The sequence below is a fragment of the Chryseobacterium sp. Leaf405 genome (genome assembly GCF_001425355.1).
Taxonomy (GTDB): Bacteria; Bacteroidota; Bacteroidia; order Flavobacteriales; family Weeksellaceae; genus Chryseobacterium.
Map to the genome: position 1 here is coordinate 1 of NZ_LMQN01000002.1, position 57,671 is coordinate 57,671.

Genomic DNA, 57,671 nt, shown 5'->3' on the forward strand with positions numbered 1-57,671 from the left:
CCATCTCCTCTATACATCCCAACAATAAAGCAAAAAAATAATACTAGTAAGAGAAGCACGGATCGTGGATACATCAGCACTGATCTGTAAGGAAATACTAAATTTATTAATCCCGACAAATACCCTAACCCCGATAGAAATGGTTACCCAGCAGTAAGGATGGGCTCTTGAAAGACAGCGAAAGGCATGAGGAGTAAGATTGGAGAGGTTAAGCTCCTGNACCCTAACCCCGATAGAAATGGTTACCCAGCAGTAAGGATGGGCTCTTGAAAGACAGCGAAAGGCATGAGGAGTAAGATTGGAGAGGTTAAGCTCCTGGAAAAATGAATACTTTTATATTTCGTGCTTTATTAATTTTTCATTAGATACTCTTATTAAATTCTTTAAAATACAAAAAACGGTTAAATATAATTCACTTAAATCAATCCCATAAAGAATTTTTATCTCTCGCCTAAAAACCGTATTTTTGCATATCTAAAAAGTAAAAGAAGAATGAATTCCTACAAAAATCCATTGGAAGAGCGCTATTCTAGCGAAGAAATGTTATTTAACTTTTCACATAATAACAAATTCCAATATTGGAGAAAACTTTGGATTGCCCTTGCTGAAATTGAAAAAGATTTAGGTCTTGATATTACAGATGAGCAAATTGCTGAATTGAAAGCCAATGCAGAGAACATCGATTATGATAAAGCTGCAGAATACGAGAAAAAATTTCGTCATGATGTAATGGCTCATGTTCACGCTTATGGTGATGTGGCGCCTTCTGCAAAAGGAATTATTCACTTGGGAGCAACTTCAGCGTTTGTAGGAGATAATACAGATTTAATTCAAATACGTGACGGACTTTTAATTTTAAAGAAAAAGTTGGTGAACGTGATGAAAAATCTTTCTGATTTTGCTATTCAGTATAAAGATTTACCAACGTTAGGATTCACTCACTTCCAGCCGGCTCAGTTAACGACTGTAGGGAAAAGAGCTACCCTTTGGTTACAAAGTTTGGTTTTAGATATCGAAGAACTTGATTTCTTCTTAGAAACATTAAGATTCAGAGGAGTAAAAGGAACTACCGGAACTGCGGCAAGTTTCCTCGAGCTTTTCAACGGAGATTATTCTAAAGTTAAACATTTAGATAAAGAATTGTCAAAAAGATTCGGTTTCGAAAAAGTTTTTGGCGTTTCTGGACAGACTTACGATAGAAAAATTGATGCGAAAGTGGTTGCGTTATTAGGAAATATCGCTCAATCTGCACATAAATTTACCAACGATTTACGTTTACTTCAAAATCTTAAAGAAATTGAAGAACCATTCGAGAAAAACCAAATTGGTTCGTCTGCAATGGCTTATAAACGTAACCCAATGAGAAGCGAAAGAATCGGAGCATTGGCAAAATACGTAATGTCTTTGACGACAAGTTCTGCAATGGTGGCTTCTACACAATGGTTCGAAAGAACGTTGGATGATTCTGCAAACAAGAGATTAACAATTCCTCAGGCGTTTTTAGCAGTTGATGCAATTCTATTGATTTGGAACAACATCATGAACGGAATTGTGGTTTATCCTAACAGAATCAACAAACATATTATGGAAGAACTTCCTTTCATGGCGACGGAATATATTATTATGGAAGAAGTGAAAGCTGGTGGCGACCGTCAGGAAATCCACGAAGTAATCAGAGTTCATTCGATGGAAGCTTCTAAAAAAGTGAAAGAAGAAGGTAAAGAAAACGACCTGATCGATAGAATTTTAAATGATGATTCTTTAAAATTGGATAAATCAAAATTAAAAGAAGTTCTTGATCCTAAAAACTTCATCGGTTTTGCGCCTATTCAAACGGAGGAATTCATTGCTAATGAAGTTCAGCCGATTATAGACGCAAACAGAGATTTGATAGGACTGGAAGCTGATCTTAAAGTATAATTTAATATGCAGTCTTTTCGGCTGCATATTTTATTTTAATCAAACCAAAACGATCTATGAAAAAAATACTTTTAGCTATTTTATTAATGCCAATACTTTCTTTTTCTCAGGGAAAAGAAGTTTTAAAGTATTTTAAATCAAAAGATTCGTTGGTTGGAGTTAAAAATCAGGACGAAAAAATTATTATTCCTGCCCAGTTCAAAGTTTTTTCTTATTTAGAGGATGGAGAATTGGTAAAAGGTGAGACAATCTATTTTGATGGCTTTAAAAAAGATGAAAAACCGGGAAAAAATGAATGGGGATATGTCTATGACAAAAAAGGAAATTTTCTTTACAAACCATTCTTTTATGACAACGGGGCAGATTATTTTTCTGAAGGCGTAAGAAGATTTGTCAAAGACGGAAAGGTTGGTTTTGTAGACAGAAACGGAACTGTTGTTATCAAACCTGAACATGATTTTATATCACCTTTCAATTATGGTTTTGCTGCTTTCTGTGACGGTTGCGACTGGGAAAAAACAGAATCGGAACACAAATCAATTGTTGGTGGAACTTGGGGCGTGATGAATTTCAAAGGAGAAATTGTAAAACCCATTTCCAAAGCGGTAAATGCTATTGAAGTTCAAGGAGAATATTTTCCAAACCCATTCAATTACAATGAAAAAGAGAAGAATATTCTTCAGTTTTTTCAAAAACAAAATAAAAAACTTTCAGAATTATATTATGTAAATCATTACACAAAATTATCTGAAAATGAAAAGAAGCTATTCTTTGAAATTGTAGAAAAACCGAAAGAGAATTTCCATTTCTATCAGGTCAATACCTATGATTACAGAAGAATGGAAGCAGGATCATCTTATGATTTCAAATTCTTAGTCTCAGAAAATGGCAAAACTATTTTTGCACTGGATTATGATGAGAAAATTCCTTTTGAAAACTGGCTGAAGAAAGAAATAACAGAAGCCGAAGATTTTCAGAAAGAACATCAGGATAATCCGAACAAATTAAGTAAATAAGTCTAATAATATTTAATATCTGACATCTAATGTCTCAAAACAAAAGAATTTTCGTAGAAAAAAGAGGAATTTTCGATGTTGAAAGTCCAAAAATTTTTGATGAAGTAAAAGCTGTGGTTCCGTCAATCCAAAGTGTAAAAGTGTATAACATTTACGATATTTTTGGGTTAAATGATGGAGAATTCGAAAAGGTGGTTAACAGCACTTTCGTAGATCCGGTTACTGACATTTTAATCGAAGAAAATCCTGCACAGGGAGTTTATTTCGCATTAGAATTTTTACCCGGTCAATACGATCAGCGTGCAGATTCTGCTCAACAATGTATCGCTTTATTGACTGGAAATGAGAAATCTAAAGTAAGAAGTGGTAAGTTAATCGAGTTTGAAGGAGCTTCTGAATCTGATTTAGCAAAAATCAAAGATCTTCTTATCAATAAAGTAGAATCTCAGGAGAAGGATTTATCAACTTTGAATATTCCTGCGGAAGAAACATCGTCAAAAGTAATTGTTCACGAAAATTTCATCAACTTTGATGATGTTCAGCTTGAAGAATTCTTCAACAATCACGGTTTTGCATTAGGTTTGGATGATTTGAAATTCATTCAGGAATATTTTAAATCTGAAGAAAGAAATCCTACGGAAACTGAACTTAAAGTTTTAGATACGTATTGGAGTGACCACTGTCGTCACACAACGTTTGAAACAGAATTGTCAAATATTGAATTTGAAGGACAGTTTAAACATACATTGGAAACTATTTTCAATGATTATATCGAAAAAAGAAAATTCTTAGGACGTGAATTGAAACCAATTTCTTTAATGGATTTGGCGACAGTTTGCGGAAGATATTTCCATAAAACAGGTCAATTGGAGAACTTGGTGGTTTCTGATGAAATCAACGCCTGTACAATTCAAATCGAAGCTGAATACGATGGTAAAAAAGAACCATGGTATTTATTATTCAAAAATGAAACGCATAATCACCCGACAGAAATTGAGCCTTTTGGTGGTGCTTCAACGTGTTTAGGTGGTGCCATCAGAGATCCTTTGTCCGGACGTTCTTTCGTTTTCCAGGCGATGAGATTAACGGGTGCTGCAGATGTTTTGGAGTCTGTTGATCAGACTTTACCAGGTAAATTACCTCAGGAAAAAATCACAAAACAGGCTGCTAACGGATATTCTTCTTACGGTAACCAAATCGGTTTGGCGACTACAATGGTTTCTGAAATCTATGATGAAGGATACAAAGCCAAAAGAATGGAAGTTGGTTTCGTTACCGGAGCCGTCCCTGTTGATTGGGTAAGACGTGAAAAGCCTGAATCTGGTGATTCTATCATCATTTTAGGTGGTGCAACGGGTCGTGATGGTGTTGGTGGAGCAAGTGGTAGTTCAAAAGAACAAGACGAAACTTCAATTCACACGATGAGTTCTGAAGTTCAGAAAGGAAATGCCGTTGAAGAACGTAAAATCCAAAGGTTATTTAGAAATCCTGAAGTAACGAGATTGATCAAAAAATCAAATGACTTCGGAGCAGGAGGTGTTTCTGTAGCCATCGGTGAAATCGCTGATTCTTTGGAAGTTAATTTGGATGTTTTACCTTTAAAATATGAAGGTCTGAACGGAACTGAATTGGCTATTTCTGAATCTCAGGAAAGAATGGCGGTTGTTGTTGAGCCAAAAGATAAAGAACAGTTCATCAAATTCTGTGAAGCTGAAAATATTGTGGCTGTTGAAGTTGCAAAAGTGACGGATTCCGGAAGAATGCAGATGTTCTGGAAAGGTGATAAAATTGTTGATCTTTCAAGAGAATTTTTGGATACTAACGGCTGTTCTAAAAGTCAGGAAGTTAAAATTACTCATCTTGATGAAGTTAAAGAAGAAAATCCTGCATTCAATGAAGAGAACTTCTTAAAAATATTAAGCGATAAAAACGTTGCTTCTCAAAAAGGTTTGTTGGAGATGTTTGATTCTTCTATTGGCGCAACTACGGTGGCAATGCCTTTGGGTGGAAAATATCAGCAGACTTTGATGGAAGGAAGTGTGCAGACGTTACCAATTATCGGAGCAAAAAATATTGAAACTGTTTCTTTAGCAAGTTGGGGATTTGATGCAGAGATTTCTAAGCAGAATTCTTTGTTGGGAGCTTCTTATGCTGTCGTTGAAAGTGTTGCAAAGATCGTTGCAATGGGTGGCGATTATAAGAATATCAGATTCAGTTTTCAGGAATATTTTGAAAAATTAGGTCAGAATCCTGAAAAATGGGGGAAACCTTTGGCTTCTTTGTTGGGAGCTTATGATGCGCAAATCAATTTTGGTTTGGCTGCGATCGGAGGTAAAGACTCAATGAGTGGAACGTATCAGGATTTGAATGTTCCGCCAACGTTGATTTCTTTTGCTTGTGCGAACGGAGAAAAGTCAACTATTATTTCTCCTGAATTTAAAAATGAAGGAAATAAAGTATATTTCTTTAATCATGTCGCTCAGGAAAACGGACTGCCGAATTACAATGCTTTAAAAGAGATTTACGAATTAATTTTCGAAAATATTAAAGCCGGAAAAATTGTTTCTGTGAAAACAGTAAAAGAAGGTGGAATTGCTGTTGCTTTAGCAAAAATGAGCTTCGGAAACAGATTAGGTGCCGAAATTACGGTTGATTCAACTATATTATTAACTAAAAATATAGGCAGCTTAATTATTGAATCTAAAGAAGAATTAAGTTCTGTAAATCTTCAATTGATTGGAGAAGTTAAAGATTCAAATAGTATTAAGATTAATGATGCTGAATTTGCAATTGAGAAATTATTAGCGGCAAACACTAATACTTTTGAAAATCTTTTCCCGACAGTTGAAAAAGAGAAAATAACGGTTGAAATTGATGAAAAATTAAATTCAATCAACCCAAGAAATATCATCATCAAAAAACACGGAATCGCTCAGCCAAAAGTATTCGCACCGGTTTTCCCTGGAACAAATTGTGAGTATGATACATTGAATGCTTTCGCTAAAGAAGGAGCAATCGTAAGCAGCTTACCTTTAATCAATATCAATCACCAGTTGTTGGATGAAAGTATTGATGCTTGGGTAGAAGAAATCAAAACTTCTCAGATTTTAGCATTCTCAGGAGGTTTCTCTGCGGGTGACGAGCCGGACGGGTCTGCAAAATTCATTGTCAACGTTTTAAAGAACGAGAAGATGAGAAATGCAGTTCACGAATTATTGGACAGAGATGGTATGATCATCGGGATCTGTAACGGTTTCCAGGCTTTGGTAAAATCTGGATTGTTACCTTACGGAAGAATCAAAGATCTAGACGAAAACTCTCCGACGTTGGCTCATAATGCGATCAGAAGACATATTTCCCAAATGGTGAATGTAAGAGTTGTGAATGACGAATCACCTTGGTTGAAAGGAATGAGAGATCAGGTTTTCACGATTCCTATTTCTCACGGTGAAGGTCGTTTTATGGCTTCGGAAGCAGAAATTCAGAAGTTATATGAAAACGGACAGATTGCAACGCAATATTTAGATTTAGATGGAAATGTTGCTCACGGAATGCCTTTCAATCCAAATAATTCATTGTTTGGAATTGAAGGAGTTACCAGCCCGGACGGAAAAATATTTGGAAGAATGGGACACCCGGAACGTTTTGCAGAAGGGTTGTTTAAGAATATTCCAACTGCGAATTACCACAATATCTTTAAAAATGGAGTTGAATACTTCAAATAACAATACAAAGAAAATGACTGTCATTAATGGCAGTCATTTTTCAAATATGGAAGGTTTCTACGAAGAAGTTTCTCGGCTTTTTATGAAGGATGAAGATTGGAAAGTCGGAACATTGGATGGTTTTGATGATATTTTATATGGTGTGGAAACGGATATTACTTGGAAAGATTCTCTAAAATCAAAAGAAGATTTGGGAGTTGATTTAACTAAAGAGTTTTACGAAAATAAAATCAGACAAGGAAAACCTTTTAATGTAGAATTAATTCAACAAAAACTTGATGAATTAATCAATAAAAATGGACAAACATTATTTGAAATTTTAATTGAAATTATAGAATCCCATAAAAATATTACGCTAATTTTAGATTGATTTTATCTTAAGGATTCAAATCTAAAGTTTGTAAATAAAAAATAAATAAAAAAATGATGTACGGATTATTTTTCGGTGACAGCATTACTTACGGAGAATATGATGGTGTTTTCGGCGGCTGGGTCGATATTCTGAAAAGATATACTTTACAGAAATACAATGAAGGCAGTAAAGAATTAATTCTTTTCAATCTTGGAATTGGTGGCGAAACAACCGAAGGTCTGATAAAAAGAATTCCCAACGAGATGGCAGCCAGAAATTCTGCTGAAGAAAATATTGTTTTTATAGGTTATGGAGCGAATGATCTTGCTGTAAAAGATGGAAGCCATTTAGTAAATCCTGAACAGTTTAAAAATAATATTCTAAAAGCAATTCAAGAAGCTGAAAATTATTCGAAAGATATTTATTTGGTAAGCATTCTTCCGTTTTCTGAAAAAGTAGATGGAGTATTAGTCGCTTCAGGAAAGTTGAGAACTAATGAGGAAGTTTTAGTTTATAACCAAATTTTGAAAAATATTACAGCTGAACATTCCTTACATTATATTGATTTTCATTCTGCATTTTTAGAAGATAAAGAAATTTTATTGTCTACAGACGGCGTTCATCCTAACGAAAAAGGGTATGGAGTAATGGCGGAAATCGCAATCCCAATTATTGAAAAATATTTATAATGCCTAAATTATTCTCATACGGAACTTTGCAGATGGAGCAGGTTCAAATGGAAACTTTCGGTCGGATTTTAGAAGGAGAAAAAGAGTTCTTGACAGGTTTTAAACTTGAAATGCTGAAAATAACTGATGCCGAAGTTTTAACAAAAAGCAATCAAAAATATCATCCGATTCTAGTGTTTTCGGGAAATATAACAGATGAAGTAGAAGGTATTTTATTTGAAGTTACAGACGAAGAAATTCTTCAGGCTGACGAATATGAAGTGGATGATTATAAAAGAATTGAGACTGTTTTCAAATCCGGAAAATCAGGATTTATTTATGTTGGAAAATAGTTAAAAATAAACCCTGACAATAATATTTTGACAGGGTTTATTATATTATTTAAAAGATTTTACTGAACGTTAATCCATGAATCACCTCCAAATGAGTAAGCATCGGCATGAAAATTATAATTTACGCCATTAAGACTACCAGTACCTCCAATATTAGACGGAATTCCTGTACAGCTTGCATCTCCTACAGATCCCCCAAGTGTTGGAACTATTTGTCCTGGATTAAGCGGGTCACTAAGAGAGAATTTTATATAATCCCATCTCTGTGCATTTGTAATAAATGGAGGGGCTGAAAGAAGATCCGGAGACCAATGGTCGATAGGATACGGATGACCTGCTGCAGAAGTGGAAGTAGCAAAAGTTGAGTAATGCGCCCATTCATTAGGAGGGAGATATACTAAATCCATAGCCTGTGCACCTGCACTACAAGTAGAGGGGGCAATCGTAAACATTGTAAAATGTAAATCAAGTTTATGATTAACAATATCATTAAAAATATGGATTCTTGCGGTTTGAGCAAAAGCGGCTGAACTTAAACCTAAGCCAAGAATAAGAGTGAATATTTTTTTCATAATAATTACTTTTTAGAATTTTGATTGATTTTTTCAAGTTTTTCGTTATAGATTTTCACTGCCCAGGTTAAAATCTTATCCCGATCTCCTTGTGTGTTTTCAGTAATATCTTTGTCTTTTGCACCTGTAGATTTTATCAGTTCCAAAGCTGATGGAATTAGAATGTCTTTACGTCTGTCACTTAGCTCAATAGATTTTTTGTTTCTGATTTCTTCAGCAGTTTCACGGTTTTCAGGATTAGAAAGACTTTTGATCGATTTTTCAAAATTCAAAACTTCTTCACTTTTTCTTGTTTCACTCGGATTTACTACCGAAGTCTCAGTGTTGCACGAAATAATTCCTGCCAATAGAATGGCATAGAGTAATTTGATTTTCATATTATTAAAATTGTTGATTGTACAGCAAATATATATAAATTTATTATATCTTAATATAGTGATAAATAAAATTTATTTATAAATGTTGATTTTGTGGTATTATTTTATTTGAAATATTGTATTTAGTGTAATTTTTGAATGAAAATTCTAACAGAATAATATTTAGATGTATTTACAATAGACTAAGATTCCAATAATAACCGATGCAACAGCCATTAGAATAACTGCGCCTGCGGAAATGTCTTTAATAAAACCAATTCTTTTATCAAATTCGGGCTGAATAATGTCACAGATTTTTTCTATAGCAGTATTGAAAATTTCAGCTGCTAAAACACCAAATGAAACGATTAAGACTAAAGCTGCATCAATCGCTGAAAGTTTTAAATAAAAAATCAAAAAAAGATTAACAAAGAAAGCCAACACTTCAATCTGGAAATTTCTTTCATGGATAAGCATCAGAAAAACACCTCGGAAAGCATTTAGAAAACTTTTATGGATGGGTGGTTTTCGCATGACAAAATATTATTTACAAATATAATTAAATGATGAAAAATAATCATTAAATTTATCATTCCAAGAAAAATCATATTAATCACAAATAATAGGAGAGAAGATAGTTAGAGAATTCTTTTGATAAGTTGTTAATAACTCCCGGCATTATTCTTTTCCATCTATTTTCTATTTGTTATATTTGTAAAAATTTATTTTAAAATCTATGAAATTTATTATTTCAAGTGGTGAACTGCAGAAGGCTTTGCAAACTGTAAGTGGCGTAATATCAAGTTCTCAATCGAGACCGATTTTAGAAAACTATCTTTTTGAATTAGACGGAACCCAGGTTACCATTACCGCATCCGATGGCGAGACGACTCTTGTAACGACTCTTGATGTGAAGTCGGATGATACAGGGAAATTTGCTGTTCCTGCTAAGATTTTTCAGGATTTTATCAAGACTTATGGAGAACAGCCTCTAACGTTGGTGGTAAAAGATAATGCAGAAGGAACGGGAAGTCAGCTTGAAATTTTAGATGAAAAAGATAATTTCGCAGTGGCCTTAGACAATGCTGATGATTATCCGGAATTGCCGGAATTTGATGCCTCTCAAAGTGTTACAATGCCTGCCGGAGTTTTGTCTGAAGCACTTACCAATACACTTTTTGCAACAAGTAACGATTCTCTTCGTCCTGTAATGACGGGCGTTCTTTTCCAGTTTGGAGAGAACGAAACGAATTTCGTTTCTACCGATTCTCACAGATTGGTTGTTTATAAAAGAACGGATTTAATGAATGCCGAATCGATGGAATTTATTATGCCAAAAAAACCTTTGAATATTTTCAAAAATATTTTAGCAAGTTCAAACGAAGACGTTACTATCGACTTCAACGAGAATATGGCTAAATTTACTTTTGGGAAACATATTTGGATCTGTAGATTGATCGACGGAAAATATCCTAATTATACAGCGGTAATTCCAAAAGAAAACCCGAATGTATTGACAATCAATAGAAATTTATTATTAGGAGCCATTAAAAGAGCTTCAATTATGTCAAATAAATCTACAAATCAAGTTCGATTTAAATTGTCTGCAAACATCCTTCACCTTCATGCAGAAGATACGGAATACGCAAACAAAGCAGATATGCAGATTCCTTGTGATTATAATGGAGAAGATATAAATATTGGGTTTAGCTCTAAATTCTTGACAGAAATGTTGACAATTTTAGGATCAGATGATATTACAATGAAAATGTCTCAGCCAAACAGACCGGGTATTATCGAACCTTTGGATGGTCTTGAAGAAAATGAAAATATCTTAATGTTATCAATGCCTGTAATTGGTTTGTAATATTAATTTAGATATATAATAAAAGAGGTTTTGATTTTTCAAGGCCTCTTTTTTTATATGAAATTGAAGTTTAAAAGTAATTCGATACAACAGCCAGCTCTGCGGAAGTTTTAAAAGAAAATTAACATTTTAAAGTCACTTCTGGATTTCTGTATTTCTTAAAAAAACACGATATTTGTAGCTCGAAAAATTCAAGTAAAATTTTCAAAATAGATGAAATGAAACCGAAAGGTTCCATCTGTCCAAAAAAATAAATAGAAATTATCAGATGAAAATATCAAACAACTGGCTTAAAGATTATATCAAAACGGAATTAAAAACTGAAAGAATCGGTGAGTTTCTTACAGATATTGGTCTTGAGGTTGAAGGGATAGAAAAATTTGAAAGCATAAAAGGTAGCCTGGAAGGAATTGTTGTAGGTAAAGTTTTAACCTGTGAAAAACATCCGAATGCAGATAAATTAAAAAAGACAACGGTAGACGTAGGAAACGGAAAGATTTTAAATATCGTTTGTGGTGCTCCAAACGTTGAAGCAGGACAAACGGTTCCTGTCGCCGTGGTTGGAACTAAGATTTACGATAAGACAGGAAATTTCTTTGAAATAAAGGAAGCAAAAATCAGAAGTGAAGTTTCTCAGGGAATGATCTGTGCAGAAGATGAATTAGGTCTTAGCAATGATCATGGCGGAATCATGGTGTTGGATGAAGAAAAGTATGAAGTAGGAAAAAACTTTGCTGATTATTTTGAACTGACAAATGACGAAGTTTTCGAAATTGGACTAACGCCAAACAGAACTGATGCAATGTCTCATTATGGCGTTGCAAGAGATTTGTACGCATTTCTTTCAACAAATCAGCAAAAATCAACCTTTGAAAAAGTATCTTCTGTTGTTTTGAATAACGAAGGTTCTCACAGCTTCACATTAGAAGTTGAGGATGCAGAACTTTGTCCGAGATATATTGGTGCAGTGATTGAAGATGTTAAAGTCACAGATTCTCCGTCATGGTTGAAAGACAGATTAAAAGCTATAGGATTAAGCCCAATTAACAATGTTGTAGATATTACAAACTATATTCTTCACGGATACGGGCAGCCGCTTCACGCTTTTGATGCAGATAAAATTGCAGATAAAAAAGTGAAAGTGGGAACGGTAAAAGAAGGAACGAAATTCACGACTTTGGATGGTGTTGAAAGAACATTAAATGGTTCTGAAATCATCATTAAAGACGGAAAAGATAACCCGATGTGTATTGCCGGAGTTTTCGGTGGTGCAACTTCCGGAGTTTCTGCGGAAACAAAAACGATATTTTTAGAAAGTGCCTATTTCAATCCGGTTGCGATTAGAAAAGCTGCAAAATTCCATGGATTGAATACGGACGCTTCTTTCAGATTCGAGAGAGGTGTTGATCCAAATATTACGAGAACAGCAATTACTCACGCTATCAAATTAATTCAGGAATTGGCCGAAGGAAAGTTGGTAGGAGAACTGTTGGAAGAATATCCAAAGAAAATCGAGGACAATTATGTAATCATTAGATTCTCAAAAATTGAACAGATTCTAGGAACAAAAATCCACAGAGAGAAGGTAAAAGAAATTTTAAAAGCACTGGATATTCAGGTTTTAAATGAAATTCAGAACGGCTTGGAAATCTCTGTTCCGGCTTACAGAGCAGATGTAACAAGAGAGATTGATGTTATTGAAGAGATTTTAAGAATTTACGGATACAATAAAATTGACGCTCCACAGAAAATTTCATTTACGCCTGTAAGGTTAAATGCAAAAGATCAGGATGAATTAGAAAATAGCTGGGCAAAAACCATGCAGAGTCTTGGTTTCAATGAAGTGATGAACAATTCATTAACTTCTGTGAAAGACGAGGCAGATGCTGTGAAACTGTTAAATCCTTTAAGCAATGATTTGGCGTTTATGAGAAAGTCTTTATTAGAAGGGCTTCTTCAAAATGCAATTTACAATATCAACAGAAAAAATCAGGATATTAAGTTTTTTGAATTCGGAAAAATTTATCATAAAAAAGATAAATATGAAGAAAGAAAGCAACTTGCTATTTTGGTGACAGGAAGAGAAGTTGCCGAAAACTGGCTGCAGCCGAAATCTGCAACGAGTTTCTATAACTTAAAAGCGTATGTGAAAGTCTTACTTGAAAAATTAGCAATCGATTGCAGAGAAGTTGCTTTATCTGATGAAAGATTTTCTGATGCATTATCTTACGAAGCAAACGGAAAAGTTTTGGTAAGAATAGGGAAAGTTGCTCCACAACTGTTGAAAGATTTCGATATTGATCAGGAATGTTTTTATGCTGAAATTGAATTGGAATACGCTCAGGAATTACGTTCCAATAATGACTTGAAATTCAAAGATATTCCTAAATTTAATAAAATCAGAAGAGATTTAGCTTTGTTAATAGATAAAAATATTAATTATCAGGATCTGTATCAGACCGCTAAAAAGAATAAATCTCCTTTCATTAAAAATATTAACTTATTTGATGTGTATGAAGGGAAAAATCTTCCTGAAGGTAAAAAGTCTTATGCGATGAGTTTTGAGCTTCTGAATGAAGAAAAAACACTGGAAGAAAAAGAGATTACTGCGGTAATGGATTCTTTAATTAAATCTTTCCAGAAAGAATTCAATGCAGAATTGAGAGGTTAATTTTAAACAACATTAAAATTTATATAGAAACGGGCTTTTTAAAGTCCGTTTTTTTGGCTTAAAAACTTTTGTTAAATAATAATAAAATCCCCCTGAAAGCCGTTCAGATAATATAATTTACGTAAATTTGGTTTAAATCAATTAAGGGAAATGAAAAATATTTTTTTAAGTATATGTACGGCAGCGGTTTTAGCTTCTTGTGGTGCTATGGCGGGCTCTTCTTCTAAAGTTGGAAAGTCTCAGGCTCCATTAACAAATACAAGATGGGCGTTGGCAGATAATGTAAAAGGAAAAACACCGACGTTGAATATTGAGGGTGAAAAAATCAATGGTAATGCAGGTTGCAACAATTACTTCGGGACGGCTAAAGTAGATCCATCCACAGGTAATTTTTCTGCCGGGCAATTAGGTTCTACAAAAATGGCTTGCGACAATATGAGTGTAGAGAAAAACTTTATGGATATGGTCGGGAAAGCGAATAAATATGTCTTAACAGGAAACGTTTTAGAATTGTATCAGGACAATCTTTTATTATTAAAATTTAATAAAGCAGAATAAAAAAAAAGGAACTCATTTGAGTTCCTTTTGTATGTTTTAAAAGTGTTACTTATTCTTCTTCCTCTTCGTCGTACTTAGCCAACTCTTCATCACACCATTTAAATGCAGCTTCCACTACTTTTGTAGCTTCATCTGCCATTGTTTCCTCATCATCACCTTCCAAATCATCTAACCACTCAACTTCTTCTTCCTCAACGTTTAAGATAAATCTTGGATATTCTGTATGAACTACGAACAAATCTTCTGGAAATTCTGAATTATCTGCTAATAAAAACTTTGGTAATTTCATTTTTTCTAATGTTTTAACTTTAAATCAAAGATAATAAAATTATTGGTATTTGTTCTTGTCGATTTTAATTTTTTGCAAAACTTTATACCTTGTTAACGTTGTTTTTTGAAGCGTATCTTGTGGCTTGAAAGTCAATGTAATATCAGGATTTATGGTACTTATTAATTCTGCAACCTGTATTTTATCAAGATCTTCTGTTGCTTCAAGATAAAACTGTAAAGGTACTTTATTCAGATTTTCAGATTGTAAAAACTGTTTCATTTCTTTTCTGTTTTCCAGATAATTTCCTTTGGAAAGCCAGGTGAAAAATATACCGGAAATAATACTTAAAACGCCGATTGCATAGACTTTAACATCAAAAATAATGAATAGTTTCCTGAAATAAACCAACCATATTGGAAGACTAAAAGGTGCCATCAGTCGATAATCAATGGCATTCACAGGATAAAAATATTGAACGAAATAGGAACATATAATTCCTGAAACACTTATAAATACAAAGAAAAATTCTGTTTCCGAAAGTTTATACTTTACAAAAAGATAGATGATTAAAAGAATATTTAAAAGACCAATTCCATAAATTCCATAATTGATGATTCCACCGCCGGGATTTGCAATATGTATGAAAGGATTGAAAGTCGTACACAATCCCTGAAATAATTCGACCAATAATTTGGATGTTGGATGAATTCCTATAATTAATGCATCTTTCACATAATTTTCATTAAAATAATCGATAAATAAAAATTTATATAAAACCACGAAAATTCCGCCAATGATTCCTGAAATGACGAAAGTTGATGAATATTTTTTCTTCCAGAAAATCAATCCGAAAAGTCCGGTTCCGCCTATGATGAATAAAGAACTGTACCTGATATTATACAATGCAATTAAACTTAATGAAAGATAAAAAACAGCTTTGCCTTTTTCTAATTTCCCTGTAATAATCAACATTGAAGTGTAGAGAAATAAAACAACAAAAGGAAGCGTCATCGCTTCACTCATCGTATAAGAATAAATCGACAGAAAGCTGAATAAGGCACTTAAAACAATAGATTCTTTAAAGAAAAATCTTTTTTTCCAGGTGAAAAATATAATAAACAGAAATGCCAAAATTCCAACAACTTTACTTCCCCAGAATTCATCAAAACCAAAATATGTGAAAAATTTTATAGCTACAGGATAACCCAGTGGAGTAGTTGTATTATCTATAACCGGAAAGTTGTGCGCAAATCTCAGATACCGAATAGAATCGGGGCTTGTACGACCTTTTTCATTAAGCAAAAAACGTAAAATGGTCATCACTGTAATAATGATGACCATTGATATTTGAATATATTTTTCTTTAAATTTTATCAAGGTTGCAGTTATTAGAATCACCCAAATTTATAACTTATAACGCACAACTTAAAAATTATTTTGAAAACATTTTTGCTACTTTTTCTGCTTTTTTGCTTTCTGAATAGTCATAGAAACCTTCTCCTGATTTTACCCCTAATTTTCCTGCCATCACCATGTTTACCAATAATGGATTTGGAGCATATTTAGGATTTTTGAAGCCGTCATACATCACGTTTAAGATCGCCAGACAAACATCAAGACCTATAAAATCTGCCAACTGAAGCGGTCCCATCGGATGAGCCATTCCTAATTTCATGACGGTATCAATTTCTTCAACGCCTGCAACTCCGTTGTACAGTGTTTCGATTGATTCGTTGATCATCGGCATTAAAATTCTGTTGGCTACAAATCCTGGATAATCATTTACTTCAACAGGAACTTTTCCTAATGTTTTGCTCATTTCATAGATTGAGTCAAAAGTTTCTTTTGAAGTAGAATATCCTTTAATGATTTCAACCAATTTCATGATTGGAACCGGATTCATAAAGTGCATTCCGATTACTTTATCCGCTCTTTTTGTTGATGCAGCGATTTTAGTAATAGAAATAGATGAAGTGTTGGTCGCCAAAATACAGTTTTCAGGAGCAAACTCGTCCATCTGACCGAAAATTTTCAACTTCAATTCCTGATTTTCCGTTGCAGCTTCCACAATAAGATCAGCATTTCCGACAGCATCCTGAAGCGCTGTGAAGGTTGTAATATTTCCTAAAGTCTCGTTTTTTTGTTCTTCTGTAAGGTTTCCCTTTGTAATTATTCTGTCAAGATTAGTGGTAATGGTTTTCAACCCTTTGTTTAAAGCTTCCTGAGATACATCTACCAAATTTACTTTAAACCCGCTTTGTGCGAAAGTATGTGCAATACCATTTCCCATGGTTCCTGCTCCGATAACTACAATGTTCTGAATCATTTTTCCTTATTTAGTTTTAATTGTTTTTTTATTGATTAGCGTTAAATTTCGTGCTTTCGAAAGATCGGCTTTTTTCACCATTTCCGTTTCTTCAAAACTTACGGTTCCGCCACTGTTCGGATTTCTGGTTTTGTTTTGAGAATCAATTGTAGCTTTTAAACCACTAATAAATTTCGATTTCTGAGTTTTAGAAAATCCGTCTGTTCCCACATAAAGATTAAATTCGCCTTCTCTTCCCAACCCGCCTTGTTTGTAAATTTCGAAGTTTTTAACCTTTTTTTTTTTCTTGAACTGATTTACATAATTCATTACAGGATCTGCCGAGGGAGTTCCGCAACACATACTATGATAACCGATTTGAAGATAGTTTTCATTTTTCTGAGAAAAGAAAAACGTGAAACTAAAAAGCGCGATTGTTAATGCTATTTTTTTCATTTTATTGGTTTTAAAATTAAGCTTTAAATTTTACTTATTAAAATAATCCCAGGCTGTCTTTGAAATATCTGAAATCATTTTGCAGTTTACTTCAGCCGTTTCCGTTGAATTACTTACAAATACAGCTATTGCATAATGCTTGCCATTCGGTAAAGTGACGATGGCAATTTCGTTTTCTGCACCTGTTAATCCTGAATTATTTTTTCCGGAGGCTCCCGTTTTTCTTGCTACGGGCGTATTTTTTGGTAATTGCTCAATTAATTTATTGATTCCGGTAGATGTTGAAAGCATAACTTTCATTAAATAATCTGTAGATTTTTTTGATAATAATTTTCCGTCATAAAATTTCTTCAGAACATCCACTGCTGATGCTGTAGTGCTGTAATTCTCGTATTGGGCATTCCAGTCTTTATGCATGACTTCTTCGTTGTATTTGATCTGAAAACCTTTCACACCTTTAGAATCCATGAACTTCTGAACAGTTTGTGTTCCGCCTAATAATTTCAACAGAATATCACAACCGTTATTATCGCTTTTAGCAAGGGTAAATTCAAGGATTTCACTTAAAGGAACTTCTACATTTCCGTTTGGGTATTTGTCACGAAGCGGTGACCATGTGTTTTCTAATAAATTTGATGTATTGAGTGAAACTTTCTGATCCAATGAAAGTTTTCCTTTATCAACATTATCTAAAACTGTCGCTGCAATATGAAATTTAAATACGCTTTGCATCGGAAGCTTTTTATTTCCGTTTTTATGATATGTAAAACCATTTTCAAATCCCAGAACCGAAATTCCTACAGTCGCTTTTTTATCTTTGATGATGGAATTGATTTTCTGATCTAAAGCTGATTGTTGTGAAAAAGCAAAGGCTGAAATTAAAAGAAAAAGAAATGTAATTTTTTTCATAATGATGAGGTGTAAAAAATCCTTCTTAAAAAGAAGGATTGTATATAAATTTTTTAAAATTTTATTTATCTGAAATTACTGAAACCTGTAACGATCATGCCTAAAATAGCCAGAATATAAATTCCGATAAGAACGATGGTAAGAATCCCAATGAATTTATAATGTGATTTTAAATATTCAAATGATTTGGTAAGACTTGCCTGATTATTAGTACGCAAAGCCTCTTTCATATTCGATGCAAACTTATAAAGATAGTTGATCGGGAAAAAATAAAAAGCTGCTATAGCAAGATAGAATATAGAAAAAAATGCTCCGCCGCCCATTGGCATCATGCTGTTGTAAGAACTCATTGATGCTCCAAATGCGAGCATTATTAGAGCGGCAAGTACCATAAATCCGATTCCGATAAATCCTAAAATCGCTAAAAAGGTAGTCCATTTTGCAGCTTCTGCGAGAAAAGTTTTTGCAGCGCCGTCAATTCTTAATTCATCAAATTGTTCGAAAGGTGATTTTGTTTCCATAGTTTATAAATTTTTCGCCAAAATACTGAAAATTATTTGATTCTTAAAAATTAAATTTTTATTTCAACTCAAAATAATTCAGATTAATGCCGTCATTTTCAAAATAAATCCTGATTTTATTTTCTCCTTTTTTAAGATTGATTCCCTTTGCAGAGACCGTTTTCCAGATGTCGTTTCCTCCTGTTGAGTTTAATGAAAAGATTGCCAGTTGTTTTCCTGAAGTATCTTCAATTCTGATTTTTCCGGCGTTACTGCTTGCGTAATTAATGTCAAAGGTAAAAGCTCTGTCAACCTTTGAATGGATGGTGTATTGCAGCCATTCTCCGCTTTCCGTTTTCCCGACGTAATATTGATTGTTTTTTGATTTATAAATATCAACACCATCGTTTCTCAATTGATTTCCCGAATTCCATTCAGATCTTTTCCCGGGATCGCTCACCCAAAGATTGATGAAATCTTTATCAAGATAAGCAGAACCCATTTTCCCCAAATCGTAATTTGTTGCTAAAATTTTCCCTGGAATTGTATGATTTTTAAAAGGTTTTGTAGAGTTATCTGTCGTTTGTCTGAACATCGCATCAATCACATCATTTTTAATTTCAGTATTGCTGAATTTATAATTTTCTGCGATCTGCATTAAAGCTTTTCTAGCGAATTCTTTTGATGGTTTTTCTCCTCCGTTTGTCCAGTAATCCAATAATTTCTGATATTCCGGAGTGATTTTCACATTGGTAATTCCTGCTATATTATCGATTTTTTTCATAGGCCAGAAAGCGTATCCGATATTGTGTTTATCTAATAACTGAATCAGTTCAGTAAACCAGACATTCGAGTTTTCTCCAGTTTCTCCCAGCCAAATTGGAATATTGTGTTTTTCTCTTAGATCTAAAGCAAATTTCAATGTTGCATCATCATTATAATTCCAGTATTTGTGGAAACTAAATGCCAAATTGTCGTCCCAAAGCGGTATCAGACCATTGTAATTGTTTCCCCAGCCGTTTCCTTCAAGAAAAATGATGTGTTTTTTATCAACGGTACGAATGGCTTCTGTAATTTCTTTTTGAAGTTTCCAAAGCGGAGCATTCGACATTTCATCGGTTCCGTTCGGATTTTTTCCTGTGAAATTAATATTCGGCTCGTTGATCAGGTCATAACCACCGATCCAGGGAGAATCTTTGTATCTTTCTGCTAATTTTTTCCAAAGTGCAATGGTTTTTTTCTGATTTTCTTCGCTTTCCCAAAGTGATGGTTTCGACTTGTCATTATCAGAAATATTCACATCATTTCCCTGTCCGCCCGGAGCTGCGTGAAGATCCAAAATCAGATACATTTTGTTATCAGCGCACCATTTTAAAAGATTATCTGTCATTTTAAAACCTTCTTCCAACCAAGTGTTTTGTCCTTTTTTTGATTCTTTTTCAATTGGCAACGTGTACAAATTGTAATGCATCGGAAGTCTGATCGAATTAAATCCGGCTTTCTTTAAAAAATCAATATCTTGTTTTGTGATTCCGTTTTTTAGATACGCTTTGTAGAATTCATTCATTCCGTCTTCACCGATTAATTCAGTGATTTTTTCTTTGATTTTGTATTGCGGACCGGCAAAATCGGCAGTTTTCAGCATATAACCTTCCTGCAGCATCCATCCTCCCAAACCGAGTCCTCTCAACTGGATATTTTCACCTTTATCATCTACAATTTTCTGACCTTGTGTTTTTAAAAGCTGTGATGTCCCAAATTGAGACAATAAAAAAGCGGATAGTAGGATGGTTCTTTTCATAATAGTTTAATTATTTAAATAATAGGGATTGTTTTAAGAAAATTAGTTCAATGTATTCACAAATATATTTAAAAATTAATGAATCAATAAAATAAAAGCGAGCTAATTAGCCCGCTTATGAATATTTAAATTTAATGTAAATAATATGAACTTATAGTTATAAAAAAACTTAATATGATCTGAGGAAATAATTTCTTTATTTCTGAATCTTTAAAATAAAAATAGCTGAGACCAATAAATAAGACAGCAGATATTACAATGCCTGTTTTGTCGATATAATTTGAAAAATCTTTAAGAACTACAAATTGCAGACAGGCAACAATGATGAGTTCAAATATACTGATCAATAAAAGTAAAGTGCTGAAATAGTTTACCTTTTTTCCTTTTGTCAAATAAATACCAAATCCCGTTAGCCCCGCTAATCCTTTTATAATCGTAATGATAACGTTTCTGTAATGAGAAGATGATAATTGGACAAAAGTTTTATAAGGCTGATAAATGCTCTTCGTAATATTGTAATCCTTCATAATAAATGAATAGCTTACATATAAACACATCAATGAGAGGTATAATAATACTACAGGAAGTAAATTTTCTTTTAAATTTTTCATTAGTTATTAATCAGTTTCATAATCTCCAAAGCTACTTTCAGCGCCTCGGTTCCGTCTTCTATGGAAACTTCCACATTTTTATCTTCTGTAATAGCATCAGCGAACGAATTTAATTCATCTAAAATCGCATTATTTGGCTGAATATTAGGATATTCAAATAAAATCTGATTTTTTTCGCCTTCTGCATTTTCAATAATCATATCAAATGGAGTAGGATTTTCCGGTGCATCCTGCATTTTAATAACTTCTGCTTTTTTCTCTAAGAAATCAACGGAAACATACGCATCTTTCTGGAAAAAACGACTTTTTCTCATCGCTTTCATTGAAATTCTTGACGTCGTTAAGTTAGCAACACAACCGTTTTCAAATTCAATTCTTGCATTGGCAATATCCGGAGTTTTGCTTACTACACAAACGCCGCTTGCATGAATATTTTTAACCTTAGATTTCGCAATACTTAATAAAATATCAAGATCGTGAATCATTAAATCCAACACAACAGAAACATCCGTTCCACGAGGATTGAACTCTGCCAATCTATGAATCTCGATAAACATCGGATTTTTAATATATTCTTTCGTAGCAATAAATGCTGGATTATATCTTTCCACATGCCCAACTTGAGCTTTAATGCCTTTTTCCTGACATTTCTGAAGAATTTCTTCAGCCTGCTCCAAAGTTTGGGTTACGGGTTTTTCAATGAAAAAATGAAGACCTTTTTCAATGGCTTTTAAAGCATAATCATAATGATAAAGTGTGGGCGTCACAATGTCCAACATATCAATCTGCTCAAGCAAATCATCAAAATTTTCAAAATATTTATATCCGAATTCGGCTTCTAATTTTCTTCCGTTTTCTGCATCTTTATCATGGAAACCCACAAATTCATATTTTTCCGACTGGTTCAAAAGTCTCAAATGAATTTTCCCCAAATGTCCGGCACCTACCAAACCTGCTTTTAACATAGCTGTATTAAATTTTTGTAAATATAAGAATTTTAGGTATTCGGTAAGAGATGATAGGTTTTAGGTTGACAAATATTGATTGTTTTTATACTTTTGTAGAAACTATGGTGCCTGCAACCAAATAACTACCATCTAATGACGCAAGATTCGTTTGTACATAAGGGAAAAAGAAAGATTTTAGTTGATTATCTCCGAAATAGAATCGGGATTTCAGATGAAAATGTACTTTCAGCAATGAATAGTGTCCCGAGACATCTTTTTATCGAAAGTATTTTTGAAGATTTTGCCTATGAAGACCGTGCTTTTCCGATTTTGGCACACCAGACGATTTCTCATCCGTCAACAGTTGCCGAACAGTCTGAACTTTTGCAGGTAAAACAAGGTGAAAAAATTCTTGAAATCGGAACAGGCTGTGGCTATCAGACTGCTGTTTTATTGGCGATGAAAGCTCACGTTTACACAGTTGAAAGACAAAAAGATCTGTTTGATTTTTCTAAGAAAAAACTTCGTGAAATGAATTTCTATCCAAAATTTCAGAGTTTTGGAGACGGTTTTGCAGGACTTCCGACTTTTGCTCCTTTCGATAAAATAATTGTTACTTGTGGTGCTTCGGTTCTGCCGACGGAATTATTAAAACAATTAAAAGTTGGCGGAAAAATGGTAATCCCGTTAGGTCCGACCGATGAACAGGTTTTGTTCAGATTTACAAAAGTTTCTCCAAGTGAATTTGAAAAAGAAGAATTTGGTGCGTATAAATTTGTTCCGATGCTGGGAAATACGAATCAATAGTTTATTAAAATAACGCATTCAAAAATAGAGACGGATTGGTTCAAATTAAAGAAATATATAAAGTCTCGCTTTTAATCTAGTAAGAATCTTTTGGTGAAATGGTTTACTTTTTGTTACCTCAAACTGTTGTCTAACGAGAAAATCAAACAAAATAAACATGAAAGTATTCGTAAATAAAAGAATTCCTGAAATCGGAATTCATATGCTGGAAGACGCAGGACTGGAGGTTTTTATTCCTGAACATGAAAACCTGTCGCATGAAGAATGGCTGAACTATTGTAAAAGTCATGATGCGATTTTGAGTGTGGGAGGCGGATTTAAATTTGATGCAGATTTTTTTATCGAATGTCCAAATATAAAAGCGATTGCCTTGTATTCTGTTGGTTTTGATCATGTTGATGTTCACGAAGCAACTCAAAAAAATGTCGCTGTGGGAAATACTCCTGACGTTTTAAGCAAAGCAACTTCTGATGTTGCATTTTTATTGATGCAATCGGTTGCAAGAAGAGCAAGCTATAATTTCGAAAAAGTAAAATCAGGAAATTGGGGAGATTTTGATCCGTTACATGCTTTGGGCCAGGAATTGTATGGAAAAACGCTTGGAATTTTCGGATTGGGAAGAATAGGCTTTGAAATGGCAAAAAAGTCAAAAGCTGCTTTTGATATGGATATTATTTACCACAACCGTCATCAAAATGAAGAGGCAGAAAAAAATCTTAATGCTAAATATGTTTCTTTTGAAGAATTAATCAGTCAGTCTGATGTGTTAAGTATTCATGCCAATTTTAAACCTGAACAAAATGAGCTTTTCAATAGTTCGGTTTTTGATAAAATGAAAAAGAATTCTATTTTCATCAATACGGCAAGAGGCGGATTTCACAATCAAAAAGATTTATACGATGCATTGGCAGAACATAAAATCTGGGGTGCAGGGCTTGATGTAACCAATCCTGAGCCTATTTTTAAAGAAGATCCTATTCTGGAACTTTCAAATGTCTGTGTTCTACCGCACATTGGTTCTGCTACAGAGGAAGCTAGAAACGGAATGGCGAAGATGGCAGCAGAAAATATCATTGCGGCTTCAAAAGGAGAAAAAATGCCAAATTGCGTAAATCCTGAAGTTTATACTAATTAAGTAAGAGTTGGAATCATTTTTGTCTTACCATAAACAACATTAAAAATAATAGTATGATACCAGAAGATAACACCGAAGAACAAAGAAGAAAATTGGAAGAAATGGATTATAATCCGGGAGAAGATATTTTCAGCAGAGAAGAACATATTCCGTTAGACGGAGACGGAAATCCGATCATCAATCCTAATGAGGTAAATGATGAAATGCCATACGGATTAGATATTCCGGGTGCTGAAGATGATGATAATTTTGAACAGATTACCAATCAGCTTCCTGACGAAGAAAACAGTTCTTACAGCAGAAGCGATAATGAAGATGATCACGAAGAAGAAAATGATGATATTGTAAATTAAAACTTACTCACACCGAAATATTAACCTTACCTTAATCAGTAAGGTTTTTTTGTTCATATTAGTATTATAAATGATTGTTTGGTAATCATATAGATTTTTTACATATTAATTTAACATAAATAAATATTTATAATTGAAAACTTAGCAAAAAAAGTATTAAATTTATCATTAGATAGTGATTAATAAATACGAATATGGTAAAGTTTTTACAATTTTTTTTCATGTTTATAAGTATTTTGGGTCTGTCTCAGATCCCCGTAAATGTGAAAGTGAAAGATGCTGCAGGAAATGAAAATTTCAATGTTACCTGTACCAATACTCTTGATGCAAACGGCTGTATAGCGCTTCATGTAGAATACCCTGTGCTGAAACACACGACAGGATACGAAGTAAGTCAGGAAACCTACAGTCCGCCTGTTGCAATGAATCAGGGAACTTCTCTGAATGCCAATTATGATGATCTTTTTTCAGCAAAGTTGGATCTGCCTTTCAAATTTTGCTTTTATAATCAGAATTTTGATGCGCTTGTTGTCGGTTCCAATGGAATGGTGACTTTTGATTTGGGTCAGCTGGGAAATATTAATTACCCTAACGTACAGTGGCAGAATCCGAGCACTAGTCTTCCCAAAAATTCAATTTTCGGGGTGTATCATGATATGGTTTTTTCTTCTGGAGATTCTTCGGAGATATATTATTCAACCATAGGAACGACGCCTTATCGGAAATTTGTAATCAACTTTTTCGATGGAAGGGTAGCAGGTTGTACCGACCGGTCTTCGTCACAAATTGTTTTGCATGAAACAACGAATGTAATTGAGATTTTTGTTGATAAAAAATTAACGCCTTGCCCTACAAGAAAATTCGAAAATGCACTTATCGGAGTGATAAATAATGACGGAACGCAGGGAGTTTCGCCCGCCAGCAGAAATACTGGGGTGTGGCAGGCTTTGCAGGAAGGCTGGAGATTTAATCCACTTGGAAATCAGATTCAGCCGGAAGTAACATGGACAGATTCAGCGGGGCAGACCGTAGGAACGGGGATTCAGACGACTATTTGTCCTACACAGAATGAAACGTATACTGCAAATGTCAAGTTTAATATTTGTGTAAACACAGATTTGATCTTAACGGATGACTTTGCATTGACTTTTGATGCAACGTATCCCGCAGCGAAAAATTATATGCAGACCTTTTGTGGAAATACTTCCGTTAATTTAAATTTAAACAGCTTTCAGGCTAATCTGACTTCACAAAATCCTGCAAATTTCAACTTTAGCTTTCATTCGAGTTTGTTGGATGCACAAAATAATACGGGAGCATTACCGAATAACTTTACCCTGACTTCTAATACGGTATTATATGTGAGAATTCAGAATCCATCGGTTCCTACTTGCTACAGAGTAGCGGTTTTGACATTAAATTTACTTTCTAAAAGTCTTCTTAAAAATATAATTGAACTTTGCGATACCAATAACGATGGAGTAGAACAGAATTATACATTAAGCTTATTAAATTCTGAACTTTTTCCAGCAGGAACAACCGGAATTTCTTATCATGCAACTCAAACTGATGCGCAAAATAATGTAAGTCCTTTAACAACGGCAAATATCACAACAAGCACCAGTCTTTGGGTAAGACTTCAGGACGGAAACTGTAATTATGTGTTAGGACCCGTAAATTTTCAGTTTAAACCGGGGGTAAACATCAATTCACCCATTAATTTTCCATTTTCCATTTGTGATATTAATGCAGACAATCAGGAAGCTTTTGATTTTCCATTAACGATAGGACCATTGATTACGACACAGACCGGAGCAACTTTTGAAGCATATAATACGTACGAAGAAGCATTCAGCGGAAACGGGACGGTTTTAGGAACAATAAAAGAAGGAACTTACACAGTTTATATCAGAGTTGAAATTCCAAACGGATGTTTTGCAGTCGCAACGGTAAATATGAATGTTACTTTCACCAAAATTCTTGTTGATGAAAAGAACGAATATATTTGTTTTAACGGAACTGATGATATTACGATTAATTTAAACACACTTTCAGCAGGAATGTTGATTGCTCCAACAACAGTTCCAGTTACCGAATTTTATGCAACATATGCCGACGCGACTTTCGGGACAAGTCCCATCAGTCCGAATCAGGTGATCACGACAGACGGAAATTTTGTTACAAAAACTTTTTACGTTCGATTCGAAATTGCCGATGATTGCTACACGATTAGAGCAATTAATGTAAATCTGGTTCATCCTGTAGCGGTTCAAACCAATTTTACTGTTTGTGATTTTAATAATGATAATTCTGAAAATGTACAGCTGTCACAATTTTCGTCAGCCATTATCGGAACACAAACCGCAACGACGACTTTCTATCTGACCTTAGCAAATGCGACGAATGGAGTAAGCCCGATTACGAGTGTGACGGTTTCAGGAACCCAGCAGGTTTTTGTTAAAGTTAGTTCTCACAATTGCCAGCAGATTTATCCGATAACGATAAGCTTAACATCAACTCCGGTGGTAAATTCTCCGGTGACAATCAATCTGAATAATATTTGTGATAATAATAATGATAATGTTGAAGTTTACAATTTAACGTTGGCTCAACCACAGATCACTTCCAGTTCAAATGTGAGTTTTACCTATTATTTAAACTATAATGCTACAAACCATACTTTTTCAAATCAAATAACGGATCCGACTCAATTTGCGGTGCTGGCAGGAAGTGCAACGGTTTTTGTTAGAGTTAAATTTAACAATAGTGTATGTTTTTCAGCGGCTCAATTAAATATCAACATGACATTTTTACCTGCTGTTGTTTTAAATAATGCATTATTGGAAACATGTGATGAAGATTTTAATTTAAGTGAAACATTTCAGTTAAGTGACGCAACTTCACAATTGTTTATTGCTTCTCAAAATACGTATGCGTTATCGAATATGACGATTTCATATTATAATACGCAGGCAGAAGCCAATGCGGGAAATCCGGCTAATCAGATTGGAAATTCGATAACAACTAATATTTCCTCAGTTCAGGTTTGGGCAAGATTTCAGTCGAAGACAACAGGTTGTTATTCGGTGGCTCCCATTCAGTTGAATACATATTTTCCTCCTAAAGCCATCAATTCAACCATTACAGTCTGTGATGAAAATTTAGATGGAAGTTATGAAGTTAATTTATTGAATTATACCAATCAGATGGTTGATATTCAAAATTCTGCGAATACATTTACTTTTTATTTAACGGAACAAAATGCTCAGAATGGAACAAATCCAATTGCAAGTCCTTCTAATTTTACAGCAAATCCTTTTCCTGCGCAAATTTGGGTAAAAGTTCAGAATATTCCTGGTTGTGATGATATTGCTGCTATCAGTTTTGTAATGGGAAGTAAAGTGACGTTACAGAACCCGGGCCCTTTCTCATTGGCGGCTTGTGATATAGGAAATGACGGGATGGAAAGCGTAAATCTAACGCAGTTCCAATCACAAATTTATGCAGGAGCTAATGTTACTTTTACTTATTATCCGTCTTTAGCTGATCTTAATTCAGGAACCAATGCAATTACTACACCCTCCAATTTTGTTTATAATCAAAGTTCAGGTTCAAACATCGTGTATGTAAAAATAAGCGTTCCCGGTTTTTGTCCGAATGTTGTTGAAATTCATTTGTCGTTAAAACCAACACCTGTTTTTGATATTCCAACGCAGTATTTCTGTCCTGAAGGATCTTTGGATTATACAGTAAATGTTGAAGGATTTAATATCGTTAGTTATGTATGGACAAACCCCGCGGGACAGGTAATTTCTACGACCAATACAATAACCGGAATCACTCAGGTTGGAACCTATACGCTTACGGTGACGGCAGACAACGGCTGTTCTTACACCAAAACTTTTGAAATAAAACATTTTGAAGTTCCGGTGATTGAAAAACTTGAATTTAATGGAAATAATGTGACGGTTCAGGCGACAGGCTCACGAACAATGCTGTATTCTATCGACGGAGTTACCTGGCAGTCGAGTAATCTTTTCTACAATCTTCCGACAGGCATTACAACATTTTATGTAAAATATTTCGACAGCGATTGTATTGTAAAACAGGACGGAGTGGTATTAGATATTAAAAATGCCATCACACCGAATGGAGACGGACTAAATGACAGTTGGATCGTAAAAAATCTTCATGTTTTCGGAAGTAAAATGTCGAATGTAAAAGTATTTGACCGCTATCAGGCGCTTATCTTCGAACAGAGTTCAAATACCCAATTCTTCTGGGACGGAACCATTAAAGGAAGAGCAATCCCAACATCAAGCTATTGGTATGTAATCACACTTCCCGACGGAAGAACCTTTACCGGATGGATTTTGGTGAAAAATAATAATTAAAACAGTTTTAAGTCTAATCATAAAACCTCATTGAATTTCGATGAGGTTTTTTATTTTTGAGAAAATAGGCATTCGAATCTATCCCCAATGAAATTCCCTCCTTTAACGAGAAATTCCAATATTCTGGGTATTTTCTCGTTAGAGTTGCACGAGTTTTCTAAATTGAATATCTTTAAAACTTTAAAAATCCATTTAATTATGATATTAATGAATTGATAATGGAAGATCATAAATTATCAACGGAACGATTATTTGACGAAATAAAAAATGCTATTAATAAGAATTCTGAAATTCTAGAAATTAATTTTGACTTAGAGCTCGAAAATGATTTACCAAAAATATTCTCTATTGAGGAAGATGAAAATTGGGGAATTTTTGCATTTTTTTTAAAAGTGAAAGATCAAGATTTATTTTATGTTGTAAACATTGATGACTGCGGATCCAATGAAGTTCTTAGTGGATATTGTTACAATAAATATAAAATAAGTCTAGATGTAACTTCAATTCATATTATTGATGATTTAATAAATTCTTTTAAAGTTAAACCCAGCTATAAAAATGATTACCATCATCCAAATAATTTAGCTATTCCGGATGCTTTGAAATCAGCGGTAGGTTTTAATTTTGATTTACAACCTAATTTTTTACAAAATCAATTGCTAGAATTTTTGGATATTATGGATTCCGATAAATCAAATTTTCAGAAATTGTTAAACGAAAACTATGGATTTTTATCCATCGGAATTCCAAATAATGATTTAGTTGAGGATCTTACACCATTGCCTAATATAAGTAATGAATTAATAAAAAGATTATCAGAATATAATTTAAGTATTCAATTTGGTAAAATAATAAAAAATTAAAATGACATTCCAGGAACAGATACAGCAAGGCATACCCAATCAGCTGCCACAGCCAAAACCATACGAACAAAATATCAATCACGCTCCAAAACGCAAAGAGGTTTTAGGAGAAGAAGAGAAAAAATTAGCGTTGAAGAATGCTTTACGTTATTTCGAACCTCAGTTTCATTCAGAATTATTGCCGGAATTTAAGGAAGAATTAGAGAAATATGGTAGAATTTATATGTATCGTTTCCGTCCTGATTATGAGATGAAAGCAAGAGACATTGCAGAATATCCCGGAAAATCAGAGCAGGCAAAAGCGATCATGCTGATGATTCAGAATAATCTTGATTATGCAGTGGCGCAACATCCTCACGAATTGATTACATACGGTGGAAACGGTGCAGTTTTCTCCAACTGGGCGCAGTATCTTTTGACAATGAAATGTCTGTCTGAAATGACAGACGAACAAACATTGACGATGTATTCAGGGCATCCGATGGGATTATTTCCCTCGCATAAAGATGCACCGAGAGTTGTGGTAACCAATGGAATGATGATTCCGAATTATTCCAAACCTGATGATTGGGAAAAATTTAATGCGTTAGGAGTGACGCAGTACGGACAAATGACGGCGGGATCTTATATGTACATCGGTCCGCAGGGAATTGTTCATGGAACGACGATTACCGTTTTGAATGCGTTCAGAAAAATCAATAAAGAACCAAAAGGCGGATTGTTTGTGACTTCAGGTTTAGGTGGAATGTCCGGAGCTCAGCCAAAAGCGGGAAATATTGCAGGTTGCGTTACGGTTATTGCGGAAGTGAATCCAAAAATCACCAAAATCCGTCACGATCAGAAGTGGGTGAATGAAATTCATGAAAACCTTGATGAATTAGTAGAAAGAGTCAAAAAAGCTCAGGAAAATAAGGAAACTGTTTCTCTGGCTTATCTTGGAAATATTGTTGAGGTTTGGGAAAAATTTGCTGAGGTAAATTTAAGAATCGATATAGGTTCAGACCAGACTTCACTTCACAATCCTTGGGCGGGCGGTTATTATCCTGTCGGACAAACTTTTGAGGAATCTAATAGAATGATGGCTGAAGATCCTGAATTATTCAAAGAAAAAGTTCAGGAAACGTTGAGAAGACACGCAGAAGCCATCAACAAACATACAGACAAAGGAACCTATTTCTTTGATTACGGAAACGCATTCCTGTTGGAAGCATCCAGAGCGGGAGCCAATGTAATGGCGGAAAATCCTACGTTGGGAAGAGAATTTAAGTTCCCTTCTTATGTTCAAGATATTATGGGGCCGATGTGTTTTGATTATGGTTTCGGGCCTTTCCGTTGGGTGTGTACGAGCGGAAAACCGGAAGATTTACAGAAAACAGACGAAATTGCCTGCCAGGTTTTAGAGGAAATGATTAAAAATTCTCCTGAAGAAATCCAACAGCAGATGAAGGATAATATTCAGTGGATTAAAGGAGCGCAGGAAAATAATCTGGTCGTTGGTTCACAGGCAAGAATTTTATACGCTGATGCGGAAGGAAGAATGAAAATCGCAGAAGCCTTCAACAAAGCCATTAAAAACGGTAAGATCGGAGCGGTGGTTTTGGGTAGAGATCATCATGATGTTTCGGGCACAGATTCGCCGTACAGAGAGACTTCCAATATTTATGACGGTTCGAGATTCACCGCAGACATGGCGATCCAGAATGTGATTGGCGACAGTTTCCGTGGGGCGACGTGGGTGAGTATTCACAACGGAGGCGGCGTTGGCTGGGGCGAAGTGATCAACGGTGGTTTTGGGATGTTGCTTGATGGAAGCGATGATGCCGACAGAAGGTTAAAATCGATGCTGTTCTGGGACGTGAACAACGGAATTTCAAGACGAAGCTGGGCAAGAAATGAAGGTGCTGTTTTTGCTATCAAAAGAGCCATGGAAGCAGAACCGAATTTGAAGGTAACGCTTCCGAATTTTGTGGATGAGAGTTTGTTTTAAATAATAGAGAATTTTGTATGATTGGAATCATTGATATTATATCTTCAAAAAAATTAAATAAGCAATCTATCGTTACAAAGTTTTTTGTACTTATTTTTCCTATTTTTCCAACCGGACATTATTTTATTGATAGAGTAAATTCGGCGGAATACAAAGCTGAAAAGTGTAGAGAAAATTTATGGAAAGGGTATTTATTAACATCGCTTCCTTTTGGATTTATTATTCTATTATTCCTTTCCGGAACTTTTCAATTTCCTGTTATTCCAGTATTTATTTTGTACGGAGTAGCTGTCTTAAATATTTTGTTACTTTACAATTATAATACAAAGCCAACAGATGCATAGGAAGAAGAAAGACTTTTATTTCAAAAATCAATTACTTTAAATGCATTGCCAGAGTATTTAATTTTAAGAGAACAAGTTAAAATTAGAGACTTTATTCTTACTAAATTAAAAACTTATTTAAGGGATTATGATATGGATTGGATGGAAAATATTAAAAATGGTAATTACGATTCGGAGTCATTACCTTTATATTTGCAGCAATAGGGTATGAAAAAGAAATAAATAAAACGGATGAAAATTTAGTGATTTATAAAATCTTGAAAGAGAAATATAGTACCGAATTAAAAAATAAACAATCAGCCAAACAGTAATTTTCCTGAGAAACGGAATCTCCCGACGAAGCTGGGCAAGAAATGAAGGTGCTGTTTTCGCCATCAAAAGAGCCATGGAAGCAGAACCGAATCTGAAAGTAACGCTTCCGAATTTTGTGGATGAGAGTTTGTTTTAAAACTTTTCAGATATGGAAAAACCTGCTTTGAGGCAGGTTTTTTTATTTATTTTGTTTGCTGGTGCCAGCATCTTGTTTGTATCTGTTTTAATTAGAGCTCGATTATTGTATTTTACCTTTAAGAATCAAAGGAAGTATACTGTCAAATTTAGAGATTTTTTTATTAGAGATTAAAAAAATCTGTTTAACAATAATTCCATTATCATTGTACTTATTAGGATCATATTTTGTATTAACTAAAATAGTATCATTTTTTCTGTATACCCCTGTTTTTACATTACTTTCTGTGCAATCGCAACCATCCTTGACTCCATAAATTTCCAAACTATCATACTTAGAATTAAAATATTTAAATGTGTGATTATATAACGGTGTTTTAGTTTTATCAACAATTCCAAAATCTTGACTAATCATTTCTTTTTTATCATTGAAAACGATTTCCTCAGAGGTCTTATAAGTAAGTAAACATAAAACAGCTACGATCAAAATACCTATTATTATATACAAATATTTTTTACTCATCAGTTTTTCTTTTTTTAATGTAAACCTCCATCCCAATCATTACGTTAGTGTATAGCCCATTCTTTTGAGAGAAATTCATTTTATCGCTCCACTTTGTAGGGTCGTTGTCGAATCGTGTATATGTCAATCTTTCGTCGTAATTAGTAAATCTGATGGCAGGCCCTACACTTTTATCATGATCTTTTGTAGGTAACCATTTTACAGTTACAACAATACCAGCCGCTGGGAATGGAATTCTAAATTTTTCAACATTAATCTTTACATTTCCACGGTGTCTGTTTTTAGGTGTATAAATGATTTGTTGTGAATTAATTTTTTCTCCAGGTTTATTGGTTAATGTATCTATTTTGTAGAAATTAATTTCTAAGTCTGTTAATTTGTCCTTTTCATCGGTTTTATGTAAGAATAAAATAACATTACTAACAATACCTTTGCCTAGATTATTATTGAAACGCAATCCCATTTCATAAGCAGAATTTGGATTTACAGACCTTAATTTCGAATTAATTTCCTTTTTCAAGGCAAAAGAATAGTTAACCTTTTCATAGTCTTTATCATTTATAACAACTGTTTCTATATTTTCTTCACGTAAAGTATCTTTTGTCTCTTGTGAATGAATATTAATTGTTACTAAAACAAATAAAAATAAAAAATAATTTTTCATAATAAAGAAAATAAGGCTTTCCTTGTGGAAAGCCCTAAATTATTAAATTTTAATTAAAGCCACTTCCACATCCGATAAGGTCTTGAGTATACCATTCAAATAAGCCCCAAAGTATACTGTGATGCTCAACTACATAATAGCAACCATCGATTAAATAAATTTGTCCTCCTTTTGCTTGAACTTGTGTGTTTGGAATTGTAGCACTTGCTAATAATGCAAAAGCTGATAGTAAAAAAAGTTTTTTCATTTTATTTGTTTTAAAATTTCGAACAAATGTAAAAATTAAATTCTTTAGTTATGGAATTACTTTTTTATGTTAAATTATATGCAAGTAATTGTTTTTTAGGCTATTTAGTTTTATTGTTGAAAAAATATATTTGTATAGATTAACAATAAAATATATTATATGAAAATTAAATTTTGAAAGAAAATATTTTATTTTCAAAAACAGAAATTATACTCACTTATTTGATCAAAGCACACGCTTGCATCTCGCAAAGGTAAACGCGAAAAAGTAGATTATGAACACAAAGAAATAAGTGAAAACGGTTACATACCGAAACACATCGACTAATATAACAATCTTTAATTAACCAAAATCGCATCAGCATTCATACTGTTCTTTATAATACTGCTTTTTGGCATTAAGAACAAATGTAATGCTCTAAAATATACCTCCGATGAGGTTCAGGATACAAGTTTTGACGTTCCGCAGTCCAGCTTTGGTGTTATGATACTCCAAAAATGGGGCAGATTACCTCAAGTTTGATGTCCGACACCCCAAATTTGAGGTTCAATATCCTGAATTTTGAGGTTCGGAAGACCAACGGAGGAGTAATAAACCCCAAAGGAGGACTTCGGAACCTCAAAATATCATTGCAGAACCTCAACAGGTGTTTATAATACACCGTCAGTTCGAGTAGAATTTGAAAAATTCGTATCGAGAAGTTTCTGATGCGACAACCGAAGTTTGTTGTTTATAGGTTCTCGATACATTTTTCTGCGCTTTGCTACGAAAAACACTCGAACCGACGATTGATATCAATTTTTTAAAATACTTAATGGATATAGTATTATATAATTAGATGAAAAGATTCGTGCTGAGATCCTTTCAGGACGGCAGATGTTGTGGAATTAAAATAATTCATTATTAGATCCGTTGTTCAACTCGTCAAATTTTGCAGCCATTGTCGGATTGCCTTTCGTCAATTTTTTGATCGTTAAATCTTCCGCTTTGTTATTGGCAAGGCGTAAGTTATTTTCTGAGGAAAGTAAGGCATCTTTTGTTTTTTGAAGATGCGAAATTGTTTTGTCTATTTCTTCAATGGCGGTTTTGAATTTTCTGCTCGCCAGATCATAGTTTCGGGCAAAACCTTCTTTGAAAATATTGATGTTTTCTTCAAAATTCGTAATGTCGATATTTTGATTTTTTATAAATGCCAGCTCTGCTTTTACTTTCATCGAATTCAGCGCTGAATTTCTTAGTAAAGTGATGATCGGGATGAAAAACTGCGGTCTTACAACATACATTTTTTCATATTTGTGAGATACATCTACAATTCCTGCATTGTACAGTTCGTTATCCGCTTCCAAAAGCGTAACCAAAACGGCGTATTCACACTTTTTATCATTTCTGTCTTTGTCTAATTCTCTGAAAAAATCTTCATTTTTCTTTTTGGTTGCGGTTTCGTCGCCTTCGTTTTTCATTTCAAACATGATTGAAATTACTTCATTGCCGGCATCATCCAATTCCCTGTAAATATAGTCGCCCTTGCTTCCCGATCTGGAATCATTATCTTTTTCAAAATAAGCTTTTTGAAAAGCGATAGATCTGAGCTTGTTGAATTCTATTTCGCAATGTTGCTCCAGTGTTTCTCCCAGCATTTTAGTGGAGAGTTTCAGCTTCATATCTTTACGGAAGGCAATTTCTTCGTCTTTATGTCGGATAATATCTTCTTTTGCTTTTAATTCAGCCAGATATTTTTCATTTAACGATTTTTCCAATAATTCCTTTTCAGTTTCTTTAAGGGTAACTTTGCTGGCAAAATTGTCTCTTTCTTTTTCTATCTTCTGAACCGCTTCTGTAACGGAAAGTCTTTTTTCAGTTTCCTTATTTTCAAGTTTTATTTTCAGCTCTGAGATCAGCATTTCCTTATTCGTCAACTGCTCCATTAAGGTACGTTCATGATCAGCTTTCAATTGAATAAGTTCCCTTTCCTTATTATCCTTTTCTTTTTCAATATTTTTAACCGCTTCTGAAACCGAAAACTTCTTTTCCGTTTCGGCATTTTCAAGTTTCGATTTTAAATCTGTTAATAAATTGTCTTTTTCGGCCAGTTTTTCTGACAAAATTCTTTCATTATCAGCTTTAAGCTGAAGGATCTCTTTATCTTTATTGGAAAGCTCAGCTTGTATTGAATTTTTAAGGGTAGCTTCTGTAAGTTTTACTGCATTTTCTTTTTCTTTCTCTGCAAGATCAAGTCGAGATTGTAATTCTTCTTCAAATTTATGGTCTCTTACCTGTTTAAGAATATCTGCGAAACCTGCCTCGTCAACTTTAAAAACTTTGTGACAATGTGGGCATTTTATATCGTTCATGATTTATTTCAACTTTATGTATCGTTATTTTATTGTAAGTTTTGCCTTAAAATGATTCTTTAAAATCAGCAGAATCTTAAACCGAACTTCAATATTCAAAGATAAAAAAACTAAACTAGTTCTAAATAGGGTTTCCTGTAATTATAAGATGACCAACTAAATAGTTTTGTTTATGATTATTAGTATTAAAAGTGATATTTTTGACATTTTTACACAATAGTTATTTAACACATAAACTAAGAATTAAACAATGAAAAAACTAGGAATCATAGGTTGTGGCTGGTTAGGAAATCATATAGCAGAAAGATTATCCGATCGATATGAGATTTTTGCAACGACAACCACTCAGTCTAAGGTGGAAGGTTTGAATTCAAAAGGATTTCAAACGACTTTGGTTGATTTTCCGGACAATATATCTGAAATAACAGAATGGGAAGTTGCAGTACAATTGGATGCGATCATCATCACAGTTCCGTTTTCAGGAATCAAGGGAGCTCAGATTTCAATGAAAGACAGACAGGAAAATCTGTTGAAATTTTTAGGAGATTATAAAGGACAGTTATTTCTGATGAGTTCAACCGGAGTATATCCTCAGCAAGAAAAAGACTTTACAGAAGACGATCAGCCAACGGCAAATGTAGAAAGTGAAGGTTTTATTACAGAAAAATTCCCTCAGGCGAATGTATTAAGATTGGCTGGATTAATGGGCGATCAGCGATTGTTGAAGAATTATAATATTTCACAGTTGGATCAGTTGGTGAATCATATTCACTACGCTGATATTTGTTCGGTTGTTGAAAAAATGCTGGATAATCAATCTCAATCTAAAGTCTATAATGTGGTGGCGCCGGTTCATCCCAATAAAGAAGAAGTTATCAATGCTCAGAAAGATCTGCCGTATGAAGGAGAACGAACGACCACAGGAAGAACAATTTCACCTGCAAAATTAATTTCAGAACTGAATTTTGAATTTCAATATCCTGATCCGAGGTATTTTCATCTTGAGAATGTTTAATGCTGTCAGGCAGTTTTTTGCTTTCCAACGTTTTTCTAAAATCTGCATCTTCCATTAAAATAAAAACCTCCAACATAAAGTTGAAGGTTTGAAATATTTTAAAGCAAAACTTAATTATTTAACTGCTTTAATCGCCGCTTCATAATTCGGTTCCTGCGAAATATCTGCAACCTGCTCTTCGTAGACAATTTTTCCTGAAGGATCAATTACCACAACAGCACGGCTCAAAAGACCTTTCATCACAGAATCTGTAATCTCAACACCGTACGTTTTTCCGAAATCTGAACGGAAATCAGAAAGCATCACTACATTTTTAATTCCTTCCGCACCGCAAAATCTTTTTTGGGCAAATGGTAAATCTTTAGAAATACAAAGAACTAACGTGTTTGGAATATTCGCCGCATCTTCATTAAAATGACGAACAGAAGCCGAACAAACACCTGTGTCTACACTCGGAAAAATGTTCAGAATTAAATATTTTCCTTTGTAAGAATCAAGCGTCTGATCTTTCATCGTAACATCGGTAAGCGTAAATTTTGGTGCATCTTTATGTACTGCCGGCAGCTTAGCATACGTATGTACTGGTTTTCCTCCCATTAAAACCGTATTTGCTGCTTTAGATTTTTGTGCAAAAGTGAATATCGAGAAGACTAACAGTGCACTGAAAACTATTTTTGAATACATGAATTTTTATTTTTAAACAAAATTATTCTTTTTTATGATTGTCAACATTAATTTTAATTAAAATCTCCTTAAATAGAACAAATCTATTAATCATCTCTTTTTAAAGTCAAATTTTACATCTACCTTTATTCTATTCAAATTTTACACACTATTCAAATTAAAAATTTATGAGTTCAGAAAGTACAGCATCTTTTCATGAAATATTTAAATCTGAAAACGAAATTCCAGAAGAATATAAAGTTCCCGAAATTCACCAGAAAGTCTATCTCTTAAATGGAGAATTGGTAGAATGGAACGGGGATGTTCAGAATATCTATTCGCCCGTTTGTATACAGACAGAAAACGGATTAGAAAGAAAACTCTTGGGAAGTGTTCCTAATATTGGCCCTCAGGAAGCTATGGATGTTTTGGATGCCTGCGTAAAAGCCTATGATAATGGATTAGGGGAATGGCCGACAATGTCTGTAGAAGGTAGAATTAAATGTATGCAAAAGTTTGTGTATTTAATGATACAACAGCGTGATTTGGTGATCAAATTATTGATATGGGAAATCGGAAAAACATTGGCAGATTCTACCAAAGAATTCGACAGAACCGTAGATTATATCAATCAGACCATCGATGCACTGAAAGATCTGGACAGAGAATCTTCCCGTTTCCAGCAGGCAGAAGGAACCATTGCGCAAATAAGACGTGCACCGCTTGGTGTTGTGTTGAGTATGGGACCTTTCAATTACCCTTTAAATGAAATTTTCACCACATTGATTCCTGCTTTAATTATGGGAAATACCATTTTGTTTAAACTTCCTAAACATGGGGTATTGGCGCATTATCCTTTATTAAATGCATTTAAAGAAGCTTTCCCGAAAGGAACGGTAAATACGTTGTATGGAAAAGGTTCTGAAATCATTACCCCAATCATGGAAAGTGGAAAAGTAAATGTCTTAGCTTTCATTGGTTCAAGTAAAGTGGCGAATGGTTTGAAAAAATTACATCCAAAGGTTAATCGTTTACGTGCTATTTTAAGTCTGGATGCAAAAAATGCAGCAATTGTTACTAAAAATGCTAATCTTGATGTTGCAGTGAGCGAATGTATTTTAGGTTCGTTGTCTTTCAACGGACAAAGATGTACAGCGTTGAAACTAATTTTCGTTCAGAAAGACGTTGCAGAAGAATTTACTCAGAAACTGACGGCTGCCGTTTCTGCAATGAAAGGAGGATTGCCTTGGGAAAAAGATGTGAAAATTACACCGCTTCCTGAAGTGAATAAACCTCCTTATTTAAAAGAATGTATTGAAGATGCTTTGGCAAAAGGAGCGAAAGTTTTAAACGAAAATGGTGGATTTACGGAAGAATCTTTCGTCTTTCCTGCGGTTGTATATCCGGTAAATAGCGATATGAAATTGTATCATGAAGAACAGTTCGGTCCTGTAATTCCTGTTGTTCCGTTTGATGATATTGAAGAACCAATCGATTATCAGGTAAACGCAGACCACGGAATGCAGGTAAGTATTTTCAGTGAAGATCCGTTGGAAGTTTCAAAATTGATAGATCCTTTCGTGAATTTGGTAAGTCGTGTGAATATCAATTGCCAGGCTCAGAGAGGTCCGGATGTTTTTCCATTTACAGGAAGAAAAGACAGTGCAGAAGGGACGCTTTCTGTTTTTGATGCGCTTCGTTCGTTCTCGATCCGTTCTTTGGTTGCAGCAAAAATTACAGATTCAAATAAAGAATTATTAAATGCGATTGTAAGAGATCATGATTCTAATTTTTTAAGTACAGATTATATTTTTTAATAGCAATTTTCAGTTTAATGTAAATGCAGATCCTCAACAGATTTTATTAATTTGTTGAGGTTTTTTTTGTTTAGGATGTAACAAATTTTAAACTTTACAACTAACTCTATAGAGTGTAAGAAACCATGACCTCAATAGAACAAGAATTTTTAAGGGAAATTGAAAAACATAAAGGAATCATTTTCAAGATTTCTAAAATGTATATGGATGAAAAGGATGACCGTGACGATCTTTTTCAGGAAATTACCTATCAGGTCTGGAAAGCTTATCCTAAGTTTAAAGGTGAAAGTGAATTTTCAACCTGGCTCTACAGAATTGCTCTGAATACGGCCATTATCTTTCTTAAAAACGAAAAGAAAAGAAGTTTTATAGGCAATGAAGATTTCTCTGAATATAAAATTATTCAGGAAGATTTTGATAACGAAAAAGAAGAGAAACTGACTGCAATGTACAAAGCAATTCATCAGTTGAACCCAATCGACAAAGCTTTTATTTTTTATTACCTCGAAGATTTTTCCGGAAAAGAAATTGCCGGACAAATGGGAATTTCCGAAGGAAATGTAAGGGTAAAAATGAATCGCGCTAAAAACAAACTGAAAGATATTTTAAACTCAAAATAATGGGTTACAAGATTCAGGATTCGAGTTGATCCTGAAATTAATACTCAACATTTATCAATTATAAAAACTGCCATTATGAATATAGATGAACTAAAAAACGCTTGGAATGAGGATGATTCTTTCGAAGAAACGCCGGAAATAAGCATTGAACAGAAGAATAAAATCAATCTCCCGCTTGAAAAGATCAGAAGAAATATGAGAATGGAATTTTGGTCGACGGTAGGCATCTTACTTTTCGGATTTGCTGTTGTTTGGATTCCAGTTCCTGATGCACCGTTTAAATTCAAATTTTATCTCACCGTATTGTTGTTTTCAATGGTGATTGTCATCTCGTTTTTCTTCAATAAGTTTTTTAAACTGTATAAAAATATCAGCAGTCCTATGATGAAAACGTATGAATCTCTGAAGGATTTATTGTATCAGTTTGAACTTAATAAACAGTATTATCTTTCCTTCATGCTTTCATTTGTTCCGTTTTTGGTGTGTGAGCTCATTATTGTCATTGAATTTATTCCGCATCCTGTACCTCTAAGCGATTTTAAAATAGCACTAACAATTATTTCAGCTCTTGCAATTGGCTTATTCGGACTTTTCTTATTGGGGAAATACTGGTTTAGGATTTTCTATGGAAAATATGTTAAGCAGATAGAAGATCTTTTGAAAGAATTGAAAAGATAACTTTCGGCGGGCTAAAAGCCCGCCGAAACCCTTAAAATTATTTATTTCCAACTTTTTCTTTCTCAATTTTACTCAACACCCAATCCATCTGTGGATCTTTTCTATCAATAATATCCTGCATGGTTTCAATAACCTTTACATCAGGAATCACGCCTTTTTTTGTATTGGTAAAATCAATGTTCGGTTGTACCAAAAGCAAACCAATCGGTAAATCAATTTTAGAATTCGGAAGTTTTTGATAAGAATAAAATCCGGCAACCGTTCCGTCATTGGCACCGCCCGTTTCTTCACCAACGAGAATGGCTTTTTTATCATTTTTAAGTTTAGCAGTAATAATAGAAGATGCGGAGAAACTTCCACCATTCATTAAAACAAAAATTTTCCCTTTAAAAGCATCTTTATTAGGTTTGGATTCTTTATCCGACTTCATTTTATAATAAAATTTTCCATCTTTTTCATAGGTACTGAATGTTTGTGCAAAGAAAAAAGTAGGATAAGTCAAACCTTTATATGCGTATTGTAAAAGATTGCTTTTTCGAAAATAATTGGTTTTTAAAGGAGATATTTTTGAAGTAACCTGCGATGGCTTTACCAAAGTATAAGGTTTCGGACTTAGATAAGAATATAAATTATTAATCTCATCCAGAGAACCTCCGTAATTATTTCTGACATCAATAATTAAATAATTCGTTTTTGTATTGTTGATTTTTTTGAATGTTTCACTATAAAATTTTGATGAATAATCGCTCGAAAAACTTTTCACTTTTATATAAGCAATCGTACTATCTTTATCTAAAAACTTGAAATGTCTATTATAAGAATTATTAAAAGCTACATAATCATTTACTTTTTTCTCATGATTGCGCTTTTTGTTTTCCTTATCTTTTCTGAGATCATTTTCAGATTTTGATTCCCGGGTTAACTGATATGTCTTTTTTTCTCCTTTGTAAAGGGTTTCGATAGTTGCTTTATCTTCGTATCCTTTTTCTGCAACATAATAATTAAAGAAAAGATCTTTCAGAAAATAATCCTGAAAAGTTGTATTAAATCCGTCACTGCTGATCAATCTTTTGTATCTTTTTAAATAATCCGAAACAGGAATTTTATCAATTGTCAAAATTTCAGTTCCGGGTTTTATGTTTTCGATGGAGTATTTGTTTTCGATGATAAAAAGTTGGTCGTTTTTAACATAATATTCAAAACGGCTGAACATTCCTTTTTTATTTTCTAAAGTTTTAATCTGCTTCTTTGTAATTCTTTTTGAAGGAATTCTCAACGAAAGATGACCTTCACGAATATCGGCAATCACCGGCTGTAATTTAAAATAAAACTGAAGTGGAGTAAGGGGTTCATTGATAGTTCTCTTAATGCTGTCAAATTTATAATCCAATTTTTCTTTTGAAATATACCAATACAGTTGCGGGTGCATTTCTTTCAGCTTAGAATACGCAAAATCTACATCTTCCTTCAGTTTTTCTGCAGGAATGCAGACTGATTGCTGCTCATTGTGCTTTCTTACTGATAAGCAGGAAGTCAGAAATAAAATTATGGTTACTATGAAATAATTCTTTAGATGCATTTGGAGTTTTTCAAACACTAAATTAAAGAGTTAAATTAATAAATTAATTTAGATTCGTAAAAATTTTAATAAAAATAAAGGTTTTGTATTTTAAAATCGTCATACTGTATAATATCATACATTTGATATTTAGTTTTAGAAATGATCTACACAATTATCATCATAGTTTTTGTCATAATTTTACTGTATTTTTTGGTTACAGGTCAGCCGGTTTTTGGTGCAGAAGCGAGAGGAGAAAGATTGGTAAGAATGCAGCAGTCAAAGCACTTTAAAAATAAACAGTTCCAAAATTTAAGTTATACGCCTTCATTAGCAGAAGGACATTCAATGATCGATGTGATGTATGATTTCTTCTTCAAAAATAAAAATCCGTTATTGAAACCAGTGAAAAATATTCCGTCAATTCATACCGATTTGAAAAATCTTCCGAAAGATCAGGATATTTTTATTTGGTTAGGTCACTCTTCTTATTATATTCAGACAGAAAGCGTTTCGTTTTTGATTGATCCTCTTCTAAGTTTATATGGTTCACCCTTTAAGTTTTTCAATAAAGCTTTCCCTGGAGCTGATATTTTTAAGCCGGGAGATATTCCCAATATAGATTATCTGGTTATCACACATGATCATTATGACCATTTGGATTATCCGACGGTGAAGGCGATTAAGGACAGAGTTCAAAAGGTAATTTTACCTTTGGGAGTAGGTGCGCATTTGGAAAGATGGGGCTATAAACCCGAGCAGTTGATTGAAGAAGAATGGTGGACAGAAGTAGTTTTAAAGAATAATTTTAAAATTATATTTACGCCTGCCCGACATTTTTCCGGTAGAAAAGTTCAGCGGAATGTTACACTTTGGACTTCTTACGTTTTAGAAACTCCAACTAAGAAATTATTTTTAGGAGGTGACAGTGGTTACGACACTCACTTCAAAATGATTGGTGAAAAATTCGGACCTTTTGATTATGTATTCATCGAAAACGGACAATACAACGAAGCCTGGAAATATATCCATGGGCTTCCGCAAGATGTTATTCAGGCTTGTATTGATTTAAAAGCAAAGAATATTATTCCTGTCCATTCATCAAAATTTGCCTTGGCTCTTCACGCCTGGAATGAACCATTGGAAAAGATAATGAGTTTAGGAAAAGCGAAAAATTTAAATATTCTGACACCAATGATCGGGCAACCGCTTGACTTAAACAAATTAGATAATCAGTTTAAAACCTGGTGGAAGGACTAATCTAAGCGTGCCAGATGTCTTTATATCTCGCAGGGTGATTTTCAAACTGCTGTCTTACAAAATCGCATTCAGGATCGACTAAGAAGTCTTTTTCTTCAGCGTATCGAACCAATTCGTCCAAAAGCATTTTGGCGTAACCTTTACCTTCACGTTCTTCATCAAGCTTTGTATAGTAGACAATCAGCAGTCTGCCGTCAATTTCTATAGACATGTAACCTGCTTTCTTTTCATCAATAAGTATCTGCAATTCGTCCTGATATGGAGATATTTCAAATTTTATATTTTCCATAATTATTGAGATTTGGTTGAATTAAAAATTAATTTATTGGCTTTCTATTCTTAAAATTACAAATTTAAAATGATAGTCAATACAAATTCTCATCAAAATAATAATCATTTTCCTAAAATTAGGGATAAGAAATTTAAAAACTTATCACATAGATAAAAGAAGAATTAGTAAAGTAGAATATAATCCAATATGCATAATAATTTTGAAGGCAGGTCGAAAATAATAACTGCTTTGGGTTCTTAAATAAAGTATAAATAATTATAATACAATTAGTTATTACTTGAATAGCTTTACGCCTAAAAAATTAGCATCCCAATATTGAAATTATTAATGATATTACATTATATTTGCATTAAATTAAGTCGGAAGGAATATTTGGATTAAAAAACATTATTATTTTATGTTATTTAATATGAAATTTATTGATGGTCAATGGATTAAGTCTTTCTAGATGATTTGTTTGTCAATAATTCAATTATCTCTCTTTTCTCTCTTAATTTCCAATTTTATTTTAAAACACAAATTTTTGAATCAATCTTTTTAATGTTTGATGAAATGTAAAATGTTTACATATAATCAAAGATCACTCTAATTTTAGTTTTTAATTTTTGCGATTATTGCACTATTATTATATTTATAGAACTAAATTTAGGTAGTTGTCAGAATTGAGATTAGATAAGTCAATGTTTCGTGCAAAACTTTTTATTCTTTTATTCTGATGTTCCTTCAGAATGGCTACTAAGCAATTTTCTCAGTATAATTATGAGTCCAAAGATCTTATTTTACATAAATTAAGAATTAAAAATATTAAATATAATATGTAAGGTTAAATTACTAATGAGAATTAAATTCACAAATAATGCTAAAAATATACTATTTTGCTTTAATTGGAATGAAAATTGCTACAAAGTGAAATGGTTTAAAGAGTATGTTAATTATTATTTCACCGATATGTGAAATTTTAAAATTTAATAAATTGTAAAAAAACAGTAAATAGTAAATGAAGAAAACCATTATCACTTATATCATATTACTTTCAGTTACGTTATTATCGTGTAAACCTAAGCAGAATATGGTATATCTCTCAAATCATAATATGGAAGAAGAGGTTAACAAGGCAAAGTTTCAGGGATTAAATATTCAGGAGGGAGATGTTCTTTTAATTCTTGTTTCTGCATTGGATGAATTAGCGGTAAAGCCTTTTAATTTAAATACTGCAAATAAGGTTGGAAGTGAGTCTAATGCAGGAATAAATCAATATGTACAGCCGAGCGAATATCTTGTAAATGAAGAGGGGAATATCTATTTTCCAGTATTAGGTAATATATATTGCAAAGGAATGTCTAAGATACAACTGAAGCAGGAACTGGAAACTCGCTTAAAAAGATATCTTACAGATCCTATGGTGAGCATTAATTTAAAAAATTTCAATATAAGTGTTTTAGGTGAAGTGAAAAATCCTGGTCAGAAAGAAAGTCTTTCTCAAAAGATAAATATTTTCCAGGCATTAGGTCTTGCAGGGGATATGACGGATTTTGGAGACCGTACTCATGTAAAACTTATCCGTACGGGTGATGATGGTGGAGATCAAGTTGTTAATGTAGATCTTACAAGATCGGATATTGTAAGTTCGCCTTACTATTATATGAAGCAAAACGATATTTTATATGTACAGCCGGATAAAAATAAGCAGGTTCAGGCAAATTCTAATCCAAACAGAGTACTTATATTCCAGATTATTGGAGCATTATTAACGGCAGGAACGCTTATTATAGCGTTAACAAGATAAGAAGAGAGTATGCAGCAAGTAGAATTTCAGGTACAAGAAGAAAAATTAAATTTAAGAAAAGTAATTTCTCAATATCTGTATAAATGGCCATGGTTTATTGCCTCTGTTTTGGTCTTTGTAATAGGGGCATATATTTATCTTAGGTACAGTGTACCACAATATCAATCTAAAACCACTCTTAAATTTGATAAAAAACAAAATGATCTTACTTCAGCATTATCTGATTTAGATAATCTTGGGATAGGCTTAGGTAATGCTGATGAACTAAAAAGTGAGGCGGCAGTTGTAAATTCGCGACCAATACTGATGCAGGTGGTACAAAATCTTAATCTTAATGTTGAATATTACAATTCCGGGGAAATTAAAGATTCGCAATTATTTACTAATGCTCCTATAACCGCAAAGATTATCGCTTACAATAAAAATAAAAAGTTCGTATCCTCTGAGTATACTGTAAAAAATGTAAAAGGAGATGAGTTTACCCTTACAAGTGAGAAAAAAGTAAAGTTTACAGGGAAGTTTAATATTCCTTTGCAATTAGATTTTGGAACAGTAATACTAAAAAGAAATCCTTTGCTTTCTTTTAATTCAGAATATAAAATCATTTTCTGGAATCCTATTGAAAAGGTGAAAAAATTGGAAAAGAAAGTTGAGGTAAATTTGCCTGATGAAAAGGCGATGTTGATGGAAATTAGCTTGATTGGCTCCCTTCCTGAAAAATCTGAGGCTATTCTGAATGAAGTAACCAAACAATATAACCTAGACGGACAGAGAGATAAAAATTTACAAGCTGAGAATACTCAGAAATTTATTGATAAAAGATTGGAGGTTATTACAAGAGACCTTTCTGGAGTAGAAAACCAAAAAGAAGATTTTCAAAACCGTAATAAGATTGTTGATATACAGGCGCAGGCAGAATTGGCACTTCAGAATACTAGTGAAAATACAAAATCTCTCCTTCTTCAGCAGACGCAGCTTGATCTTCTAAATTCTTTATCTACAGAGGCTTTAAAGAATAATAATCAACTTATGCCCTCAAATTTAGGATTGAATCCTTCATTGGAACAATCAATCTCCCAGTATAATCAGCTCTTAATTGCGAAAAATAAGACTATGAAGCAGGCAACTAATGAAAATCCAGCTGTCATAGAGATGAACAAAGAGATTACTGCATTAAAGGATATCATTCGGAATAATATTCGTGAGCAGAAAGAAACGGTACAGTCGGGAATTTCTCAACTTCAAAAACAAATATCAGTAAATAATAACACTATAGATAAGGTGCCGGGACAATCTAAGGTCTACAGGGGAATTGAGCGTCAACAGAATCTTAAAGAACAGCTCTTTTTATTTCTTCTTCAGAAAAGAGAGGAAAACTCTATAAACCTTTCGGTAGACGTACCTAAAGCTAAAATTGTTAATCCTGCTTTTACAGATGATACTCCGGTGTCACCTAAAATGAGTATTGTCTTTCCGGGAGCATTTTTTCTTGGGATAATACTGCCTTTTGCTATTTTCTATTTATTATTCATGTTTGATGATAAAATTTACGGCAGAGACGATGTTAAAGAACGATCTAATTTGGGAGTATTGGTTGATATACCTTCATTAAATGATGATGATAATCATTTAGTACAGAGAAATGATTTTTCAGAATTGGCAGAAGCTTTCAGGGTATTGGCGTCTAATCTTAAATTTGTTTTACCTGCAAAAGATTCGGCTAAAGTGATCATGGTAACTTCTTCGGTAAAAGGAGAGGGGAAAACTCTCGTATCTGTTAATCTGGCACTAACTTTAGCAAATAAGAATAGTAGAGCTCTTCTGATTGGTTCCGATATTCGTAACCCACAGATTCAGCGATATGACAGTGAACCTACTAAAAGGAAGGGTCTTACAGAATTTTTATATGATGAATCTGTAAATGTAGAAGATCTTATCCATATCTCAACTACCAATCCTTTTTGTGATGTTATTTACGCAGGAGCCATTCCTCCAAATCCGCAGGAACTGCTTTCTAATGGAAGATACAAAAAGCTTATTGAGCAGATGGCATCTCAATATTCTTATATTATTATTGACTCCGCACCGCTTATGCTGGTTTCAGATACATTGAGTATTGCTGATACGGCAGATGCAACACTATATGTTTTAAGATCAGGCGTATCAAAAAATATCTTGCTTGATTTTGCAAATGATCTTGTAAGAGATTCAAAATTAAATAATGTATCTCTTGTTATTAATGATGTCTCAAAACGTGCGGGAGGTTATGGATATAACTACAGTTACGGTTATGGCTATAGCAATAGTGAAAAGAAAAGTTGGTGGAAAAAAATGCTTAAATCATAGAAATGTATACAATTTTAATAACAGGGGGAGCTGGTTTTATAGGCTCTAATCTGACTGATTTTTTTTTGAATAAAGGATACTCTGTGGTATGTCTGGATAATTTTGCAACAGGACACCGTCATAATATTGAGGCTTTTCTTGAAAGGCCAAATTATACGCTGATCGAAGGTGATATTCGTGATCTGGAAACCTGTCATAAAGCAGTAGAAAATGTAGACTATGTATTGCATCAGGCAGCGTTAGGCTCTGTTCCCAGATCGATTAAAGATCCGATTACAAGTAATGATGTGAATGTTTCAGGATTTTTAAATATGCTGGTTGCTGCACGTGATGCCAAAGTAAAACGTTTTGTATACGCTGCATCATCATCAACTTATGGGGATTCTGCATCTTTGCCAAAAGTGGAAGATGTTATTGGAAGACCTTTATCACCTTATGCTATCACCAAATATGTAAATGAATTATATGCTGATGTTTTCGGTAAAACATATGGGTTAAAATGTATCGGATTAAGATATTTCAATGTATTTGGACGCAGACAAGATCCTAACGGAGCTTATGCGGCTGTAATTCCCTTATTTGTAAAGCAACTGATGAACCATGAATCTCCGACCATCAACGGGACAGGAGACTATTCACGTGACTTCACCTATATTGATAATGTAATTCAGATGAATGAGTTGGCTATGCTTACTGAGAAACCTGAAGCGATTAATACTGTTTATAATACAGCAGTTGGAGATCGTACAACATTAAATGATTTAGTGGGATATCTTAAAAAATATCTTAGTAAATTTGATGAAAAAATTGGGGATATCAATATCAATTATGGTCCAAACCGTGTTGGAGATATTCCGCATTCACTGGCTTCCGTTGAAAAAGCACAACAATTATTGGGTTATAACCCTAGTCATACCATAGAAAAAGGATTACAGGAAGCGATCACTTGGTATTGGGAAAATTTAAAATGAATAAATTTAAATCGAGTCTTTGTGGAAAAACAATATAAAATTGCCGTAATAGGATTAGGATACGTAGGTCTGCCTTTAGCACGCTTATTTGCAACTCAGTATCCGGTTGTAGGTTTTGATATCAATCAAAAAAGGATTGATGAATTGAATACCGGAGAGGACAGTACGCTAGAAGTAGAAAGTGAAATATTGAAAGCTGTTCTGATTCAAGATAATCCTCTTACTAAAAATGAGAAAGGATTATACTGTTCGGCTGCATTTGATGATATTAAGGAGGCAAATATTTATATTATTACGGTGCCTACTCCGGTTGATCAGCATAATCGTCCTGATTTAACACCTCTGTGTAAAGCTTCGGAAACCGTTGGTAAAGTTTTATCAAAGGGAGATATTGTCATCTACGAATCAACCGTATACCCAGGCGCTACTGAAGAAGAATGTATTCCTGTTCTGGAAAAAGTTTCAGGACTGAAATTTAACGAAGACTTTTTCGCAGGATATTCTCCTGAGCGTATTAACCCGGGAGATAAGGAACATACGGTAGAGAAAATTTTAAAAGTTACTTCTGGCTCAACACCTGAAATAGGGGAAGTAGTCGACACTTTATATAAATCGGTCATCGTCGCCGGAACACATTTAGCACCCACTATCAAAATTGCTGAAGCAGCTAAAGTCATTGAAAATTCACAGAGAGATATTAATATCGCTTTTGTGAACGAGCTGGCAAAAATTTTCAATCTTTTAGATATTGATACTCACGCAGTCTTGGAAGCGGCAGGAACAAAATGGAACTTTCTCCCTTTCAAACCAGGATTAGTCGGAGGTCACTGTATAGGGGTAGATCCTTATTATCTTGCACAAAAAGCACAGGAAAAAGGGTATCATCCTGAAATTATACTGGCTGGCCGACGTCTTAATGATTCCATGGGGCAGTATGTGGCTTCTGAATTGGTGAAAATCATGATTAAAAACAAGATCGCAATTAATGGCGGTAAAGTTTTGAATCTGGGAATTACTTTTAAAGAAAACTGTCCGGATGTGCGTAATACAAAAGCAGTAGATGTTATTCATGGACTTGAGGATTATTCTCTGCAGGTCACAACTTTTGACCCTTGGGCCAATCCTAAGGAAGTAAAACATGAGTATGATCTTGATGTGGTGAACGAGATGCCTGAGGAGAAGTTTGACGCAGTTATTCTTACCGTTGCTCACAAAGAATTTATGAATATAAATCTTAAAAATTATATAAAAGAAGGCGGTGTGATTTATGATGTGAAGGGAGTTTTGGAAGAATGTGATTCCAGATTATAATGCGTGAACTTTATTAAGTGATGGATAGTAAAACTCTAATAAAAAGTACATTAGTATATACAATTGGTAATTTTGGATCTAAGATTTTATCTTTTCTGCTAATACCTGTTTATTCTTATTATCTTTCCAAAAAAGAATTAGGGGAGTATGATTTAGTTCTTACAAGCGTTAATTTGTTAGTGCCGTTCGTTTCCTTGCAAATGAATGAAGCTATCTACAGATGGTTTCTGGACAAAGAAAATAAAAAAGAAAATTATATTGATAATATATTTAAACAATGTAGCATTTTATTATTAACCTCTTTTATTATTTTTGAGTTATTACTCTATCTAATTGGCTTTTTTTATAAAATTCCTTATCAAAAAGAGTTGTCATTATTGATATTGAGCTCATGTTTATTACCTTTTTTTCAACAAATTTTAAGAGGATTAGGTTTAACAAAGTTTTATTCGTTTATCGGGATTTTAAATAGTTTATTTATCTTCTCCTTGAGCTTAATTTTTTTACTTACAGACATATTTAAAGATAAAGTTCAAGGTATTTTTTATGCACTTTTTATAAGTAATTTTATTGCAATTATATTAATGTTTTTTAAAGTTAGTTTTCTTTCTAAAATGTATTTTAGTATGAAAATTAATTATAAGTTACAAAAACAGATTTTATTTTATTCTCTTCCATTAATACTAAATTCTGTAAGCTGGTGGATAATTAATGCATCGGACAGATATGTTATTTTAAAATTTTTAACGATAGAAGATAATGGTATTTATGCAATCTCTGCCAGATTACCTGCTATTTTAACAATCTTTAATACTGTTTTTATGTTAGCTTGGCAAGATATGGCGATTTCTGCAAGCGATCCTAATAATTCCTTTTTTTCAAAATTATTTAATAAATATATATCTTTAAACATAGGATTATCTACAGTTTTAATAGCGGCCACACCTTTAATTACTGAATTTTTGTTTGATTCTAAGTTTTATGAATCCTGGAAATATGCAACCCTTTTATATATAGGTTCTTGCTTTTCATCTATTTCGGGCTTTTTAGGTGCTATTTATCTTAAAACAAAATCAACTAAAGGTATTTTTATTACTAGTATAATAGGAGCGTTGACAAATTTATTTATTTCGATAATTTTTATAAGATATATTGGTCTTTATGCGCCCGCTTTAGGTACATTCGTAAGCTTTTTTGTAATGTTTATAATTAGGTATAAACATACGGCTGAGATTTTAAAATTAGAAATTAATGTAAATAATTTAATTATACAGCTTTTAATAGTTTTTAGCATAATTACCATACTATATCTAAATAGTAATCACATGGTTTCATTATCATTAATATTATTATCCATCTGTATATTCTGTTACTTTAATAAAGATATTTTAAGAAATGTCCTTAAAAAAATAAATTTTCTAAAAAAATAAAAATGAATTCCAATAAAGAAAATATTATAACACTAAAAAACATAATTTCTACACAACTTACACCACTTATAAATAATGATTTTATTTTATTGGATATTCCCAATCACAGGAATATAGGAGATTCTTTGATTTGGAAAGGAGAACTAGAATTTTTTAAAGAATTAGAATATAAATGTATTGGGCAATATAATAGATATACGTTCAAGAAAAGTATTATTAAATCTAAGGAAACTATTATTCTTTTACATGGTGGAGGAAATTTTGGAGATATTTATGAATCTAGTCAAATCTTTAAAAGATATATAATTGAAAATTTTCCTGATAATAAAATTATTGTTTTGCCTCAGACCGTACATTACAATAATAATGAAAATCTAAAGAGGGATTTTACAATCTTCAATAGACATAATGATTTGCATATTTTTGTAAGAGATTTTGTTTCATATGATATTTTAAAATTGAATTTCAATGAAGAAAGACTAAAATTGGCTCCAGATATGGCGTTCTTTTTAAATTTTGATTCTGATATTAAAGATAAGGTGGATGATAAGTGTAAAAACTTATATCTGAATAGGACTGATGCAGAGGCCAGCAAAGATTCTTTTCAGAATTTTATAGATGGTGAGTATTACGTGCAGGATTGGCCAACCTATAATTCTGATTCAAACAGAATAAATACCCTAACTAATTATGTAGAGGCTTTGGATGGTAAAATTTCTAAAGTTATAAAACATATACCTGTTTTTTCTCTGCTGCTGGATAATGCCTATGGACTGAAAAAGAAAAATGGAATGGATTTGCATATTAACAGGGGGAAATCTTTTATTAACGAATATGATAAAATCTATACTACCCGTTTGCATGGTTTAATAATCAGTATTTTATTAGATAAAGAAGTCATTATTCTAGACAATGTATATGGAAAAAGTAAAAATTTTTATGATACATGGCTTAAAAATTTTAATAATGTAAAACTTTTAGTAAAAAATGGATCCTAAAATTTCAGTTATTTTACCAGCATTCAATGCTGAAAAATATCTTAGTGATGCTGTTGATAGTATACTTTCACAAAGCTACACAGATTTTGAATTATTAATTATCAATGATGGTTCTTCAGATTCTACAAAAGATATTATTCTTGGTTATAATGATAAACGAATTAGATATATAGAGAATGAAAGGAATTTAGGATTAATAGAAACTTTAAATAAAGGTATATTATTATCCAAAGGCAAATATATTGCTAGAATGGATGCAGATGATATTTGCGATTTATCACGTTTTGAGATTCAGATAGATTTTATGGAAAAAAATACTGAATATATTATATGCAGCTCGTCCAGAAAAGAATTTACTGAGAATATTTCCCAATACCACCTGAGTATGCTTCCAGTTGATAATATATCAATTAGAATACATTCTGTTTTCAGTACACCTTTTACCCATCCTGCAGTGATGTTCAGATCAGATATTATCAAAGAAAATAATCTTTTTTTCGAAAAGGATTTTAAGTATGCTGAGGATTATCAATTGTGGATAAAAATATTACAATATGGTAAAGGTTATAATTTTAAATTACCTCTGTTATATTATAGAAATACACCAAACAGTCAGACAAATGTTGGTGCAAGTCAAATAGAAGATAGAAAGAAAACAATATCTAATATTCAACAATTAGCTTTAAAGCAGCACAATATTGTTTTAAATCAAAAAGAGTTGGATTTTATTTACATCTTATCTTTATCAGAGAAGATAAGAAATATAGATTTTGAGATATTTCCTGTAGAGTTTATTATTTCTTTTTTTAAAAAGCTTTATGCGGAATTAGAAGTAAGTTACCCAGGTAATAAATTTAATATAGAATGCGTTTTAGGTAAAAGATATCTTAAGATTTTACTATTTAACGTAAAAAGATTGCCATTTACTTTTTTACTGAAATTAGCACTTAGTAAATTAACTTTTTTTGGAATATATGAATTGATAGATGAAAAGACTAGAAACTAATCAAATATATAAGCATGGAATAAATGTATTTATATATTTCCTTTATATATATAATATATCATTTGTTTTTTTACCTTCTGTTCTTAGAACGAGAGTAATTTTTGGTTTTATAGGTCTTTTCTTCTTTATCAGTCAAGATAAATTAGGATTGCCTAAATCTCTTGGTCGTATATTTCTTTTATGTATAATTTCCATATCATTTATAATTTTAACAACAGTTATTAATAATTATTTTGATTCACGTTTTATTGGAAATACCATACAGAATATACTGTATTTATTTGGTGCATATTATTTAGTAATTCAAGCAAATATTAACAGGTTATATGCACTAAAATTAGTTATTTTATCAATCTTTTTACACAATTTTTTGGCATTATTAATGTTTTTGAATCCTAGTCTATTAGAGATTATGACATCTATACAATCAACTGGTGATAAGTTTGAGTATGCTTTGGGTAATGTAGTGAAGTTCGGGACAAGATTTATTGGAATTGGAGCAGGTACATTTTTTTCGGGAGGTATTATCTCATCTATTGGAGTGCTGCTTAGTACATATGTAATTACTACTGAAAAAAAGAGCAAGCTGCTATGGAAGATTATATATGTATTTATATCTATTACGGGTATTTATATTGCAAGAGTTGCATTTTTAGGTATATTTTTATCTCTTATTTATTTCTTAATCAATTATATTCAAAAAAAAAACTATACCAGTTTGCCAAAAATTATTGTTTATTCTACATTTTTTGGGATTATTGTTTTTAGTTATATACTAGTTAACCTAGACAAATTAATGACTTCAAATTCTTTTCGGCATTCTTTCGAAATATTTATAAATCTTTTTTCTTCAGGTGATTTGAAAACGGATTCTACAGAAGGAGTAAAAGCTATGTTGATATTTCCATCTAATCTAAAAAGTTTATTAATAGGTGATGGACAGTTTTATTACGATAATGGCTCTTTTTATATGCATACAGATATTGGATATTCACGATTGGTATATTATTATGGAATCTTCGGTATACTAGTTTACTTTTCAATACATTTTTACATTTTATTTTACAATATAAAAAGATTTAATAACGATAAAGGTTTAAAACTTTTATTGTGGTCATTAACGTTTTTATTATTAATCGGAAACTTTAAAGGACTTTTGGATGTCAATTGGATAATATTTATATTTTATTGGTTAGCATTATATAAAATTAAAATAGAAAATGAGAATTTACCATATCATAAATAGTTTAAAATTTGGTGGTGCTGAGCGATTGGTTGTTGATCTATGTACTGAGTTTTCTCAAACAGATTCAGACGAAATACATTTGCTATTGTTAGATAACATTGATTCGTCCCTAAAAAAAGAAGTAGAGCATAATAAAAAAATAAAAATTGAGCAGATTCCTACAAAAAGTCTGTATGATATTCGGATACCTTTTTTTATAAGTAAAATAGTGGCTGATGCTGATATTATTCATTTGCATTTATTTCCGACTTTATATTGGGGTGTACTATACAAGATTTTATTTTTTTTCAGGAAACAGAAAGTAATATTTACTGAGCATAGTACAGAAAATAATAGAAGAACCAAATCGTATTTAAAAAAAATAGAAAGATTTATTTATTCTAAACTAGATTATATTATTTGTATTTCAGAATCTACTAAAAATAACCTTAGCAAACATTTGGGGAATGATTTTAAAGTAGAGATGGAGGTAATAAATAATGGAATTAATCTTAGCAAATTTTACACTGCAGAAATACATTCACGTAGTGCATATAATTTATCAGAAAAAGATTTCATCTTAATACAGATTGCCAGTTTTAGAGCTGCTAAGGATCAGTCTACTTTAATAAGATCTTTAGCGCTATTACCGCCAAATATAAAAGCTATATTTGTGGGAGATGGCCCCGAATTGGAGAAATGCAAAAAGATGGCAAAAGAAAATAAATTGCAGGAAAGAACCTTCTTTTTAGGTAACCAATCTAATGTAGCACAACTTATTAAAATGAGTGATGTAGTAGTTGTGTCATCACATTACGAAGGATTCGGAATTGTTGCAGTAGAAGGAATGGCATGTCAAAAACCAGTTGTGGCATCCAATGTACCAGGATTATCAGAAGTTGTTGGAGAGTATGGAATTTTATTTGAAAAGGGAAAAGAAGAAAATCTTGCTGAAATTATTGAGAAACTATTTAATAATGTAGATTTTTATAGGCAGACATCAGAAAGATGCTTTAAGAGATCAGCTTCTTTTTCTATTGAAAAAATCGCAAACCAATACCGCAAAATATATAATAAATTATGATAAAGACAATCAAATCATTTTTTTACGTAGGGTTTTTATTTTTAGTTAATTCATCTTGTGCACAAGGTAAATTCCAATATAGAGATGTGCCCAATTCTTTTGTAAAAACAAAAGATATTTCAGCATCTGTAAATATTCTTAAGACCAAGGCTTTTAAAGTTACTGATATACTTCCCGGAAATTATAAGAAAGATGCATCTCAGGATTATACAGAATATCTACAAAAAGCAATAGATCAAAATGATGTAGTATTAATGCCTAATTTTCCTGTTTTAATAAATGATAAGGGAATAAAACTTAATAATAACTCCATTTTATTATTTGACACCAATTCCAAGTTGATGTTAAAACCAACTGATAAAGCAGGATATGCAATTATTTATATCAACAGTAAAAAGAATGTAAGTATTTATAATCCAAAGATTGCAGGCGATAGGAATCAGCATTTAGGAACAAAAGGAGAATGGGGAATGGGAATCAGTATTAATAATGCAGCTGATATTAAGATATATAATGCAGATATTAAAGATTGCTGGGGAGATGGAATTTATATAGGTGGAAAAAATTTTTCAAGTAATGTAGCTATAGTTGGAGGAATTATAGATAATAATAGGAGGAACGGGATTTCAATAATAAGTGGTAATAATATACTTTTACAAGATCTGGTAATTTCGAATTCTAATGGTGCTAATCCTCAAACAGGTATTGACATTGAGCCTAATATACAACAAAACCAAATTTCAAATATCGTATTGAATTCAATTGTAACATTCAATAATAAGTTAAACGGCTTATCTTTTTATCTGGATAATTTAAAAGGAAATTTACCTAGTAAAAATGTCGAAATATCAATCGATAATTATAGGGATTTGTATTCAAAAAATGGTATTTCATATTCTAATAGAAAATCACAGACAAAAAAAGGTTTAACAGGAAATATTACACTTAAAAATATTGAACTGAAAAATAATGATAAACCTTTTAGATATTTATATGATAATTCTTCTTTGGATAATATTAATTTAAAAGTGACTGACTTTGCATCTGATCACAAAGATAATGATAAAGTAGTAAGAGAATTAGAAAATTTTTCTCTGCAAAAAATTAGATATAACAAGTAGTTTTGTATGTATAATTACTAAAAAATGAAAAAAAATATTATTCATTAAAGTTATTAACTATATAGAGAGAAATGGAATGATAATTGCTATGAGTAAAGGTATATTGTTGGATAATTTATTAATTTTAAATTAATTCATAAATCTCTTAAAAATATTATAGATAATGTATTGAATACTTGTAAAGATTATCTTTGAAAATATTTAAGTATTCTCTATCCTAATAAGGCGCTTTACTATAATTGTTGAAACTAAATTACATACAAACACTTATCGAAAAATTATTTATTCCCTAATAATTCAGGTTATATTAACTGATCATTAATTTTTGTTTAATAAACGAGTTTTTAAATAAAATTATAAAGGTAATATTGTATTTTCATATCACCAATAAAAGAATTATTACGAATTAAATAAAAATAACTGCACACAAAAGATTTACAAGAAATTTATTAATTGGTTCTCATTTTATCGAAGTAATAAATAAATACTGACACAGTTGAAAGCTAAATTAATACGA

At 32.7% G+C, this 57,671-nt stretch carries 51 protein-coding genes; 31 read left to right on the plus strand and 20 right to left on the minus strand.

The features are described 5' to 3' along the window. Positions 1-9 precede the first annotated feature (9 nt). Positions 10-219, minus strand: a 210-nt coding sequence (locus ASG22_RS21285) for a hypothetical protein (protein WP_238586845.1), incomplete at its 5' end; no start/stop codon positions are given. A 273-nt stretch (positions 220-492) separates the two neighbouring features. Between ASG22_RS21285 and purB the strand changes: the two genes are divergently transcribed. The 6 genes from purB to ASG22_RS02855 are packed head-to-tail and all read left to right on the plus strand — an operon-like array spanning position 493 to position 8,034. Then, positions 493-1,920, plus strand: a complete 1,428-nt coding sequence (purB, locus tag ASG22_RS02830) for an adenylosuccinate lyase (RefSeq protein WP_055980277.1) — start codon at positions 493-495, stop codon at positions 1,918-1,920. A gap of 56 nt (positions 1,921-1,976) precedes the next feature. Continuing rightward, positions 1,977-2,936 (plus strand): WG repeat-containing protein, encoded by a 960-nt coding sequence (locus tag ASG22_RS02835; RefSeq protein WP_055980280.1) that lies wholly within the window; start codon positions 1,977-1,979, stop codon positions 2,934-2,936. A gap of 29 nt (positions 2,937-2,965) precedes the next feature. Continuing rightward, on the plus strand, positions 2,966-6,661 hold the full coding sequence (locus ASG22_RS02840) for a phosphoribosylformylglycinamidine synthase (RefSeq protein WP_055980283.1): 3,696 nt from the start codon (positions 2,966-2,968) through the stop codon (positions 6,659-6,661). Then, the gene (locus tag ASG22_RS02845; protein WP_055980285.1) at positions 6,639-7,031 is read left to right on the plus strand and encodes a hypothetical protein; all 393 of its coding nucleotides are present in this window, start codon (positions 6,639-6,641) and stop codon (positions 7,029-7,031) included. Before ASG22_RS02840 ends, ASG22_RS02845 begins: the two co-directional genes overlap by 23 nt. A gap of 53 nt (positions 7,032-7,084) precedes the next feature. After that, positions 7,085-7,702, plus strand: a complete 618-nt coding sequence (locus ASG22_RS02850) for an SGNH/GDSL hydrolase family protein (RefSeq protein ID WP_055980287.1) — start codon at positions 7,085-7,087, stop codon at positions 7,700-7,702. Then, positions 7,702-8,034, plus strand: a complete 333-nt coding sequence (locus ASG22_RS02855) for a gamma-glutamylcyclotransferase family protein (RefSeq protein WP_082504926.1) — start codon at positions 7,702-7,704, stop codon at positions 8,032-8,034. Before ASG22_RS02850 ends, ASG22_RS02855 begins: the two co-directional genes overlap by 1 nt. A 59-nt stretch (positions 8,035-8,093) precedes the next feature. Here ASG22_RS02855 and ASG22_RS02860 read toward each other — a convergent pair whose 3' ends face one another. From ASG22_RS02860 to ASG22_RS02870, 3 genes are all read right to left on the minus strand, one after another. Next, positions 8,094-8,606 (minus strand): hypothetical protein, encoded by a 513-nt coding sequence (locus tag ASG22_RS02860; protein WP_055980291.1) that lies wholly within the window; start codon positions 8,604-8,606, stop codon positions 8,094-8,096. A 5-nt stretch (positions 8,607-8,611) separates the two neighbouring features. Next, complete coding sequence (locus ASG22_RS02865) at positions 8,612-8,983, minus strand: hypothetical protein (RefSeq protein WP_055980294.1); 372 nt, start codon at positions 8,981-8,983, stop codon at positions 8,612-8,614. A 162-nt stretch (positions 8,984-9,145) separates the two neighbouring features. Beyond that, positions 9,146-9,496 carry a diacylglycerol kinase family protein gene (locus ASG22_RS02870; RefSeq protein WP_055980297.1) on the minus strand — a complete coding sequence of 117 codons (351 nt, stop codon included), beginning with the start codon at positions 9,494-9,496 and terminating at the stop codon, positions 9,146-9,148. Between the two features lie 202 nt (positions 9,497-9,698). Here ASG22_RS02870 and dnaN point away from each other — a divergent pair, with 202 nt between their 5' ends. The 3 genes from dnaN to ASG22_RS02885 all read left to right on the plus strand — a co-directional run bounded on the left by dnaN (position 9,699) and on the right by ASG22_RS02885 (position 14,058). Next, positions 9,699-10,829, plus strand: coding sequence for a DNA polymerase III subunit beta (gene dnaN / locus ASG22_RS02875; RefSeq protein ID WP_055980301.1), 1,131 nt, complete (start codon positions 9,699-9,701; stop codon positions 10,827-10,829). Between the two features lie 268 nt (positions 10,830-11,097). Beyond that, positions 11,098-13,500 carry a phenylalanine--tRNA ligase subunit beta gene (gene pheT / locus ASG22_RS02880; protein ID WP_055980304.1) on the plus strand — a complete coding sequence of 801 codons (2,403 nt, stop codon included), beginning with the start codon at positions 11,098-11,100 and terminating at the stop codon, positions 13,498-13,500. A gap of 150 nt (positions 13,501-13,650) precedes the next feature. Beyond that, positions 13,651-14,058: an META domain-containing protein gene (locus ASG22_RS02885; protein ID WP_055980307.1), complete on the plus strand. Its 408-nt coding sequence runs from the start codon at positions 13,651-13,653 to the stop codon at positions 14,056-14,058. A 49-nt stretch (positions 14,059-14,107) separates the two neighbouring features. Here the strand turns inward: ASG22_RS02885 and ASG22_RS02890 are convergent, their stop codons facing one another. The 9 genes from ASG22_RS02890 to ASG22_RS02930 all read right to left on the minus strand — a co-directional run bounded on the left by ASG22_RS02890 (position 14,108) and on the right by ASG22_RS02930 (position 21,876). Next, a complete protein-coding gene (locus tag ASG22_RS02890; protein WP_007845674.1) occupies positions 14,108-14,347 on the minus strand; it encodes a hypothetical protein in 240 nt (79 codons plus the stop codon). Positions 14,348-14,386: 39 nt separating this feature from the next. After that, positions 14,387-15,670, minus strand: a complete 1,284-nt coding sequence (locus tag ASG22_RS02895; RefSeq protein ID WP_055980308.1) for a hypothetical protein — start codon at positions 15,668-15,670, stop codon at positions 14,387-14,389. A gap of 91 nt (positions 15,671-15,761) precedes the next feature. After that, positions 15,762-16,652 carry a 3-hydroxybutyryl-CoA dehydrogenase gene (locus ASG22_RS02900; protein ID WP_185113782.1) on the minus strand — a complete coding sequence of 297 codons (891 nt, stop codon included), beginning with the start codon at positions 16,650-16,652 and terminating at the stop codon, positions 15,762-15,764. Between the two features lie 9 nt (positions 16,653-16,661). After that, entirely contained in the window at positions 16,662-17,090 is a 429-nt protein-coding gene (locus ASG22_RS02905) for a hypothetical protein (protein ID WP_055980313.1), read from the minus strand. 30 nt (positions 17,091-17,120) lie between these two features. Continuing rightward, on the minus strand, positions 17,121-17,999 hold the full coding sequence (bla-A, locus tag ASG22_RS02910; protein WP_055980316.1) for a CGA/CIA family class A beta-lactamase: 879 nt from the start codon (positions 17,997-17,999) through the stop codon (positions 17,121-17,123). Positions 18,000-18,064: 65 nt separating this feature from the next. After that, entirely contained in the window at positions 18,065-18,520 is a 456-nt protein-coding gene (locus tag ASG22_RS02915; RefSeq protein ID WP_055980320.1) for a DUF5362 family protein, read from the minus strand. 58 nt (positions 18,521-18,578) lie between these two features. Next, entirely contained in the window at positions 18,579-20,300 is a 1,722-nt protein-coding gene (locus ASG22_RS02920; protein ID WP_055980323.1) for a cellulase family glycosylhydrolase, read from the minus strand. A 131-nt stretch (positions 20,301-20,431) separates the two neighbouring features. After that, positions 20,432-20,911: a hypothetical protein gene (locus ASG22_RS02925; RefSeq protein WP_055980327.1), complete on the minus strand. Its 480-nt coding sequence runs from the start codon at positions 20,909-20,911 to the stop codon at positions 20,432-20,434. Next, on the minus strand, positions 20,911-21,876 hold the full coding sequence (locus ASG22_RS02930) for a Gfo/Idh/MocA family protein (RefSeq protein WP_055980330.1): 966 nt from the start codon (positions 21,874-21,876) through the stop codon (positions 20,911-20,913). Before ASG22_RS02930 ends, ASG22_RS02925 begins: the two co-directional genes overlap by 1 nt. Before the next feature lie 135 nt (positions 21,877-22,011). On the opposite strand from ASG22_RS02930, the gene ASG22_RS02935 reads away from it, so the two are divergent. The 7 genes from ASG22_RS02935 to ASG22_RS02965 all read left to right on the plus strand — a co-directional run bounded on the left by ASG22_RS02935 (position 22,012) and on the right by ASG22_RS02965 (position 31,741). Further along, positions 22,012-22,665 carry a protein-L-isoaspartate(D-aspartate) O-methyltransferase gene (locus ASG22_RS02935; protein ID WP_055980333.1) on the plus strand — a complete coding sequence of 218 codons (654 nt, stop codon included), beginning with the start codon at positions 22,012-22,014 and terminating at the stop codon, positions 22,663-22,665. Positions 22,666-22,822: 157 nt separating this feature from the next. Then, positions 22,823-23,800 (plus strand): 2-hydroxyacid dehydrogenase, encoded by a 978-nt coding sequence (locus ASG22_RS02940; RefSeq protein ID WP_055980336.1) that lies wholly within the window; start codon positions 22,823-22,825, stop codon positions 23,798-23,800. 53 nt (positions 23,801-23,853) lie between these two features. Further along, on the plus strand, positions 23,854-24,153 hold the full coding sequence (locus ASG22_RS02945) for a hypothetical protein (RefSeq protein ID WP_055980340.1): 300 nt from the start codon (positions 23,854-23,856) through the stop codon (positions 24,151-24,153). A 221-nt stretch (positions 24,154-24,374) separates the two neighbouring features. After that, entirely contained in the window at positions 24,375-28,547 is a 4,173-nt protein-coding gene (locus ASG22_RS02950) for a T9SS type B sorting domain-containing protein (RefSeq protein ID WP_055980343.1), read from the plus strand. Positions 28,548-28,765: 218 nt separating this feature from the next. Continuing rightward, complete coding sequence (locus ASG22_RS02955; RefSeq protein ID WP_055980345.1) at positions 28,766-29,410, plus strand: hypothetical protein; 645 nt, start codon at positions 28,766-28,768, stop codon at positions 29,408-29,410. A gap of 1 nt (position 29,411) precedes the next feature. After that, the gene (locus tag ASG22_RS02960; protein ID WP_055980348.1) at positions 29,412-31,397 is read left to right on the plus strand and encodes a urocanate hydratase; all 1,986 of its coding nucleotides are present in this window, start codon (positions 29,412-29,414) and stop codon (positions 31,395-31,397) included. A 17-nt stretch (positions 31,398-31,414) separates the two neighbouring features. After that, positions 31,415-31,741 carry a hypothetical protein gene (locus ASG22_RS02965; protein WP_055980351.1) on the plus strand — a complete coding sequence of 109 codons (327 nt, stop codon included), beginning with the start codon at positions 31,415-31,417 and terminating at the stop codon, positions 31,739-31,741. Between the two features lie 550 nt (positions 31,742-32,291). Here the strand turns inward: ASG22_RS02965 and ASG22_RS02970 are convergent. From ASG22_RS02970 to ASG22_RS02985, 4 genes are all read right to left on the minus strand, one after another. Beyond that, entirely contained in the window at positions 32,292-32,711 is a 420-nt protein-coding gene (locus tag ASG22_RS02970; RefSeq protein ID WP_055980354.1) for a DUF1573 domain-containing protein, read from the minus strand. Continuing rightward, entirely contained in the window at positions 32,704-33,375 is a 672-nt protein-coding gene (locus tag ASG22_RS02975) for a hypothetical protein (RefSeq protein WP_055980358.1), read from the minus strand. The genes ASG22_RS02970 and ASG22_RS02975 overlap by 8 nt, the downstream gene beginning before the upstream one ends. A 49-nt stretch (positions 33,376-33,424) precedes the next feature. Further along, positions 33,425-33,622 carry a hypothetical protein gene (locus ASG22_RS02980; protein ID WP_055980360.1) on the minus strand — a complete coding sequence of 66 codons (198 nt, stop codon included), beginning with the start codon at positions 33,620-33,622 and terminating at the stop codon, positions 33,425-33,427. Between the two features lie 887 nt (positions 33,623-34,509). Next, the gene (locus tag ASG22_RS02985; protein WP_055980364.1) at positions 34,510-35,973 is read right to left on the minus strand and encodes a DUF2130 domain-containing protein; all 1,464 of its coding nucleotides are present in this window, start codon (positions 35,971-35,973) and stop codon (positions 34,510-34,512) included. 250 nt (positions 35,974-36,223) lie between these two features. On the opposite strand from ASG22_RS02985, the gene ASG22_RS02990 reads away from it, so the two are divergent. After that, complete coding sequence (locus tag ASG22_RS02990; protein WP_055980368.1) at positions 36,224-36,988, plus strand: hypothetical protein; 765 nt, start codon at positions 36,224-36,226, stop codon at positions 36,986-36,988. A 114-nt stretch (positions 36,989-37,102) separates the two neighbouring features. Here the strand turns inward: ASG22_RS02990 and tpx are convergent, their stop codons facing one another. Further along, a complete protein-coding gene (tpx, locus tag ASG22_RS02995) occupies positions 37,103-37,672 on the minus strand; it encodes a thiol peroxidase (RefSeq protein WP_082504930.1) in 570 nt (189 codons plus the stop codon). Positions 37,673-37,839: 167 nt separating this feature from the next. Between tpx and ASG22_RS03000 the strand changes: the two genes are divergently transcribed. The 3 genes from ASG22_RS03000 to ASG22_RS03010 all read left to right on the plus strand — a co-directional run bounded on the left by ASG22_RS03000 (position 37,840) and on the right by ASG22_RS03010 (position 40,766). Continuing rightward, the gene (locus ASG22_RS03000) at positions 37,840-39,468 is read left to right on the plus strand and encodes an NADP-dependent glyceraldehyde-3-phosphate dehydrogenase (protein ID WP_055980371.1); all 1,629 of its coding nucleotides are present in this window, start codon (positions 37,840-37,842) and stop codon (positions 39,466-39,468) included. Between the two features lie 125 nt (positions 39,469-39,593). Beyond that, positions 39,594-40,088 (plus strand): RNA polymerase sigma factor, encoded by a 495-nt coding sequence (locus ASG22_RS03005; protein ID WP_055980374.1) that lies wholly within the window; start codon positions 39,594-39,596, stop codon positions 40,086-40,088. Positions 40,089-40,163: 75 nt separating this feature from the next. Next, positions 40,164-40,766 (plus strand): hypothetical protein, encoded by a 603-nt coding sequence (locus ASG22_RS03010; protein ID WP_055980377.1) that lies wholly within the window; start codon positions 40,164-40,166, stop codon positions 40,764-40,766. A gap of 37 nt (positions 40,767-40,803) precedes the next feature. On the opposite strand, the gene ASG22_RS03015 is transcribed toward ASG22_RS03010, so the two are convergent. Further along, positions 40,804-42,345 (minus strand): S41 family peptidase, encoded by a 1,542-nt coding sequence (locus tag ASG22_RS03015; protein ID WP_055980381.1) that lies wholly within the window; start codon positions 42,343-42,345, stop codon positions 40,804-40,806. A gap of 141 nt (positions 42,346-42,486) precedes the next feature. Here ASG22_RS03015 and ASG22_RS03020 point away from each other — a divergent pair, with 141 nt between their 5' ends. Further along, the gene (locus ASG22_RS03020; RefSeq protein WP_055980383.1) at positions 42,487-43,584 is read left to right on the plus strand and encodes an MBL fold metallo-hydrolase; all 1,098 of its coding nucleotides are present in this window, start codon (positions 42,487-42,489) and stop codon (positions 43,582-43,584) included. A gap of 1 nt (position 43,585) precedes the next feature. Here the strand turns inward: ASG22_RS03020 and ASG22_RS03025 are convergent, their stop codons facing one another. After that, the gene (locus ASG22_RS03025) at positions 43,586-43,873 is read right to left on the minus strand and encodes a GNAT family N-acetyltransferase (protein ID WP_055980386.1); all 288 of its coding nucleotides are present in this window, start codon (positions 43,871-43,873) and stop codon (positions 43,586-43,588) included. A gap of 1,000 nt (positions 43,874-44,873) precedes the next feature. Between ASG22_RS03025 and ASG22_RS03030 the strand changes: the two genes are divergently transcribed. From ASG22_RS03030 to ASG22_RS03075, 10 genes are read left to right on the plus strand one after another with little or no spacing between them, the layout of a single operon-like run. Continuing rightward, a complete protein-coding gene (locus ASG22_RS03030; RefSeq protein WP_055980391.1) occupies positions 44,874-45,662 on the plus strand; it encodes a polysaccharide biosynthesis/export family protein in 789 nt (262 codons plus the stop codon). A 9-nt stretch (positions 45,663-45,671) separates the two neighbouring features. Beyond that, positions 45,672-48,008 carry a GumC family protein gene (locus tag ASG22_RS03035; RefSeq protein WP_055980394.1) on the plus strand — a complete coding sequence of 779 codons (2,337 nt, stop codon included), beginning with the start codon at positions 45,672-45,674 and terminating at the stop codon, positions 48,006-48,008. A 2-nt stretch (positions 48,009-48,010) separates the two neighbouring features. Further along, positions 48,011-48,979, plus strand: coding sequence for an SDR family oxidoreductase (locus ASG22_RS03040; RefSeq protein WP_055980399.1), 969 nt, complete (start codon positions 48,011-48,013; stop codon positions 48,977-48,979). A 21-nt stretch (positions 48,980-49,000) separates the two neighbouring features. Then, positions 49,001-50,290: a nucleotide sugar dehydrogenase gene (locus ASG22_RS03045; RefSeq protein WP_055980402.1), complete on the plus strand. Its 1,290-nt coding sequence runs from the start codon at positions 49,001-49,003 to the stop codon at positions 50,288-50,290. A 20-nt stretch (positions 50,291-50,310) separates the two neighbouring features. Continuing rightward, complete coding sequence (locus ASG22_RS03050; RefSeq protein WP_055980404.1) at positions 50,311-51,720, plus strand: lipopolysaccharide biosynthesis protein; 1,410 nt, start codon at positions 50,311-50,313, stop codon at positions 51,718-51,720. Between the two features lie 2 nt (positions 51,721-51,722). Next, a complete protein-coding gene (locus tag ASG22_RS03055; protein WP_055980407.1) occupies positions 51,723-52,718 on the plus strand; it encodes a polysaccharide pyruvyl transferase family protein in 996 nt (331 codons plus the stop codon). Beyond that, positions 52,708-53,724, plus strand: a complete 1,017-nt coding sequence (locus ASG22_RS03060) for a glycosyltransferase family 2 protein (protein WP_055980410.1) — start codon at positions 52,708-52,710, stop codon at positions 53,722-53,724. The genes ASG22_RS03055 and ASG22_RS03060 overlap by 11 nt, the downstream gene beginning before the upstream one ends. Continuing rightward, positions 53,705-54,970 carry a hypothetical protein gene (locus ASG22_RS03065; RefSeq protein ID WP_055980414.1) on the plus strand — a complete coding sequence of 422 codons (1,266 nt, stop codon included), beginning with the start codon at positions 53,705-53,707 and terminating at the stop codon, positions 54,968-54,970. Before ASG22_RS03060 ends, ASG22_RS03065 begins: the two co-directional genes overlap by 20 nt. Next, complete coding sequence (locus ASG22_RS03070) at positions 54,945-56,033, plus strand: glycosyltransferase (RefSeq protein ID WP_055980418.1); 1,089 nt, start codon at positions 54,945-54,947, stop codon at positions 56,031-56,033. The genes ASG22_RS03065 and ASG22_RS03070 overlap by 26 nt, the downstream gene beginning before the upstream one ends. Then, positions 56,030-57,154 (plus strand): right-handed parallel beta-helix repeat-containing protein, encoded by a 1,125-nt coding sequence (locus ASG22_RS03075; protein WP_055980421.1) that lies wholly within the window; start codon positions 56,030-56,032, stop codon positions 57,152-57,154. The genes ASG22_RS03070 and ASG22_RS03075 overlap by 4 nt, the downstream gene beginning before the upstream one ends. Positions 57,155-57,671 lie beyond the last annotated feature (517 nt).

Coding starts and splice junctions, on each gene's coding strand:
- ASG22_RS03035 (WP_055980394.1), top strand. CDS start 45,672: ATGCAGCAAGTAGAATTTCAGGTACAAGAAGAAAAATTAAATTTAAGA.
- ASG22_RS03000 (WP_055980371.1), top strand. CDS start 37,840: ATGAGTTCAGAAAGTACAGCATCTTTTCATGAAATATTTAAATCTGAA.
- ASG22_RS02945 (WP_055980340.1), top strand. CDS start 23,854: ATGATACCAGAAGATAACACCGAAGAACAAAGAAGAAAATTGGAAGAA.
- ASG22_RS02835 (WP_055980280.1), top strand. CDS start 1,977: ATGAAAAAAATACTTTTAGCTATTTTATTAATGCCAATACTTTCTTTT.
- ASG22_RS02970 (WP_055980354.1), bottom strand. CDS start 32,711: ATGAGTAAAAAATATTTGTATATAATAATAGGTATTTTGATCGTAGCT.
- ASG22_RS02845 (WP_055980285.1), top strand. CDS start 6,639: ATGGAGTTGAATACTTCAAATAACAATACAAAGAAAATGACTGTCATT.
- ASG22_RS02860 (WP_055980291.1), bottom strand. CDS start 8,606: ATGAAAAAAATATTCACTCTTATTCTTGGCTTAGGTTTAAGTTCAGCC.
- ASG22_RS02840 (WP_055980283.1), top strand. CDS start 2,966: ATGTCTCAAAACAAAAGAATTTTCGTAGAAAAAAGAGGAATTTTCGAT.
- ASG22_RS03010 (WP_055980377.1), top strand. CDS start 40,164: ATGAATATAGATGAACTAAAAAACGCTTGGAATGAGGATGATTCTTTC.
- bla-A (WP_055980316.1), bottom strand. CDS start 17,999: ATGAAAAAAATTACATTTCTTTTTCTTTTAATTTCAGCCTTTGCTTTT.
- ASG22_RS02965 (WP_055980351.1), top strand. CDS start 31,415: ATGATTGGAATCATTGATATTATATCTTCAAAAAAATTAAATAAGCAA.
- ASG22_RS02950 (WP_055980343.1), top strand. CDS start 24,375: ATGTTTATAAGTATTTTGGGTCTGTCTCAGATCCCCGTAAATGTGAAA.
- pheT (WP_055980304.1), top strand. CDS start 11,098: ATGAAAATATCAAACAACTGGCTTAAAGATTATATCAAAACGGAATTA.
- ASG22_RS02915 (WP_055980320.1), bottom strand. CDS start 18,520: ATGGAAACAAAATCACCTTTCGAACAATTTGATGAATTAAGAATTGAC.
- ASG22_RS03060 (WP_055980410.1), top strand. CDS start 52,708: ATGGATCCTAAAATTTCAGTTATTTTACCAGCATTCAATGCTGAAAAA.
- ASG22_RS02920 (WP_055980323.1), bottom strand. CDS start 20,300: ATGAAAAGAACCATCCTACTATCCGCTTTTTTATTGTCTCAATTTGGG.
- ASG22_RS02850 (WP_055980287.1), top strand. CDS start 7,085: ATGATGTACGGATTATTTTTCGGTGACAGCATTACTTACGGAGAATAT.
- ASG22_RS02975 (WP_055980358.1), bottom strand. CDS start 33,375: ATGAAAAATTATTTTTTATTTTTATTTGTTTTAGTAACAATTAATATT.
- ASG22_RS02895 (WP_055980308.1), bottom strand. CDS start 15,670: ATGGTCATCATTATTACAGTGATGACCATTTTACGTTTTTTGCTTAAT.
- ASG22_RS02925 (WP_055980327.1), bottom strand. CDS start 20,911: ATGAAAAATTTAAAAGAAAATTTACTTCCTGTAGTATTATTATACCTC.
- ASG22_RS03030 (WP_055980391.1), top strand. CDS start 44,874: ATGAAGAAAACCATTATCACTTATATCATATTACTTTCAGTTACGTTA.
- dnaN (WP_055980301.1), top strand. CDS start 9,699: ATGAAATTTATTATTTCAAGTGGTGAACTGCAGAAGGCTTTGCAAACT.
- ASG22_RS02935 (WP_055980333.1), top strand. CDS start 22,012: ATGACGCAAGATTCGTTTGTACATAAGGGAAAAAGAAAGATTTTAGTT.
- ASG22_RS03015 (WP_055980381.1), bottom strand. CDS start 42,345: ATGCATCTAAAGAATTATTTCATAGTAACCATAATTTTATTTCTGACT.
- ASG22_RS02940 (WP_055980336.1), top strand. CDS start 22,823: ATGAAAGTATTCGTAAATAAAAGAATTCCTGAAATCGGAATTCATATG.
- ASG22_RS03040 (WP_055980399.1), top strand. CDS start 48,011: ATGTATACAATTTTAATAACAGGGGGAGCTGGTTTTATAGGCTCTAAT.
- ASG22_RS02855 (WP_082504926.1), top strand. CDS start 7,702: ATGCCTAAATTATTCTCATACGGAACTTTGCAGATGGAGCAGGTTCAA.
- ASG22_RS02980 (WP_055980360.1), bottom strand. CDS start 33,622: ATGAAAAAACTTTTTTTACTATCAGCTTTTGCATTATTAGCAAGTGCT.
- ASG22_RS03050 (WP_055980404.1), top strand. CDS start 50,311: ATGGATAGTAAAACTCTAATAAAAAGTACATTAGTATATACAATTGGT.
- ASG22_RS03065 (WP_055980414.1), top strand. CDS start 53,705: ATGAAAAGACTAGAAACTAATCAAATATATAAGCATGGAATAAATGTA.
- ASG22_RS02930 (WP_055980330.1), bottom strand. CDS start 21,876: ATGTTAAAAGCAGGTTTGGTAGGTGCCGGACATTTGGGGAAAATTCAT.
- ASG22_RS03070 (WP_055980418.1), top strand. CDS start 54,945: ATGAGAATTTACCATATCATAAATAGTTTAAAATTTGGTGGTGCTGAG.
- ASG22_RS02955 (WP_055980345.1), top strand. CDS start 28,766: ATGGAAGATCATAAATTATCAACGGAACGATTATTTGACGAAATAAAA.
- ASG22_RS03025 (WP_055980386.1), bottom strand. CDS start 43,873: ATGGAAAATATAAAATTTGAAATATCTCCATATCAGGACGAATTGCAG.
- ASG22_RS02990 (WP_055980368.1), top strand. CDS start 36,224: ATGAAAAAACTAGGAATCATAGGTTGTGGCTGGTTAGGAAATCATATA.
- ASG22_RS02985 (WP_055980364.1), bottom strand. CDS start 35,973: ATGAACGATATAAAATGCCCACATTGTCACAAAGTTTTTAAAGTTGAC.
- ASG22_RS03005 (WP_055980374.1), top strand. CDS start 39,594: ATGACCTCAATAGAACAAGAATTTTTAAGGGAAATTGAAAAACATAAA.
- purB (WP_055980277.1), top strand. CDS start 493: ATGAATTCCTACAAAAATCCATTGGAAGAGCGCTATTCTAGCGAAGAA.
- ASG22_RS02865 (WP_055980294.1), bottom strand. CDS start 8,983: ATGAAAATCAAATTACTCTATGCCATTCTATTGGCAGGAATTATTTCG.
- ASG22_RS03075 (WP_055980421.1), top strand. CDS start 56,030: ATGATAAAGACAATCAAATCATTTTTTTACGTAGGGTTTTTATTTTTA.
- tpx (WP_082504930.1), bottom strand. CDS start 37,672: ATGTATTCAAAAATAGTTTTCAGTGCACTGTTAGTCTTCTCGATATTC.
- ASG22_RS02905 (WP_055980313.1), bottom strand. CDS start 17,090: ATGAAAAAAATAGCATTAACAATCGCGCTTTTTAGTTTCACGTTTTTC.
- ASG22_RS02960 (WP_055980348.1), top strand. CDS start 29,412: ATGACATTCCAGGAACAGATACAGCAAGGCATACCCAATCAGCTGCCA.
- ASG22_RS02870 (WP_055980297.1), bottom strand. CDS start 9,496: ATGCGAAAACCACCCATCCATAAAAGTTTTCTAAATGCTTTCCGAGGT.
- ASG22_RS03020 (WP_055980383.1), top strand. CDS start 42,487: ATGATCTACACAATTATCATCATAGTTTTTGTCATAATTTTACTGTAT.
- ASG22_RS02885 (WP_055980307.1), top strand. CDS start 13,651: ATGAAAAATATTTTTTTAAGTATATGTACGGCAGCGGTTTTAGCTTCT.
- ASG22_RS03055 (WP_055980407.1), top strand. CDS start 51,723: ATGAATTCCAATAAAGAAAATATTATAACACTAAAAAACATAATTTCT.
- ASG22_RS02890 (WP_007845674.1), bottom strand. CDS start 14,347: ATGAAATTACCAAAGTTTTTATTAGCAGATAATTCAGAATTTCCAGAA.